This window comes from Dyadobacter sp., from assembly GCF_039919315.1.
Classification (GTDB): Bacteria; Bacteroidota; Bacteroidia; order Cytophagales; family Spirosomataceae; genus Dyadobacter.
In genome coordinates this window covers 1-57,671 of the sequence record NZ_JBDSFX010000010.1, presented here as the reverse complement: position 1 = coordinate 57,671, position 57,671 = coordinate 1, and the positions used below count along the sequence as shown (strand labels likewise).

The following is a 57,671-nucleotide window of genomic DNA, read 5'->3' as shown; positions in this document are numbered from 1 at the left end:
GCGTTTTTCTTCCAGTTTTTCGAGGATATCATAACTCATGAGCAGCTTCTGGAAATTGCGGCGATCGAACTGCTTGTCCAGGATGGTCTCGTACAACCTTTGAAGTTCAGGCATGGTGAACTTTTCAGGCAGCAAATTATAGCCCAGCGGCTGGGTTCTGATCCGCTGCCGCAATGCTGTCAATGCGCGTTCGATCATTTCATTATGGTCGAACAGGAGCGGAGGAATTTCGGAAATTCCCCACCAGCGGCATTCGTCGGTATACCAGTCGGGCGTGGCCTGTACCTGATCAAATTCTACTAGGGCAAAGTAGCCGATCGAAACGATCCGTTTGTAGACCAACTCCGCGAAAAAGCTACTTCCGAATGTTGCTTCCAGCTTGTGTAACAACTGTTCCTCCGTGAAATACTTGTTCCGGTTAGTATCACCGAAAGTGTGAAACTGATGCAGGGAAATTTCGCTCAATCCAGTCCTTTCCAGTAAGATACGGGTCGCCGCATGGTCCGCGGACTCGTCTTTATAAATTCTTCCGCCAGGCAGGCTCCACCCATCCGTGGCCTTCCAGCGCAGCAGTAGCATTTTCAGCTCGCCGGCATGAAATCCGAATATCACACAGTCGATTGACAGCTCCTGCAAAGTCTTTTCCAGGATGGTTTTTAAATGATGCTCTACCATATAGATCTAACTCAAAAAATTCAATGCGTAAATTTTACACAATGATTTTTTTGTTTTATCATTGTACCAGATTTTTAATTAATAAATTTCAATTTTTTATTGAAATACTTCTTTTGTGAACAGTTGCACATCATCTTAATGAAAAAACTTTTTACAATGATCCCGATCCTGCTGCTATCCACAAGTGTACTGGCGCAGGCACCGGAAGAAAACCGTTTTCAAAAAGTGGTCTTGACCGAAAACCTGAACGAGCCGCTTGAAATGGCAATCCTGCCCGACGAGCGTGTGCTGTTCATTGAGCGGCACGGCGCGGTCAAACTGTACAACCCGCTGCTTAAAAAGACTTCGGTAATCGCTACTATACCGGTCAGTACCAAATATAGTGACAACTCGGAGGCAGAGGACGGGCTGCTGGGCGTGAACATCGACCCGGACTTTGCCAAGAACCATTGGGTGTATTTTTATTACTCGCCTGCTGGCAGCATACCTGAAAACATACTGGCGCGCTTCGAAATGAAAGGCAATGTCCTTGATTTGGCCTCAAAAAAAGTGATTCTGAAAATCCCGGTTCAACGCGATAATTGCTGCCATACCGGCGGTTCCATCGATTGGGACGCGCAGGGAAACTTATACCTGTCGACCGGGGATAATACCAGTCCACGCGCCTCCGATGGCTACGCACCCATAGACGAGCGCCCGGGAAAGAGCCCGTTCGATGCGCAAAAGTCATCTTCGAATACCGCCGATCTTCGAGGGAAAATTATTCGCATTCATCCGGAAGCCGACGGGTCGTATACCATTCCAGACGGCAATCTTTTTCCAAGAAACACCTCAGCGGATTCCAAAACCCGCCCCGAAATCTATACCATGGGCCACCGGAATCCATACCGTATTTCGGTGGATTCCAAAAATGGAAATCTGTACTGGGGCGACGTAGGGCCTGACGCGGGTAAGGATTCTATTGGTCTGGGGCCTGCTGCTGAGGACGAATTCGGTCAGGCGCGGAAGGCTGGAAACTACGGCTGGCCTTACTTTGTGGGCGATAATAAAGCTTTTTGGGATTATGATTTTGAGACCAAAAAATCGGGAGAGAAATTCAATGCGGACAAACCGGTTAATAATTCTCCCAACAATACCGGGCTCACTGAGTTGCCGCCAGCGCAAAAAGCATTCATCTGGTATCCTGCCGCCGAAACCAAGCGGTTTCCATTGCTGGGGTCGGGCGGTAGAAGTGCCATGGCTGGGCCGGTGTTTTATAATGATAATTTCAAAAATGCAAAGCGTCCTTTTCCGGATTATTACGATAAAAAATTGCTGATCTACGAATGGATGCGCGACTGGATCATGGCTGTAACACTCAGCCCGAAAGGTGATTATGTGAAAATGGAGCGTTTTCTTCCTAATCTGAAACTGGAACATCCGATCGACATGGCTTTTGGGCCCAATGGTGACCTTTACATACTGGAATATGGTCAGGGCTGGTTTATGGGAAACCCCGAATCCAAGCTGGTCAGGATCGAATACAATGGCGGCAACCGGAAGCCATTTGTAGCTGCTTCGACCGACAAGCATGCGGGCGCGATACCCTTTACGGTTCAGCTATCCTCGGCAGGTACCAGAGATTTTGACAATGATTCGTTACACTATCAATGGAAAATCACTTCCCAGGCGGGTACTGCGCCAGTTATTCTGACCGAACCCAATCCTTCATTTACGTTTAAGAAAAAGGGTATTTATAAGATTTTGCTGACGGTTAGCGATGCGAAAGGTTTGAAAGATTCGAAATCTTTAACGGTTCAGGCAGGTAATGATCCTCCCCGGGTATCGCTGGAACTCACGGGCGGCAACAAAACATTCTTCTTTCCCGGAAAGCCTATTCAGTACAAAGTGAATGTGAGCGACCAGGAAGACGGAAGTCTGGACAATAAACGCATTGCGGCTTCCAAAGTGAAGATAATAGCAGCCTACCAGGACGCGGAAGACAAACCGAAAAATGACTTGGGACATCAGGAAGCACCCGTCACATTCACAGCCGGAAAAACACTGATCGAGAAAAGTGATTGCAAAGCCTGCCATTTCCAGGACAAGAAATCCATTGGCCCGGCATTCATCGATGTTGCCGCAAAATACAAGGCTGACAATGGGGCAGTGGCCACTTTGTCGGATAAAATTATCAAAGGCGGAGCGGGCGTTTGGGGCGAAACTGCAATGGCGGCGCATCCTTCGATAGGCTTGCCGGAAGCGGGGCAAATGGTGAAGTACATATTGAGTCTGGCCAATGAAAAAACGGCTGCAGAGCTTCTGCCGCCTTCGGGAGAGGTGCTGGCGAAGATACCGGAAGGTGGTGATCCGAATAAAGGCATTTATAAATTTTTGGCCAGCTACAAAGACAATGGAGCCAATGGTATGCCCGCGCAGACGACCGAAAAAACGCTGATCCTGAAAAACCCTACATTGTTGTTTGGCAATGCCGACGATGCCTCGAAGAATATCATGCGTTTCAAATTGGGTGAAAATAACCTGCTGATTGTCACCACTCCGAATACGTCGGCCACTTTCAAGAACATTGACCTGACCGATATTACCGAACTGGATCTGGTCGTAGCTGCGCCGAAGGACCAGTTGAATGCGCAAGGTGGAATAGTAGAAATACACAAAGGTATGGTAGACGGCGAGCTGTTGGGTAAAACGGCTTTCATTGAACCCAGCAGTGATCCCAATGCATTCAATTCCAGTAAGCCGCCGGCACCTTACAAAGTTCTGATTTCCCCGCAAACCGGCGCTCAAGACCTGTATTTTGTATTTAAAAATGATACTGCAAAAGGAGCACTTTTCGTGCCATTTTCAGTCACTTTCGTCACAAAATGATTTCCCCAATTTCAAAATAACTACCTTATGAATACGAACCGTCGTCAATTTATCAACCAACTTGGGCTGGCTACTGCCGGGCTCGGCCTGGCGTCCATCGACTCACTGATGGCAAAGGATACCGCTGCCAAGTTCACATTTGACATTTCACTGGCTGAATTTTCCTTCGCTTCCGAGCTATACGGCGGCAAAATGACCAATATGGATTTCCCTGGGCGGGCCAAAAATGATTATGACATCAGCATTCTGGAATATGTATCGGGTTTTTTCAACAATAAACATACCGACCAGACTTATCTGAAAGAACTGAAAAAGCGATGCGACGATCTGGGGATGAAAAATCACCTGATCATGGTGGATGGTGAAAACCTGACGGCTCTCGACGCCGCTGCGAGGCAGAAAGCGGCGGAGAGTCACTATCCGTGGGTGGATGCCGCGAAGTTTTTGGGCTGTACTGCGATCCGTGTGAACCTGGGTGATGCGATGGCGATGCTATCGGGAAAGAAAGAAGAAGGTACGCCCGAACAACTGGCGACGGCGGCTGTGGATGGTTATGGAAGGTTATTGGAATATGCTGGTAAGGCCGGATTGAATGTCATTGTTGAGAACCATTTTGGCGTCTCCACCGACCCGGACTGGCTGGTGGGAGTTATGAAACAGCTTCCTGCGAAAAACAAAGGCCTGCTTCCTGATTTTGGCAATTTCTGCGCGGAAAGAAGCAAACCTGCCACAATGGATCTAAAAGGAATAATGGCGACAACCTGCGTCAAAGAGCATGACCGGTACGAAGGAGTGAAGAAAATGATGCCTTATGCCCGTGGTATCAGTGCAAAAACCCACCGGTTCGACGACAAAGGCAATGACCCGGAAACGGATTTTATCAAGGTCTTTAATATTATCAAGGCCTCGGGCTGGACGGGTGGCATTGTTGGCATTGAATACGAAGGCGGGTTGATGCGGGATATGGGCGGGGATATGACCAAGCCGACCAATGATGAAGGTATCCGCCAGACCAAGGCACTGCTGGAAAAGGTGCTCGAAGAATTGGGGTAAATGTTTGGCAAGTCACAAGTGGTGCCACCCTGGGTTGAAACCCCGGGTTAGTATACCGGACATAGCTATGATCCTAGATATGTCATAACCCAGGGTTTTAACCCTGGGTGTGGTGTGGTGTGGTGTGGTGTGGTGTGGTGTGGTGTGGTGTGGTGTGGTGTGGTGTGGTGTGGTGTGGTGTAGGCCAGTAGGTCTGACAGGGACTAGCTCCGGCCGGATGCGCCTGCCACCTGCCTATCGTGTCTCTTACCGGCACGAGTACAATTTCTGGGCTTCTGACTGTATTAATATTTGGTCAAAAAATTTAATAAATATTTGATTTGCAAATATGGACATCGTTTCAGCATAAGTCTTAACTTTATGAGAATCAAATCATTTCTCACAACTAAACTAAGGCGAATGATGAAAAAAAATCTATTCAGCGTATTGACGGCCTTGTTATTAATGGCTTTTTTTTCGGCTTGTGACGACCATCAGTTACCACAAGATGTTATTGAGCAAAAAGGACTGCTTTTAAGTGGTGCCCAGGAGTTTCCTGCCAAGGAAACGGCGGCTTATGGATGGGCGGATGTATCTTACAATAAGACGACCAAAATCCTCAGCTACAAAGTTAGCTGGTACAATCTCTCTGGTATTCCACAGGGCGGGCACATTCACGGAACTGCTTTGCGCGGTGCAAATGCGGGTATCAAGCATGACTTTTTTGCATCAATTCCAAAAACAACAACGGGTACTTATTCAGGCAGTGTGCTGGTGGACGAGGTAGCCATTAAGGAAACAGATCTTTTGAATGGTCTTTACTACTTCAATTTCCATACCCCAATGAACCCCGGCGGGGAGATCAGAGGGCAAATTGAATTTTATAACCAGAGCCATATTATCAGCAGAAAAGGCTTGCCTATCACCGGTGCTCAGGAGGTGCCTGCTAAAAATACCGCTGCGATGGGTACTGCGGATGTTTCTTACAACAAAAACACCAAAGTACTGAGCTACTACATCACCTGGAAAGATCTGACTAGCATGCCAACGGGTGCACATATCCATGGAACCGCTGCACCGGGTATTAATGCGCCTATTAAGCATGACTTTTTCGCCATATTCCCATCGAAACTCGCCGGGTCATTTTCGAATTCGGTTGTAGTGGGAACGACAATCAATGAAGCTGATTTGCTGAATGGCTTATATTATTTCAACATTCACAACATCATTTACCCCGCCGGAGAAATTCGCGGGCAGATTCAGTTCTAGGGAAATTAATTTCGGAAGAGGTAGTCCGTTCAGGGCTACCTCTTTCCTATTGTTGCCAGCTTATGACTGCTTGAATTTCAATTTCTCGTCAATGTTCCGGGCGATCTTTTTGCCTTGCTCCTGGCCTGCATCGCAGGTTTTGCGGTAATGAATGCCGCCATACACCCGCGAGTTACCAGCCTCAATAGCAGCTTCTTCGAATGATTTATAAGAGCGCGGCTTGAAACCTACCAAATTGTAGGAATTGTCTGTGAACGCAAAGTTTGGTCCAAATAAAAGTGTAAGCGTTTGCGCAGCAGCGGCGGAAACGATCGCATGGCCCGATGGGTATTCGGGATGCGGCGGCGTGACAATGAGCGTGTTCCATTCCGGCTTGTTCATCACCGTGCGAATGTAGGTGATCGGTCTCAGCCCATTGTAACGGTACTTGCCTTTAAAAATACTGACTGCGGATTCTGAACAGGCAATGCCCAGTTTTGCGTAAGCCACGGCTGCAAGTTCAAGATCGACTTTTTTATTGATCAGAATTTGGTTCAAAATCGATAGCCAATGCGCTCCGCCGAAACTTTTCCCATCGGGATCGTCAGCCCAAAAGAACGCAATGGCCTTTTGTTCAGGAGTTAAGCTTTGCGAAATGTCATAAACTTCTTTCACTTGCGCATAGTATTCCGAATTGGGATCGGTGGAATAGGGGACAGGTACAGCCAGATCAGCATCGCTATCGCTACCAATCAAAATCATGCGGTTTTTACCCCAGTTAGGCAGTGCGGCGGCCATGAGCGACGGCGGTGTTGGCAGCCATGCGCCGGCCCTTTGCGGAATGTCAAAAGGCGTTTTGTTGTCGCTACCATCTGTTTTGGACCACTCAAATACGGCGGAAGCAATGCTTTTTCCAAACTCTGCCGAGCGAGTTAATGCATCCGCCGGACTGTCTTTTTGGAAAATGACCACATTAGCAGCTTCCAGTGAATCTATTGATGCCTTATTGGCCGGGGAAGTCATGGGGAAAAATGCGCGCGTAATCGTTGCCATTGCGGCATTGGCCGATGCAGGCCAGTAGTAACTGACGCCGGGTTTGACAGCGGGCAAGTTGGTCAGGCCATTCAGCTGCGGGGCAATGGACTGGTAACCAACCAGACCCGGTGCGACGGATTCATACAGCGCCACACCGGTGTAGCCGCAGCGCCTCACGGTCACAGGCGGAGGAGCGGGCGTTGTTTTCGTAATTTTAAGTTGCAGTGTCAACCAGGACGTGACCACATCGCCGGACAAGCCCGCAGCCGGTTTCTGGGTGGTAATGGAACGGTGATTAATGGCTAACGCAATAATCGGGCAGGCAATAAGCCAGATCGAAATCCGGATGGTGCGGTGGATTTGTTGAGAATGCTTCATCGGGGAGTGTAATGTTGGTGTGATTTTAAATCAAGTTAAAATAATTATCAACGCAGACCTATCTCGCGTCGGTGATTTTTGAAGAAACTTAGTTATCGTAAAGTATTGATATACAATTATGTGTATAGTTGTGATCAGCGCGCAACGATTATTATTTTCCTGTTTGGTTAGAGCAATGTTTTGTGTTGAACCAATTAAAAGTTGTACATTTAGCAGTATCCCATTATATCCTGCCAGCGGGCCGGAAGGTGGCTAACGGACGGGGATTTTGGGAAATATCGACCACATACACTATTCAATAAAGGCCATTCAATGGCTTAGGCAATGACTATAAATCATCAGGAAATCGATGAAATCACCGTCTGGGATGATTTCAGAAAGGGGGATAAAAATGCTTACGAATTCATTTACCGCAAGTTTGCCCCTCTGCTATACAACTACGGTTTCAAGATAACAGCCAACCGCGAGCTAACCCAGGACTGCATTCAGGAGCTTTTTATTGCGCTACTGGTCAGCAGGACCAAAATCAGCCAAACTGATTCTATCAAATTCTATCTATACAAATGTCTGCGAAGGTTATTGATGCGGGCTATGAAAACTGATAGCCGTTATGTAAATAGGCCGGAAGGATTTGAAGATCAGTTTAATGTCGTGTTCTCCTACGAATATGAACTGATCGAAGAACAGCTTTCAACTGAACGCCTGGCCCACTTGCATAAGGCACTCGACAATCTGCCTCCCCGCCAAAAGGAAGTAATCTTTCTGCGCTTTTACGAGAACCTTAGTTTTGAAGAAATCTCCGCTGTGATGGGGATTGAACAGGCTTCCGTTTACAAAGTCATTTACAAAGCCATTCATAATCTCCAAGGTAAATTATTGCTGGAATACGCTGTGGTCCTGGTGGAACTGCACTCGCTTTGCAGGTTAATGTAACTATTTTGAAAAATAATTTCATTTTGTAGGGATAAACAGAGAGGGCAGGTTCATTTGGTTGATACATAACCAAACCGAACGCTTCATGAGTAAGCATTTGCCAGACTACTCTACTTTCTCCGTTACCGATTTTGTACTGGACCATCATTTTGTGCAATGGGTCCAGAACCCTTCGGCGCACGACATTTTCTTTTGGGAAGACTGGCTCCGTCAGCATCCCGATAAACAGAAAATCCTGGCCGATGCCCGATTATTGGTCAATCATGTCCGTTTTGAAAAAGACTACAATTCGCAGGAAAATATTGACGAGACGTGGGAGGTACTGTCAGCGAAATTCGATGAGCAAAAACCAGTTGTACCCAATGTATTTTTCAATGCAAGATTTTTCATGCGGTTCGCGGCGACGGTTGCAGCAGTGGGAATTACCGCAGGATTTGTCTGGTACCAGGTTACTGGCTCTCCGGCTTCTTATTTATACAAAACAGGTAATGGAGAAGTCGCAACTTTCAAACTATCAGATAGTTCCGAGGTAACATTGAATGCTAACAGCCAGTTGAAAGTGACGATGCGGCAGGGTTGGAATGCCAGCCGCGAAGCCTCGCTCGAAGGCGAAGCTTTTTTTATAATCAAGAAACAAAAGTCGCATACCAGCTTCACCGTACACACTTCCAATGTCGATGTGAATGTACTGGGAACGGAATTCAATGTGTCCGACAGGCGTGACCTCAGTACGGTGGTGCTACAATCCGGCCAGATTAAGATCAGCAATACGATTGGACGCGTGCATGAAATGCTGATGAAGCCGGGCGACCTGGCGGCATTTGCGGACACTAGTAGCAGCTTTCGCATCAGGCTGGTGAACCCGGAAAATTACAACTCCTGGATCCATAAAAAATTGGTTTTCGATCACACTTCCATTTCCGATGTGGCGCATATGCTGGAAGACAATTATGGCTTTTCCGTGGTAATTTCGAAACCTGCGCTTGCCAAACGGACATTTTCCGCCACGCTTCCTTCCAACAGTCTGCCCATTTTGCTGAAAGCCCTGGAAGAATCCTTCAACCTCAACATCACGCAACTGGATAAGAAACTGACCATCACAGACAAATAATAACGACTCACCAGCCATGCAATTACGATTACCTGAACATACTAAGACTTTCTTTTCATCCGGTATTTTACTGCTGGGCCTGCTTGTGGCGACGGTTAGTCAGAGCCAGGACATTCACGTCAGCGGTCAAAACGATCGTGGCGCGAAGACTGGTACCCTGAAAAAACCGTTGAAAAATGTACTGAAAACATTCGAAACACAATACGGCATTCAATTCGCTTACGACGACCTGCTGATCGACGGAATGATGGTACCTTCTTCGATTCCGGCTTCCAAGAATTTAAACGAAAACCTGACGCAGATCCTCGCACCGCTGGGGCTCACTTACAAGCTGGTTGACAAAGCATTGTATGTCATTCAGAGCATACCGGTGCAAAGAAAGCCAGTTGCCACGAAGGTTTTGGAAACCAGCATCTCATCCAATCGCACTGACCGTACTATCAATGGGAAAGTGGTTGACGAGAAAGGCGAGGCGGCTATTGGTGTAAGTCTGCTGCTGAAAGGTACTGCTACTGGTACTTCGACGGATGCAGGGGGGAATTTTTTCATCATCGTGCCCGAGAACGGTGGCACATTGGTGGTTTCTTACATTGGATATCTCACGCAGGAATTCCTCATTGCTAGCAGCAATAGGGTTGATATCAAGATGTTACCCGATTCAAAAGTCCTCAATGAAGTGGTCGTGATCGGCTATGGTGTGCAGAAAAAGTCAGACTTAACAGGTTCACTATCATTGATTTCGGGTAAGGAAATTGCGAACCTGCCGATGAGCAGCATTGACCAGGCTTTGCAAGGGCGTACCTCGGGTGTGAATGTGACCCAGAATACGGGAGCGCCGGGAGAGGGTGTCAGTGTACGGATCCGCGGGATAGGTTCGATTAATGATAACAGTCCACTGTTTATCGTAGACGGAATTCCGACCAAAGATGCGTTCCAGGTACTGACTCCCGGCGACATTGAAAGTATTTCTATTTTAAAAGACGCGGCCTCGGCTTCCATTTATGGCGCAAGGGCGGGCAATGGTGTGATATTGGTCACTACTAAAAGAGGAAAAACCGGCGAGCCGCAAATCAATTTCAGTTCGTTTTTTGGCTTGCAGCAACATGGCAGGCTGATCAAAATGGTGGATACGCCGAAGTATGTGGAGCTATACAACGAAGCTGCGAATACCGACAATGCACAGCTCAACAACCCGACGCTCAACAGAAAACTCATTCCTGCCGGGCTTGCAATGGCCAATACGGATTGGCAAAAAGAGATATTCCGTGTAGCGCCCATTCAGAATTACCAGCTGACGATCAGCGGCGGTACCGACAAGGTCAGGTATCTGTTGTCTGGTAATTATTTCAATCAAAAAGGCATTGTGCTTAATTCTGGCTTCGACCGGTACAGCCTGCGGGCTAATATGGATATCAATGTGACCAAGCGGCTCAAAGTGTCCACGAACATCAATATGCTTTATAGTCAGCGGAATATCGTGGGCAGTTCCGGTGACGGTTACGGAGGAAATGGTGGCAGTGTGGTCCGCTATGCATTGTTCCGGACGCCCGCTATTCCGGTTTATGATCAGAATGGAGAATTTACGGATTTACCTGACAATCCGCAGTTTTTTGGAGACGGCTACAACCCCGTCGCACTGGCCATGAAAATGGATAATAAAGAAAAACGCTACCGGGTTTTTGGCAACGCGTATTTGGAATACACGATTGTTAAAGACCTGAAATTCAAGTCGGACGGTGGTTTGAACTTTGATGTGGTGAATCAGAAACGGTTCAACGAAAACTGGGGTACCAACCTTAGGATCAACAGTCCGAGTACATTGAACAACACCATTATCCTCAATTCCACAGTCAACTTTAACAATACGCTGAGCTATCATAAGGTCATTCATGAAAAACATGACTTGTCTATTCTGGTGGGGACTGAGGCGATCAAAAGTGTCAGCAAACCTTTGGGCGCGACGGATTATAATTTCATCGACCAGATCGATAACCTGCGTTATCTGGGTCAGGGGCTCAATATTCAGTCCAGAGGCGTTTTTGAAAATGATAACCGTTGGGCATTATTTTCATTGTTTGGTCGGGCGACGTATAGTTACCAGGGTAAGTACCTGGCTTCGGCCAACATCCGTCGCGACGGCTCTTCGCGCTTCTCGGCCAATAACCGGTACGGAACGTTTTACTCAGGATCGGTAGGCTGGAACATTGATAAGGAATCTTTCATGGCTTCCCTGTCGAAAACGATCTCTCTGTTGAAAGTGAGGGCGAGTATTGGCCAGCTGGGTAATCAGGATATTGGTAATTATCCGTGGGCTTCGCTGATCGCCAGCGGCTACAATTATCCTTTTGGTTCCGAGCAGAGTCCGGCATCCGGTTATGCGATTGCCAGCCGAGGGAATACCAATGTGAAATGGGAGTCATCTACGCAGGCTGACATTGGTCTGGAAGTGGGTTTGTGGAATAACAAACTGGTGTTGGTGACCGATTATTTCAATAAAAGAACGTCCGATATGCTCATTCCGATTCCTGTTCCCAAAACTGGCGGGAGCGCTGCAGCGCCTTATGTGAATGCAGGTAAGGTGGAAAATAAAGGTCTGGAATTGGAGCTGACTTACAAAGACCATGCGGGCGATTTGGCCTTTAGTATTTCTGGCAACGTGACTTTTATCAAAAACAAAATCCTGTCCCTCACCAACGGAAGGCCCATTCCCGGCGGCAGGATTGATAATGGTGTGTTTGCAACGCGCACAGAGCAAGGTTACCCGATCGGATCTTTTTTCCTGTATCAAATGGAAGGTATTTTCCAGAATGAGGGCGATATTTTCACACATGCTTACCAAGGCAACAACATCCGCCCCGGCGATGTGAAATACAAAGACGTGGACGGCGACGGGCTGATCACCGAAAAAGACAGGACGCACGTTGGCAGTGCCATTCCCAAAGCCACATTTGGCCTGAATACCAATTTTGAATACAAAAACTTTGACTTGTCGCTGTTCTTTCAGGCTGCCACCGGTAACAAGATTTACTATCAGGTAGCAACGGACATTGAAGGTTTTTACCGCGCATTCAATGTGACCCAGCGCGTTTACGACGAACGGTGGACGGGCGAAGGAACCAGCAATACGCAACCGCGGATCTCGTGGCTGGGCTCGTCGAACAACAAATTACCATCGACGCGATTTTTGGCAGATGGCTCCTACGTGCGGATGAAGAATGTCCAGATCGGCTATACTATTAAAGATGATGCAGCTAAAAAGCTGGGATTCAGATCGGCGCGGTTCTATATCAGTGCGCAAAACCTGCTCACATTCACTAATTACCCGGGGATGGACCCCGAAATGGCTACTAGTGACAATACCAGGAACGAGCAATTTGGGGGTGATGTAGCCGCAGGAATTGACTGGGGAACGTATCCCTCAGCGAAAATTTATTCAGTAGGTATTAATCTGAATTTTTAGAAAACAGCCAGCACATGAAAATTCTCTTAAATATATGCATTACGGTCATCATTGGAACGGCTTGCGGCTGCTCAAACTTCCTGAATGAGCAGGTCAAAGCAGGTTATCCCGACGATGCATTTTACAAAACCGCCGCCCAGGCCGAACTGGCTGTGAATGCGGCCTATCAACCATTATCATTTGCAAATGACCAAAACCGGCTCTGGGTATTTGGCGACGTAGCGTCCGATGATGCCGACAAAGGCGGAAACCCAGGCGATCAGGCAGATATAGGTAACATTGACGATTTTGTCCAGATCTATCCGATCAATGGAAACATTGAAAGCGTGTGGGGAATTTACTATGAAGGCATTACGCGTTGTAATAAAATCTTGCAGCAGGTACCCACGATTGCAATGGATAAAGTACTGCAAAACAGGATATTGGGTGAAGCGCATTTTCTGCGGGCTCACTATTATTTTTATCTGGTCAACATTTTCGGACCGGTACCATTGATCCTTGAACCCAAAAATGCCCAGGAGCTTCAAATTCCGCAGAGTCCTATTGCGGAGATTTATGCTAATGCGATTGAAGCGGATTGTAAAAGTGCCATCACATTGCTGCCTGCTTTGCAAACCGATGCGGAAGTAGGCCGGGCCACCAAAGGAGCGGCTACTGCATTACTAGCGAAGGCGTATCTGTACCAGAAAAAGTGGCAGGAAGCAGCATCGACTGCTGCGCTCGTGCAACCGCTGGGCGGCTATGCATTGGCGCCGGTTTTGACGGACAACTTTAATGAGAAGTTCAAGAACAATGCAGAAAGCATTTTCTCTGTGCAACATCTGACTAACCAGGTTCCGTTTCTGGGTAACCGATTAAATCAATGGTTTGCACCGCGCACCGAATCCGGGTACTATTTTGATGTCCCTACCCAGCGTTTTGTAGATGCATTTGAAGTGACCACAGCCGGTATTCCCGATCCGAGACTGGATTATTCGGTGGGTAGAAAAGGCCAGCCCTGGCTTGATGGTGAAGCTTTCGATCCGGAATGGTCGCCAACGGGTTATCTGCAAAAGAAAAATCTGCAACCTGTTTCAGAGATTCCCAAAAGCATTAAAGGTAATGGTAACCTCAATTATGTAGCGATCCGCTACGCCGATGTACTGCTGTGGCAGGCCGAGGCATTGAATGAGCTGGGCAAGCCGGAAGAGGCGCTGAAATACCTGAACCAGGTCCGCAAGCGTGCCCGTGAAAGCTACCTGTTTGACAAAAACCTGGAAGGCTTCGGAACGATACCGAAAGGTTTGCTGGCTGATATCACCGTTACCAGCCAGAATGGATTGCGTGATATCATTCACAAGGAGCGCCGTACGGAGCTTGGCTTTGAATTTCACCGGTTTTTTGACCTGATGCGGTGGGGAAAAGAGGAAGCCATGAATGCATTGAGAGATAAAGAATCATTCAACTATGACATCAACCACTATTTCCCGATCCCGCAAAGTGAGCGGGATACTAACAAAAGTCTTACACCTTAATTTTTAATTTAAAACCAATTATCAATGAAAATCAACAAGAGTTTTGCAATTATGCTGGGTCTGTTCGCCATGTGCCTCGTATTTGTTTCCGCATGTAAGGACGATGACGATCCGGTGATCCCGCCAGTCGATAAATCAGTATTGAAAACGGCATTGGATGCGGCCAACGCTTTGTATCTCGGAGCCAAAGAAGGTACCGCAGTAGGCAGTTACGAAGTGGGATCAAAAGCTGTATTTAAAACGGCAATCGATGCCGGCCAGGCCATTCATGACAAAGTGGGCGTAACTGCGTCGGAAATCTCCAATGCGGCCGTCAATCTTAGCAAAGCTGCTGAGACTTTTACTGGTAAAAAAGTGGCTGAAATCGCACCGGAGAAACTGATCGCATTCTGGAAATTCGACGGTGACGCCAAGGACGCATCGGGTAACAAACATGATGGAGCGTTGATGAAAGGGCATGCGCGCTGGGGAGCCGGTACGCCTACATTGACCAAAGACCGTTACGGAATTGCTGACAAAGCCTATCACTTTGCCAAAGGCGCTAACGTAGAAGTACCATTTGCGACCAGCCTGAATCCGCAAAAGGAAATGACGATCAGCTTGTGGATGAAAATGGATACATTGAACTGGGCGGACAACTATATGGTGTCCCTCAATCGCTGGAATGGCTTTAAATTTCAGACTCAAAGTACAAGCCGCGCATTCCTGACCGTGCATACGGCGGATAACAAGTACATTGATAAGGATAACGAACTGGCGCTGGAAAAAGAAAAATGGTACCATCTGGCAGTGTCTTACAAATCAGGCGAAATGGCTTTTTACGTCAATGGAACTCAGGTTAAGGTGTATACCGATGTTGCCGGGGATTTTATGGCTGTATCCAATGTCAATCTGACCATTGGCCAGGATCTTCCGACTTCGGTTTACACGACTGCTTCGGATAAAGATCCGTTTTACCTGAATTATGGTGGCTATTTCAAAGGCGATATGGACGACATCCGAATGTACAATGCAGTGCTGACGACTACGCAGATCACCTCGATTTACAATGCTGAAAAACCTTGATTAACAACCGGGTAAGGTAATGAATGATCATTTCCGTGGTACCAGGCGTCATGACTTTTCAGGTCGGCGCGGGTGCCACGGATTTTTAAATGCATTGAAATATGAAAAACCGTAATTCATTCATGCTGTGGGTATTTTTGTTCCTCGCTGGATTCGCCTGCAAGGAAAAAAGAACCGACCCGGTTATTGATTCCAAGCGGCCTTTCGTCAACACGCAACATCTGGAAAACCTGTACCATGAAGTGAAAATGCCCAATGGTACCGTTGCAGGCAGTATTGTAATTTACAGCGACTTCCCGAACTACAACTGGGTGGCCGATGAAGATGAAGGGTTGACCTGCGTAGATGATGTGGCCAGGGCAGCCTTGTTTTACCTCAATGAACCGGATTTGGCCGGTAATGTTGCCAAGCAGCAGAAACTGGATAAACTGGTTGAGTTTGTCCTGCAAATGCAGGCTGAAAATGGCTATTTCTACAACTTTCTTTTTGGTAATTTAACGATTAACAAGACATTCAAGACGAGCGTGGCGGAACCGAACTGGTGGTCATGGCGTGCATTCTGGTGTTTGAATGACTGCTATGCTTATTACCAAATCAAAGATCCGGCAATGGGTGTGCGCATTGATGTGGCTACCCAAAAGCTCTGGGTATTGATTCAAAAGGATGTATTGAACAAACCACAGGTTACAGAAGTCATATCCGGTCTTACTATTCCAACCTGGCTGCCATTCGGTTCGGCTGTGGACCAGTCGGCGATCATTTTATTGGGGTTACTCTCTTACTATGAGCGTCATAATGATGCGGCGGTACTAAGCGGAATGCAGAAACTGGCAGATGGAATATTATTAATGCAAAAAGGGGAGACAGACACTTATCCATTCAAGGCGTTTTTGTCTTTTCAGGATACCTGGCATGCGTATGCGGGCGATGCTGCCTATGCATTGCTGACAGCCGGGAAAAAGTTAAAGAAAGAAGCGTGGATCAAGGCGGGCATGCAGGAAGTGGATTATTTTTATCCCTACCTGATCAGCAAAGGATATCTGGAATCTTTGCAGATCAGCCAGTCCGTTACCACGATCTCGAAAGTGAAGGAGTCGCAGTTTAGTCAGATTTCGTACGGTATCAGGCCGATGATCTGGGCTACATTGGCGGCTTATGATATCAGTAAAGACTCGAAATATTTGAAGCAAGCGGCTGACATTACAGGCTGGTATCTTAACAGAAATCCGGCCGGGGCGGTCATGTATGACACCAATACCGGCCGCTGTTTTGACGGTATCGGCTCATCATCAGACGTTAATAAAAATTCAGGCGCAGAATCCACGATCGAAGCATTGTGGGCATTTCAGAAAATCGAAAAGTACCCGGAAGTGGTGTCGTTATTGGGAAAATGAATCCAGGGATATTACTTATTGGATCATTCGTGCTAGATTTAAGGGACATCACGCACCATTAATGAAAACTGTCGCCGGGATCGTTCTTCTTTTGCTACTGCTCTGCAATATGCTCGGGCTGTCTATTGCTGTTTTGTGCTTGAATGCTCAATATGAGACAGCTGCCAAGGATGAAGAAAAAGAGGATTTACGCGTTTTAAAGGCATATGTTCCTTCAATACCTTACGCAAATGCGTGGGAAGCCAGCAACGAAAACGAGGGGCTTTACCGGATCGATGATCAGTTGTATAATGTAGTCCGGCAGGTGCATGAAAATGATACTTTGTATGTGACTTTGCAAATGAATGCCTCTGCATGGCAGCGCTTTACAGAGTTGTCGGATATGATGCAGCAAGTGAATGCAGACCAGGAGGCATCTAATCCGGTAAGTCGCACCATGAAATTGCTTCATGATTTGTTCAAAATATACTTACCTGTCAATGGCACCGCGCTCGAATGTGCTATGCGTTTTGAATGCAGGCTGCCCAAGGCCCTTTATGCTGATCTTCCATGTAGTCTGATCTCTCAGGCCCTCCAACTTCCCTCGCAACCTCCCGAAACTGTCTGAATTTTTTTGAATTTAAAATTATTTATTACCCGATTCCAGCCAACGCCGGAGCCGGGCATGTATCATTTACATTCTATCAAAAACATGACATTTATAGCCACAGAACCCATTGGAAGTATTCCAAGACCCGCTTATTTGCAACAAGCCATGCAGGCTTTTCAGAAAAATGAAATCCCGCAAACAGAACTTTCCAGACTGTTTGCCCAGGCCACACGCGAAACCATTGTCCAGCTGGAAGCCACAGGTTCTCCTGTTATTTCGGACGGAGAACAATCCAAGCCCAGCTTTGTTACTTATCCGTTGCACGGTTCTGCCAACCTGGCTGCGGGTGGCGTGGTGATCCCGTTTGCTGACGGACACACCCGCCAGTTACCCCAACTGATCGCCGGCCCATTCAAATACGAGCAGTATGCTGCTGATTATCTGATTGAAGCTAAAAAATATACCGCATTGCCGGTCAAACAAGCAGTAATCTCGGCATCAGCTATGAGCTTACTGTACCCTGCGGAAGGAATACCGGGTTATTCGCAGCAGCAGTTTATCGCCGATCTACTCGACCAAGCTGAGGCTGATATCCGCAAATGCTTTGATGCGGGTGCCTACAATGTGCAGATTGACTTTACCGAAGCACGTCTGGCGTTGAAGCTGGATCCGAGTAAAGGTTTATTGTCTCAATTCATTGATCTGAACAACCAGGTGTTCGACCGCTTTACCGCTGCCGAGCGGAGTAGGATAGGGGTTCATACCTGTCCGGGCGGTGATCACGACTCCACACATAGCGCAGATGTGCCTTATACTGAACTGCTGCCGCTTTTTTTCAAATTGCATGCCGGCAACTTTTATCTGGAATATGCAGGGGAGCAAGACAAGAAAACGGTGCTGCAATCCATCAAAGAAAATATCGGGGAGAACCAGAAGGTATTTCTGGGTGTGATCGACGTACTTAACCCGCGGATCGAAACACCGGAAGAAGTTCGTGATTTGCTGGTGGAGGCTTCGGAGTACATTCCCGTTGCGCAACTGGGATCCACTGACGACTGCGGTTTTTCTCCATTTGCTGACGATGTTTCTACCGCGCGTGAAATTGCATTTGAAAAAATAAAAGCAAGGATACAGGGTACTAAACTGGCGGAAGCAAAAGTAAAGTAGTTTTTATAATAAGGACTTGCCAGGACAAAAACACCTGGCAAGTCTAGCATAGCGACGCTGTGCGCAATCGTACGAAAACTGTCCGATTTCGAACAAAAAAAAGATCATCTTTTTTGTAACCTATTGTCAGTTTGGGACTTATCACGAGGCATAATAGTTGCAGTCAACTTCTAACCCTAAAAACTGATTCCCATGCTGAAAAACTACGTCGTCCTGGCGTTTCGTAACCTTGTCAAGGATAAATTTTACAGCCTGATCAACATTCTTGGTCTCACGATCGGCGTCACCTGCGGCATGCTGCTGTTTCTGTATGTGTCGGACGAATTGAGTTATGACCGTTACCATGAAAAAGCTTCGCGGATCTACCGGATCGTTTCCTACATTACCGAGCCGGACAAGATCAACAAATGGACCAGCACGCAGCCTCCGCTGGCCAAGACATTAAAACAGGACTATCCGTTTGTAGAGAGTTACGCACGTTTTTTTGGCAGAGGACGTACCATGTTCCTGCTTGGAGAGCGGCGCTTTTATGAAGAAGATGTATACTCGACTGACTCGACCGTATTCGATGTTTTTACTTATAAATTTCTTGAAGGCGATCCGAAATTGGCACTAGCCTCGCCTCGGAGCGTAGTACTGACGGAAAAGGTGGCGAAAAGATTTTTTGGTGAAAATGACGCATTGGGCCAGATTCTCCGTACCGACGATACCACCGCGTATAAGGTGACGGGTGTGATTCAGGATGTGCCGAAAAACTCGCATTTTACATTCAATGCGTTGATGTCGCTGGATGGAAACCAACGCAATGCGGACGGATGGGGCGGGTTTTATATCAACAGTTATTTGCTGCTATCGAAAAATGCGGATGTAAAGAAACTGGAAGCAGGTTTTCCCGGACTTTATAAGAAATATATGTCCAGCATTTTCAAGCGCATGGGTATTCACATTACCTACCAGTTGCAACCGCTGACAAGCATTCATCTTTATTCCAAATTCGACGGCGAAACCAATGGGGATATAGGCTACGTATATACATTCAGCGCGATTGCGTTTTTTATGCTCTTGATCGCCAGTATTAACTACATGAACCTGGCCACAGCGCAGTCGGCCAGACGTGCGAAGGAAGTGGGTTTGAGAAAAGTAATGGGTTCGTTGAAAGGTGCATTGATAGCTCAATTTCTGACTGAGTCGGTTTTGCTTACTTTGATTTCGCTGCTTACCAGTCTAATCCTAGTCGCAGCATTGCTGCCTTTTTTCAATCAGGTTTCGGGTAAAGAAATAGGTTATTTAGCTTTGCTAACGCCTAAATTTATGCTGATCGGTGTGGCTATTGTGGCATTTACGGGTTTGGTGAGCGGCAGTTATCCGGCTTTTTATCTGTCAGCCTTTGAGCCTGCAGCAGTATTGAAAGGATCTTATAAAGCACGCGGCGGAAGCTTTTTCAGAAAAGCATTGGTCGTGACGCAGTTCTCCATTTCAATGGTGATGTTGATCTGTACCTGGATCGTTTACCAGCAGCTCAATTACATGCGGAGTAAGGATATGGGTTACGACCGCGACCAGGTCTTGACCATTGATTATCAGGATAACCAGTCGCAAGCCAGCTATAATGCATTACGCAAATCTTTAATGGATAATCCTAATATTCAGAGTGTTGCGTCAGCCTCTTCTCCGGTGAGCAACATTGGCGGACGTATTATTTTTACGGTTGAATCCAGCACAGGAATGAAGGAAATGGGTTTCAAACCTACCCAGATCGACCATGATTATATCAAAACAATGGGCATGAAAATTGTTCAGGGCCGTGATTTTTCTGAGAAATTTCCTGCGGATACCGCAAATGGCGTGTTGATTAATGAAGCTGTGGTCAAGCGCATGAATTGGAAAGACCCGATTGGAAAGAAAATCATGCTGGGCACCGTTCCGGCAGACGGCAAAAATCCGCCTCCGACAGCGGAGGTGGTGGGTGTGGTGAGGGATTTCCACCAGCAGTCGCTTTACAACCCAATCGAGCCGCTTATTATGGTCTATCGGAAGGCCAATGGAGTGATGCATGTGAAGATCAAAACTCAGAATACGAAAGAAACGCTTGCCTACATTGGACAGAAATGGCAGGAGATTTATCCGAACCGTTTGTTTGAATACCGGTTTCTGGATCAGGATTTTCAGTCAGCATACCGCGCTGACGAGCTTCGTGGTCAGATTTTTACCGCTTTTTCCGCATTGACGATCCTGATTGCCTGTCTGGGCTTGTTTGGTTTGGCGACATTTACTACTGAGCAGCGTGTCAAAGAAATCGGTGTGAGAAAGGTGCTGGGGGGATCGGCAACGAGTGTGGTGCTGCTTCTCTCCAAGGATTTTACAAAACTTGTTTTATTCTCTTTCCCCATTGCCATTCCGATCGCTTACTTTTCAATGGATAAATGGCTGCAAAGCTTTACCTACAAAACGGATATGAATGTGTGGGTGTTCGTAGCAGCATGCGCATTGACTTTATTGATCTGCTGGTTAACCGTTATTTATCAGTCGCTTAAAGCGGCATTGGCTAACCCGGTCAAATCGTTGCGATCGGAGTAGCGACATTCAGGAGTCCTATATTAAAAGCCATTGAAGAACTTAGCAGGTTTTTCAATGGCTTTTTTGATGTGTTTTGAGTCTTGTTCAAGTTGTGTGTAGTGTCAAGTTGGGCGTAGTCTCCGACCACGTCCGAGTGTATTCCGGTCTCTGACCGGTCAAGCAACAAAATAGAAAAGACAAATTCAATTGCTCGCTGCTACCGGTCGCAGACCGTTAACACACAGACTTAGTCGGAGACTACGCCTAACTCAACATTGATGTGCGGCTTTACTTTTATTATAAAAGTTCAATTTTATTAGATTTAATGCAAACGTTTGCATTAAATCTAAATACTGTTTGAAATCATAAAATTTGTTACTCATATTTGCAAATAGGCTTTTTTTTAACTTTAAGGTGAAGAATAGCATCTTATCTATAAAATTTTATTTTAAAAAGTATAATACAAGTGAAAGAACATCAAAAAAAGATAAAGGTAGGCATCATAGGAGTAGGTAACTGCGCGAGTTCGCTGGTGCAGGGAGTGGAATATTACACTAAGTTTGCCGATCAGACTTCCGGCCTCATGGCGGACAACATTGGTGGCTATAAAGCGGAGAACATTGAATTTGTGTGTGGCTTTGAAGTAGATGAAAGAAAAATAGGTCTGATGTTGAATGAGGCCATTTTCGCAAAACCCAACTGTACCGTTGTCCTCAATGCTCAGATTGTTTCCGAAGCGCCCATTTATCGTTCGCCAGTCCTTGACGGGGTTAGCCCGCTCATGGCAGCCTACCCGGAAGAGAACCGTTTTGTGATTAGGGAGGATTTAAAAACTACTGATTTGCTGCTTGATAGGGCGAGCTATGATGCAGATTTGGTGAGCACGATACGTAATGAAATCGTTGCAAATCTGAAAAAGCATGAGACGGAAGTTTTGATCAACTATCTTCCCGTAGGTTCGCAGCTTGCAACTGAATTTTATGCCGAAATATGTCTGAAATTGGGTATTTCGCTGGTGAATTGCATTCCGGTATTCATTGCTTCCGACCCGGTTTGGGAGCAGAAATTCATTGATGCTGGCATCCCGATCATTGGCGATGATATGCGGAGCCAGTTTGGCGCCAGTATCGTTTCGCAAATGTTGCAGGAACTGGCTTTTGAGCGTGGTCATCACGTGAAAGCGCACATTCAACGAAATGTAGGTGGTAATACCGATTTCCTGAATATGGAAGATAAAAATCGCCTGAAATCGAAGAAGATCTCCAAAGAGAATGTGATCCGCGCGCAGAATGAAATTCGTGGTATCGCTACTATCGGCAGCTTTTTGCATGCCGGCCCTTCCGAATACATTCCGTTTTATGGTGATAACAAGGTTGCCAATTTCCGGCTGGAACTGGAAGGATTTATGGGAGCGCCGGTCATTCTGGATGCGCAGTTGTCGGTTCAGGATTCACCTAATTCGGCTGGTGTCGTGATTGATGCGATCAGGTATGTGTATGTGGCCAGGGAAATGGGCTTGGTAGGGGCGTTGCGAGGACCGTCGGCATCTACCCAAAAAACGCCGCCACAGCAAATGATGTTCAGGGACGCGGTGGTGGAATGTAGGGCGTTGGCGAACCGTGAACTCACCGAATCGACGAAAATGCAATTGAAAAAATGACTTAAATGGCCGGTATTTACTGCAATAACGGCTATTTATTGGGTTGCCTCTTCCAATTCACCCGATATTAGTTTTCAACCTAAAAGAAGCGTAACTTACGTGATGGAAAACAGATATAAAGCGGGGATGAATATTACTGCATCAGAGGCGCCGGAAAACAAGTTGGTAATTCTTCGTTATTACAAACGGATATACTATTGCGAGCTGGTTGGCGATACTACCCACAAATTATTATCCTATTTCGAAGGAGACCTCATCGCACCTTCAAACGCCTAGGATTTACCGTGGCGTAATTTTAAAAACAACTACATTGAAACCAACAGCCGAGCAGTTAAAAGACTTTTTTAAGTCTGATATATTTCAGATGGAGCATCTGGAAGGAAATAATTACGAAAAGGCCATTGAAGAGTTTTATCGCAGGTTTTATGCCGATTCTTCTGTGAATGAACCTTTGCCCCACCCACGTAAATGGCAGACCGCTTATGTTAGGAAATATTCGGTTAAAGCTTTTTTAAGGACTAAAGACGGGTCTATCCATCACGTTATTTTTAAGCAAGGCATTGAAGCCAACCAGATCCTGAATTTTGACGGTACTCCCTGGGAAGGCGATCCTAATTCGCTGGATGTCTGGCAGGAATATTACGAGACCGACCGGAGTCTGGAACTGACTAATTAAATTTTTTCTGGCTTTTCACTGCTTTACTATCTATCGAATCGGGTAGTATGACATCGCTTTGCCAATTCTGACGATTCCTGAGGATGTTTGACTGAATTGCTTTTTGTGATTTGAAAGTAAATTGTTATTTTTGGAATCAAAAAATTGTTATCCATAGTAACAATCAGTTCGAATTCCTCTATGAAACAGCTGGCTACAAAAAGCGACATTGTCGAGAAGTTGCGAAGCGATATTCTCTCTTTGCAGGGATTTAGCGCGCCATCTTATGATCAGCGTGCTAATTTTGGTTTAGGTCCCATTGAATCAGCATTCCCTAACGGCGTTTTCCCTACTGGCGCGGTTCATGAATTTATAAGCGATACATCCGAAAATGCTGCCGCAACGACTGGTTTTATGGCCAGCTTGTTGAGTAAGGTCATGCAGCAGCGCGGCGCATGCCTGTGGATCAGTACCAGGCGAATGGTATTTCCACCCGCATTGAAATTTTTCGGCATGGAGCCCGACAGGGTTATTTTTATTGATCTTCATAAAGAACAGGACTTGCTTTGGGCGATGGAAGAGGCATTGAAATGTGATGCTCTTGCTGCCGTAGTGGGCGAACTGAAAGAAATAACCCTCACAGAATCAAGGCGTTTGCAGCTTGCCGTGGAGCATAGCCGTGTAACCGGATTTCTCCACCGCTACAATCCGCGCAGTGCCAATACACTAGCAAGTGTTTCGCGATGGAAAATTACACCCTTATCCAGCGAACTGGAAGTAGGTATGCCCGGCGTAGGCTTTCCCCGCTGGAATGTGGCATTAGAGAAAGTTCGTAATGGCGAACCCGGCGAATGGCAGGTGGAATGGTCGCATAATGAGTTTAAGCACATGGAAGCACGCACGGCCGCTGAATCCGATGTTAGTCTGCGCAATGTTGGGTAAAATACCAGCAGGAATACCAGAATGGTGTTTACCCTTTCATCACAAAAGTATATTCATGATTTTGTAAAAGTTTGTACATTATCGTTTGTAATACTTTTCCCTTCAATTCCTACCAATTCTCAACAATGAAACCAGTTTTATCCAAACTCGTCCTGGTCATTTTGGCGCTTACCTGCTCTACCACATTCAGCCATGCGCAATCATCCGTTCCGCCAGCCCAAGTAGATTCTCTTTTCAAGGAATGGAATAAGCCTGGCATGCCAGGAGCTGCGGTAGGTGTAGTACACAAGGGTAAACTTATATACGCCAAAGGATTCGGTGAGGCGGATGTTGAAACTGGCTCTAAAATCACCCCGGAAACGATCTTTCACGTGGCATCTGTTTCCAAACAATTTACCGCTTACGCCATTGTAATGCTGGCCCAAGAAGCCAAGCTCTCGCTGGATGACGACATTCATAAGCACATTCCGGAGGTACCTGATTTTGGAAAAACCATAACGCTCCGACATTTAATCCACCATACCAGCGGCTTGCGCGACCAGTGGAATCTGCTCGTAATGGCGGGCTGGCAGCTGGACGATGTGATCACCAAACAGCACGTTCTCAACCTCGTTACCCGCCAAAAAGAACTGAATTTCGAACCCGGTTCGGCTTATGCTTACTGCAATACAGGCTACACTTTGCTGGCCGAAGTCGTGGCGCGTGTTACCAAGCAGCCGTTCGCATACTGGATGGAGCGCAATGTTTTTAAACCATTAGGAATGAAAAACACCCAGTTTTATGATAACCAGGAGGGCGTTGTAAAAGGCCGCGCTTATTCATTTCACAGGACACCGGGAACGTTGGGCCCGACTATGTTCAGCAAGAGCATTTTGAGCTATGGTAATGTAGGTGCGACCAGTTTATTTACTACTGTTAATGATCTGGCGCTCTGGATCGGGAATTTTCGGGTGACGGAAGTGGGTAGTAAAGCGACTATGACGCAAATGCTGGAACGCGGGCGGCTTACGAAGGGAGACACGCTTCCCTACGCATCCGGATTGATGCATGGTCAACACAAAGGCCTGGATTATTATGGACACGATGGGGCTGATGCTGGTTTTCGTTCACATTTGTCTTACTTTCCGAAGGAAGATTACGGTTTTATTGTGCTGAGCAACCAGGCTGAGTTTAATCCTCCGAAGAAGAGCTTTGAAATGGCTGACCTTTACCTGACTTCCTCCATCAAAGAAGAAAAACCAGCCGCCAAGGCGCCGGTAGTTGCTACGTCGGCAGCAGAATTTAAATTCGATTCAACACTTTTCAAGCAATACGCCGGAGCCTACTCTCTAACAGAAGCACCTGCGCTTGTGATGACATTTAAAAAGGAAGGCGACAAATATCTAACCCAGGTCACCGGTCAGCCGTGGTTCGAGATGTTCCCATCTTCCGATTCAACATTCTTTTTGAAAGTAGTGGAGGCGTCCATTACATTTCACCGACCGAAAGAGGGAAAAGTAAACCGTATCACATTGAAACAGAATGGCGATCATCCCGCAACACGCGTCGATCCGCAGGCCGATGCGGACATAGCGCGTGAGCAATTTGTGGGCAAATATTACAGCCCGGAATTAGAAACACTCTACACAATTGAGCTGAAAAACAATGTACTCAAACTCATTCACGTACATCACGGTGAAGTGGATCTGAAAGTCATGAACAAGGACCGCTTGAATGCTCCGTGGTGGTTTGTTCAGAATATAGATATTGTAAGGGACGCGGCTGGCAAGGTTCTTGGTTTGAAAATGACCAACGGACGTGTCGCGAATTTGTGGTTCAAGCGACTGCCCGATGATTTTACGACGGTAACAGCACCGCCGGCAACTGGCAAATAGCCCGATCATGATGACTAAAAGTCTCTACACTTTCGCCATTTTTTTTCTGACCCTGATGGTCTGTTCGGGCATATTAACCGGTGTCGTTCATTTTTTTACCGGCCCGTACATTGCTAAGTTAGAATCATTTAATAACTGGCATTTGACAGGCACTGTCGTTTCACTGGTCGGTTCAGTATTTTTGATAAAATATTATTATTTCAAAAGATACCGCCTTGTTTTTTACACAGGCATCATTGCAACCGTAACATCAGTTTGTTTTGCTTTTGTTTACTATATGATGCTTCTGCGACATAGGCAATTTGAAACGTTATATGCTCCTGCGTTGTATTCTGCCTTAATTACCGGTATCATTTATTCATTGAGCCTTACTTTTTCCAGCTCAGGTAAGCAGCCCCGGTTAAAAGCTGCCGGTATCCTATACATCATATCCGGAGTCATCCATCTGATAACTGCTATCTGGTTTTTCAGCTCTCAGGATATTCCATTGAAAGTTACATTAGAAAGCATGCACCATTGGACTTCAAGAATTAGTAGTCTGGTGCCTGTTTTGTTTATCCTGCAATTGCGAAATGAAGCTTTTCAGACAAAGGACATAGTCCTGCAAACAAGCCAGGCGAGTTCGTTAGAAGGCTGGCTAGCGCTGGCGAGAATGATGGCTCTTGGATTTACAATATATTTTGGGATTAATATCGCCAGCCAAACTTACCGGCTTGATCATATATCAGAGAGCGCGAGGATATTGGCACAGCCGTTTGAAGCGAGATATTATGCGAATGGTAAAGGAGACACCTTGCGATACCGTTTTATGAAGCCATTAGATTACAATTCTGAAAAGAAATATCCTCTTGTCATATGTCCGCATCATGGTGGCGCACACGGAACCGATAATATAAGGCAGGTGGAAGGTTCCTGGGCTGCGTACTTGTCCAGGACCGAATACCGGAAAAAGTATCCCGCTTTCCTTTTTGTCCCGCAATGTCCCCGCAATGCCGGCTGGGGAAATTACCCAGGTTATCCCGGCATCGATACCATGGTTTTCGCGGCCATGGATGCGTTGGAGAAAGAGTTTTCAATTGACGCTAAAAGGCGTTATTCAATTGGCGTTTCGGGTGGAGGGTATGCGTCATGGCATTTCATTAGTACACGCCCGACCCTGTTTGCCGCTGCGGTCCCCATTTGCGGCGGAGGTAATCCGAAGCTGGCGCACAACATTGTTGATGGCCGAGTATCAGTTTGGGCATTCCACGGCGACAAGGATGATTTAGTTCCCGTCAGCTACTCCCGTGATATGATTGCCGCAATCAAAAAAGCCGGTGGCAAACCCAGATACACCGAATTCAAGGGGGCTGGTCATAACCTGGGTGGCGCGGTTGAAAACACCCCAGGCTTATTGGATTGGCTTTTTGCACAGAAACGGGAATAACTCTGAAGTATAAACTTTTGTCATAAGTTCGAATTGTAACCTCTTGATAATTAAAGAAAAGTTAATATTTTTAAGAAAACTTTCACCTCTCAAACTTTCACGGCCATGCATCATTTTTTTACTAAAATGAAGGGACTCTCGCTCCTTATACTTGTGCTTTTCATTGCTTCCTGTGGCAACGATAATATCGAACCCACTGATCCGATTGCTGATCTTGCTTCTGACAAATCGTACCTGATCGTTGAGATGGATGGTAAAGACTATAATTTTATTGAAGGAAAGGCGGGTATTGAAATTAATGGCAGGTTTTCAACAAGCACTCAGCACCCAAACGCTGGACACGGCGGCGGTTTCTCGATGAAAGACAGCACGGATTGGTATATCATATTCTTTTTCAACCGCGAAGACTTGAAAGCCAATACAGCGAATGCAAAAAAACTGTTTGACGTCAAGAAATATGATTATCTCCGGCTTGACAGAAACTACGAATTCGTGAATATTTTGGGTGTCGAGGTGGGTACCACGAAAGATATGGGCAATGGTACAGCGCTGTTAAAAAATACATTATACCAGGAAAATCAAAATCCTCAGTCGTTTGAAGTGACGAAAGTATTTCTCTCACCGACTTCCGATAAATTTGTATTTGTAGAAGGTAATTTCGAATGCTGGTTGGGAGATTTCCAGGTACGTAAGAAAGTGAAAGGAAAGTTTCGGATACAAGTACAGGTTTCGGAGTAGGGGGCGGCTGAATCTGCTATTTCAGTATCGCAATAGATCTAGCAGCCTGTCAGCTGTAATGAATCATTCGTAGCCAAGATTTAATTCCTGAGCTTCTTCTGCTAAGAATTTGAAATTTTTGATTCGTGTTTCCTTCTGATGCTCAGCATACTTTACCAAATCATCCAGCAAATGCGCTTGTGACTTCCTGCTTTTCTGAATGGAATGACACCCTGTTCAAGCAACTTCACGATATGCGGCCTTGACAAATGAAGCATATCAGCCGCCTGCTGTGTACTGACCTCTGAGTCAGATGGAATAAGCGAAATTGCCTTCCCCGACGCCATGAAATATCAAAACCTACCTTTTCACCACCCTATCAATCGCCCTAACAATCACCTCCCTATTCTTTGCCATTTTAATGAAATTAGGGAGTCTTTCGACCATTGTCGTGTGGGTGTTGGTCTGGCGTTCTCTCAATTTTGCGGAAACGTAGTCCCGGATTTCGTTTAAATGTGCCCGGTTATAAGCCCAGAAAATTTCGCCTTTGATGTCTGTTTGAAACCAGAGCGGGAGATTGAAGACGGGGTCGCAGGCACCTTTGCCGTCGTATTTCAATTGGTACTGGTCGTTTTTGGGTTTGTAAGTTCTGACGATGCCGCAATGCGGGCAAGGGATTGTTAGCTTTTCGACTTTCTCCTTATTATTGGGAAGGGTAGTGTCAATCGCTTTTCCACAATTTTCACAGGCCCGTTTCACAATCGCTTCATACCTGATCCGGTCATTTGCCTTTTCAATGTGGTTGCAGCTTTTGCAAACCAATTTATCATGACTGGTATCTAGCGCTTGATTCGTCGTGACTGTCGCCATAGCCCCGCATTTGGGACATTCCACCAAAAATTCATTCATGAAGGAGTACCGCACCTTTGCGGATCCGGAATATCTTAGATTTTTGTCTTCCATGAAACTACTTTTCTATCTGTCTCTTAAAAAACGCCCAGGTTTCCTCAAAAACATCAATATCCGTCAGAAACTCATGCTTGCCGTTGATAACTTTGAGTAGCGTCACTTCTGGTTTCCCTTTTTTCTGATAAGTATATTTTTCAATGGTAATGTCATTATTCGGATTCGCATCAGGCACCATTGACTTTACAGGCTCGCCACTATATCCGTCGAGTTTTGCCCAATATTGAAACGACTGATCCGTGGCGCGTACATTACCAAGCGTCACACCTGCCGTTTTCACTTCGCCGCCATTGTAAGGATTGGTTGCATCCGCAGTTCCGTTGGTGATCATCACCGGTAGCGGGACATTCATGGGTGTACAATCCATATTTTCATCGGTAGGCAAATTGGCCACAATTGCGGAAATAGCTTTGATTTTTCCCGGCATTGTTAACGCCAGCTTGTAAGACATATGCCCGCCGCCTGAAAAACCGGTCGCAAAAACATGTGCTTTGTTGATTTTGTATTTTTTGGAAAAGAAATCAATCATTTGAGAGAAAAAGGCTTCCTCATTCAGGTTTTCAGTGTTCGCTACCGCCGTGGAGGCTTTGCGACATTCATTCCAATACCTTTTATAACCGGCCGGATAAACCAATACCAGATTTTCGGCCTCAGCTCTGGCCTGCAGTTTAGCGGCTCGCGGCGCGAAACCCATTGGCTCGCCACCCGAACCGTGCATTACAAAAACAAGGCTGGCTCCGGGTTTAGCTTTAACGGATTTGTCATATACAAAAACGCGCTGATGGCCTTCAATCAGTAGGGAGTCGGTGACTAATTGCGCTTTTACAGAAAGGAAAGTAAGCAAAAGCAATGCAGGTAAAATGAACTTGCGCATGTCGGGAATAGGTAGCTTAATGTGTCATGCAAGTTACATTAAGTCGATATTATTCCAAAGAGCAAGCCTTTTGCTATTCGTCGCCATTCATAGTCTGATATTGTCATTTATTGTCATTCATTATTTATACATGGCCAGAGAATGTCACTTGTTGCTGTTCACTGAGAACACACAGGTTCTGGCAGCACCCAATAACAAATGACAAACCCTGACTATCAATGACAACATTCCACTCAGCATAAACCCCTGAATGTTAAACTAATATATATGACAAATCCTGACAATAAATGACTCAGAATGAAACACCTTTTCAAGCATTCTCCAATGTCGCAATATCAAACTTCGACATCTGCATAAATGCCTCGATCACTCTCGGTGCCTTTTCCGGATCTGACATCAATTTTCCCAAAACAGCCGGTACCACTTGCCAGGACATACCGAATTTATCGTCGAGCCAGCCGCATTGGTCATACTTGCCGCCTTCGCCCAGTTTTTCCCAGTAGTAGTCGATTTCTTCCTGCGTCTCACATTCAATGACGAATGAGGTAGCGGGTGAAAATTTGTAATGCGGGCCGCCATTCAGTCCCATGAATTTGAAACCATTCAGCTCAAAGGTTACAACCATCGGGTTCTCGGCGGTGATTTTTGAATTTTTGAAAATGGAGCAGTAGTAGTCGGCTGCTTCTTTGGCGTTTCCGTCATACCAAAGGCAAGGATAAAGTGGTTTGGTCATTTTATTTGAAGTTTAGTTGTTTACAATACTATTAGCGAATAATTCGTCCAGCTTTCTAAATCCTTCGTTCAATCCGCCTTCCATGCCTGATTGTAGCAGGCCGTCACGGTCTTCCACGGATTTGAAAACGGATTGAATGTGTAGGCGGGTGCGGTTTTTAGGTAGCTCGGTCATCGTTAGAAATTCCAGTGAAACATGTCCGCGCTCGGGCAGTCCCTCGAACTCAAAAGTCCTGATAATCCTTTCTGGTGCAGTTACCTCATGGATTACACCATTAAATCCAAATTCACCACCGCCATTGCAGAGCGAGTGAACAAAGCGGTAAGAGCCACCCGAGCGGCTGTCGAATTTATCAATTCTCATTTCCATATCGTTCGGCCCTAGCCATTGTAGCAGGAACTCAGGCTCGTTGAAAGCGCGAAATACCAATTCCCGCGGCGCTTCAAATTCCCGCTCGATGAAAAACTCTTGTTTGCCTTTTTCGGCAGTGATCTTAGTTGCGTTTTTACTTAGCATTTTCCTTTGCTTTTAAGTTGTCCAATAATGTGTCTAAACGGTCGAAGCGCTCTTCCCACATTTTCTGGAATGGCGCTAACCAATCGGCTACTTCTTTCATTTTCTGGGGATTAAAGTGATAATAAATCTCCCTTCCATTTTGCTGCTGGTTGACGAGCTGGCATTCAGTCAATATTTTAATGTGTTTTGAAACTGCCTGTCTGCTGGTGTCAAAGTGCTCGGCCAATGCATTCGGTGTCATCGCCTGCATCGCGATCAACATCAATATAGCCCGTCGCGTCGGGTCTGCTATGGCTTGAAATACGTCTCTTCTCATCACTCAAATTTGTCTACTTGCTACCAATCGGTTGCAAGTATAAGTGCAATTAATCGGTTGCGCAAGTTTTTTGGATAAAATATTTTTGGGAATGTCAAATTCAATGAAGTCAATTCATTTTTTCTTTGCGACCTTTTAACTTTCTTGACCTTCAATAATATATAACCTGATCATTACCCGCATGAGCTTCATAAAACTGCCTTATATTTTTCTCCTTGTTGTTATTTCAAATGCCGCATTTGCCCAGCAGCAACGGGATACTTCTTTTACTTTTAGTAAATATTATAACCTGGTAAAAGGTAGCGAAGCATCAGCCCAAAGACAGATAGAGTTACAATCCGACATTGACACCACCTGGTTCCGTTGGAAGGAGCGAGGGTATAGTTTTGGATTTATTCCTTCCAAAACACCAATGTACACCACCGTAAATGGCGTTTTGAGCACGCCATATATGGTCCAGGTGCGCGGTAATGCCGAAGAGCGGAACAAAAAACGCTGGGGTTACCACGTTTTTGAAGGTTATGCCAAAGACGATAAATCGCGTATTACCATGCTGGTCAACAAACACATCGAAATGGAACGGCCGGTTGCAGAACTATACTATTATTCAACGGTTTATAATCACGACGAGACGGCTTACAACTGGTTCAAGATTGGTTCGGACGTTAAGCAGCATTCATTTATGTTCGGTCGGGATAAAGCGTTATTCTACGGATCATTGAAATTGACCAATGCATTAACATTGGGCTCCATTGGAAAAGAAGACATTTCAGCCACCAAACCCGACGGCGACGACGAACAGAATGCGGAAAAGGATGCTAAATATGTGAATTATAAAGAGTTGAAAAACGGTGGGGACGGTACTATTTTCTATGACAAAGACCGGGACATTGTCGTTATCAAGATTAAAGGTAAGTGGATGAAAGTGGCGGTGGAGGCACTGCCGGAGGGAGTGGAGTATGGGTTTTGAGAGAGCGTAGGACATTTTTGTTAAACCTAAAATGATTAGTTAAATTTGAGTAACACATCTGAAGAAATTATGGCTAACACAGCACTAGACTACAGGAAAGAATCGCAAAAAGAGGGGCATACTCGTACTACCGAATCGCTTGTAAAACATGAAATTGCTAATCGCCCGCTTTCAAGAAAGGCTCAGGAGGCGAAGATTTTTCTCGAGAGAAACCCCATTCCAAAAGAGTTTCTCAAATCGTAGATAATGGTATACCGCTAAAATAATTGATATTCAAATATTTACAGACGTAATATCATTCCCCAAAATAGTCATTTGTAGTCAGGCATTGCGACAATAGTTCAGTTTTTCCTGCTTTCGCCGGCCTCACTAACATTACAATACCTGACAACCCATGACAATAACTGACTAACCCTGAATCTTCTCAAGGTACCCCTCCAACTGGTCAAAAGTCCCGCCAAATCCTTGATGCATACTGTCCATTATTGAGTAATAAGTTTCAATCTGAGCCTGCGTGGCGTTGATCGGATGGCCTTGCAGCGTCAATGTGGTTATCCCACCGTTTTCTTCCAATGTAATCTGATTGAAAACTTCCAGCGGAAAATCCATCGGGAATGGCGAGGTAATAATGTTTCCTTCCGAGTCGGCGAATGAGTTGATGAATTCCAGTAAGTCGGCGCGTTGAATGGTTTTATATTGGAACAAGCCCCACATTACGTGACCGTTGCCTTCCATTTTATAATGCGTGCTACCGCCTGGTTTAAAATCAAAACGTTCCACTGAAAGCTGGCTACCCGCCGGTCCCCACCATTCACTGAATGCTTCGGGTGATGCAAAAGCGTCGAATACAAGCGTTCTGGGCGCTTTAAACTGTCTTACGATCTTCAAACCTTCTCTTTTTTCTGTCTGTTGTTCCATGTTATTAATTGTTTGATTGATTGTTATTTGATTCCTCATTTGATTTATTACTAGCCTGAATTTTACTTAGATAACTTCCCAGCGAATCGAATTGCTCGTTCCAGAACTGACGGTATTGGTCTACCCAGTTGGATACCTCGCTCAGCCCATCCAGTTTAGCTTCACAAAATCTTTCCCGTCCTTCCTGCCTCACGACTACCATTCCGCACTCAGTAAGGATTTTAATGTGTTGGGAAACAGCTGGTCTGCTGATGTCGAAATTATCCGCAATGGCATTGAGGTTCATAGCCTTATGGGCGATCAGGTTAATGATCTGTCGTCGGGTAGGATCTGCTATGGCCTGGAAAACGTCTCTTCTCGCTTCGATTGACATGATGTGTAAGTATTTGCTTACACAAAAGTATATGTAAGTATTCGCTTACGCAAATTTTTGAAGAAATTTTTTTTAGATCTAGATGTATGGCTAGTTCATAGTTGAGACCAGCCTCACATGCGCCACCATGCCCGCACACCCGTATGTGTCGCAAGTTGAGGCACACTAGCCCAAGGCCACACTAGCCCAAGGCTTAAGCCTTGGGTTGAGGTTCGCGGATGCGTTCGGGTTCGCGTTTCGGTTTGAGTTTGATCAGAGGGTGGTTCAGCCCGTTTACCTCGTTGTTGACGATCTTGTATTTGGCCAGGCTTTTCAGGAGTTGAGTCAATGTCTTGAACCCATAGGTGCGGGAGTCGAAGCTGGGGTCAATTTTTCGTAGTGAGGATCCTAATTTTGAAATCAGCGCTTCTTCCTCTTCATTCGTCGATATTTCAAATGCCTTATCAATGATCGTCATGTCAATTTTCGGGAATTTCCGGCGTGCTTCGGTATTCCTGGCTTCTTTTTGAATTTTCTCTTGCGGCGTAACATCAACCTTTTTGATCTCAGGTTCTTCCGTTGTTGCATCCAGCTCCGCCACCAAATTCTCGCTGAATGTAAAAATTTCGCATGAATTGACAAACGCAATCGGTGTCGTTTTTCTCCCGATACCCATCACGAAAAGGCCTTCTTCGCGGATCCTTTTTGCCAAACCGGTATAGTCGCTGTCACTCGAAACGATACAAAACCCGTCGACACTTTTGCTATGCAGAATGTCCATAGCATCAATGATCAATGAACTGTCTGTCGAATTTTTACCGGTCGTGTAAGAAAATTTCTGGATCGGGCTGATCGAATGATGGTTGACGATCTCTTTCCAGCTATTCATATTAGAACTTGTCCAGTCGCCATAGATCCTTCGGATGGTCGCTTTTCCATATTTGGAGACCTCCTCCAGCATTTCCTTCATGAACTTGGCTTGCGCATTGTCCCCGTCGATCAATACCGCAATGTTGAATTTAATTTCGCTCATTTGGTTCACATTTAGCTAAGTTTGGTCGCTATCCAGCCACCGAATATCAGAGATTGAGTAAATATATGAGGTTTTCCAAAGCCGGTTTCTGCGAGCAATTCAACCAACCTTTCCTGTGAAATTGGAAACAAAGATTGCCTGATATGCCCGATCCCGCCCTCTACCATCTGAGGGTCAAAGCCTTTGCCCAACAAAAGAGCCCGAAGCAATTCCAGATTGTAATCGAACGACTCCCCGGCACCAAAAATGTCTACCATCACCAGAAGAGCCCCTTTTTTCAATCGCTGTGCAATACTTTGAAGCAAATGCAATTTTGATCCATCATCCGGAAGAAAATGAAAAACCAGGATCGAAAGCGCAGCATCCCACTTTTCTTCTAAGGGCAAGTCAGCGACCAGACCGGTTACAAGTTCACATTGATGGTCAGGATAGGCAGATTTCAGTTTTGTTTCAGCCTGTGCAGCCATCTCAGGGGAGGGGTCCACACCGGTAATTTTCCAGGCACTGGTGAATTGAAGCAGGTTTACAATTTCCGCACCCGTACCGCTTCCGACTATCAAAACATTCTTTTCATCATCAATACCGAGATGGTAGCCGAGCAAAGAAGGCAAAAGCCCCTGAATGGAATCATATTCCGGGCACCATACCCGGATCGACTGATCATAAGTTTGAGCCCTGGGTCCTTCAAATATCTCGACTGTTTTCATAAAAAAATACCTTGTGCGATAAAACGATTTGGTTCTGTTGCACAAGGTAATGTCTTTTGAGATATATTTTTGAAGAAGTTCGGCGCAGGGTAGAATCTATAGTTTCGGCGTATTTTATAACTACGGTGTCTCGTTTTCCAGTCTCTGGAACACATTTAATTTCTACTTCAAACTGATATTCCGGATTACTTATTTCAAAATCAGCTTTTTACTTTCGCCAATAGGGGTGATGATGTAATAGTTTTTCATCGGCTTAAATAAATAAATAATATCAAGCTGATATGTCACCTGAATCATGGGTTCCAATACAACCGGGTTCATTACTACATCAAAACTCTCATAAGTGACTGGCTGGTAATATTGAGAGACCGACTTCACTGTTTCGTTAACTAGGCCCTTTTTCTCAGGTTTTAATGAGGTTCTTGCAAAAGCCTGGTAGCCCGAATAACGTGTCTCGGGTAATATTACATGAAAGTTTTCGCCAATGACTTTTTTCAATGTATCCAGATTTAAATTCAGGCCCTCATAAGATCTGACCCTGTTTTTGACTTCCAAAATACACTTATTGCGTAGGCTATCTTTGAAGCTTTCTACATCTGAGCTAAAACAGTCTACCTTCACCAGATCATAAATTTCCGATTGCGCGGCAATCGTCACCAGTTCATCAATCCGCGAAGACTTTTTGTAGCGGATACTTAGATTTTTCTGCATTTCGAAGCCCGCGGGAATTTCGTTATAAGTCTTGCTAAATAGCCGGTTTTCTGTTTCAATCTCATATTTCGGTACAAACGAAATCATATCGATACTGATATCTGACGCGATAATTCCAGCTTCCAGCAACTTTGCTTTGAGTTTATTCAGCCGCTCGCGCATCATTTGATCTGTCATTTCCGCAGTTCCGGCAGTTTGTACAATGTTGAATGTTGCCACATAAGTATCTGGCAATGCATTAATCAATCCTTTTACGGAAACCCTGACCGTGCTATCGTTAATTTCGGAGATATTGCTCTGAAACCGCTCGGCGGGGAGCATTGAAGTACCATTATGATAAATGCTGTTACCAGCCGATTTTGGCGACACGTATTGAGAATTTCCCATCACCTGAGCAGTGATTTTTGCGGAATTTAATAGAATAAGGATCACCAAAGTAAATTTTTTCATATTGTTCAGCAAAAGATTTGGCTTGAATATTAACCTGCCTTTGTTAGTATTGCCAAAGCGATTATCCTCCGGTTGCCAAATTTTTTAAACGGATGATCATCTGTTCATCATTGCGCGTTCAATGTTCATTTTTGAACAAAATCAATTTTTGATAATTCCAATAACTATTTAATTATAAGCTACTTGATTGCCGGTTGTTTCTTTGGCATACCATTTGTTTAGCAAATATCAATAAAATACATTTCAACAAATGGGAAGATCATACCTGGGCGAATTTGAAGAACTAGTCCTGCTCGCAGTAACCGTCCTCAACACCGGAGCATACGGTGTCAGCATTGCCGAAGAACTCCGCCAGCGTGCCAACCGCACCATCAGCCTCAGCGCAGTGCACATTGCATTGTACCGCCTCGAAGAAAAAGGCTACGTCACTTCCGAAATGGGCGGGGCCACATTGAGTCGTGGCGGAAGAAAAAAACGGCTTTTCAGCATCACTACCGCAGGCCGTGAAATGCTGGCCGAAATCCAGGAAGTACGTGCTCAGTTCTGGAACGCTATCGTAACCCCAGCCCAATCATGAAAAACAAAAATCACATCTCCCCGCCACGTTGGGCAGATAAGCTATTTAAGCTCCTATGCCCGCCCGAACTGTTCGAAGAGCTCCAAGGCGACCTGCACGAACAATTCGAACTAGACATAGACAGAGTAGGCGTAAAAGCCGCCAAAAAAATTTACACACTAGAAGCTCTAAAATTCACAAAACCATATTTCCTAAAAAAACGAATCCTAACCCTAAAAAGAGCTAAAAGCCAACAGCTAAAAGCTAACACCCCAAAAAGCCCGAAAGCCGAAAACCGACAGCCGATAGCCCTCACAATCATGCTCCAAAACTACCTCACCACCGCCCGGCGTACCCTTTCCCGCCACAAATCCTACACCGTCATCAACGTCCTCGGGCTCGTGCTCGGGATGAGTTGCGGGATACTCATCTTTTCGCTCGTCAATTATCACGTCGGTTTTGACAAATTCCATACAAAGGCCGACCGCATTTACCGCGTCACTTCCGAGTTGCACAATGAAACCGTCATCAAATATGGCAATGTGCCGCAGCCCATCGGCGCTGCCATGCGCGACGATTATTCGTTTGTCGAAAAAGCCTCGATGCTTATCAGCTTTGGCGGGAGTATTTCGTTTCCGTCCCGGAAAGACAATGCGAAGTTCAGTGACGGAGTATCCTATACGGAGCCGGATTTTTTTGGGATCATGGACTTCCCGTTCGTCGCCGGAAACCCGAAGACCGCGCTCTCGCAGCCCAATACCGCCGTCATCACCGAGGAACTGGCTGAGAAATATTTTCACGGCGAAAACGCTATCGGCAAAAGTTTCCGGCTGGACAATAAGACGGATTTCACCGTCACCGGCATCCTCAAAAACCTGCCCGAAAACACCGATATCCGCCAGCAGATATACGTTTCTTACCCGACCATCAGCCAAACCACGCCCTGGCTCAATACCTGGGGCGGCATAATGAGTGTCACCCAGGCCTACGTTCTGCTGAAACCCGGCACCGACGCCAACAAGGCCGACAAAGCCATGGCCAGCATTTCCACCAAATATTACAATGCGAAAGACGCGAAAACCTTCAAATTCCATTTGCAGCCACTTTCTGATATTCACATGAATCAGGAATTCGACGGTGCCGTCGCCAAAAGCCAGCTCATTGCGCTCTCGCTCATCGCCGTTTTCCTCATCATTACCGCTTGCGTCAACTTCATCAATCTCGCCACCGCCCAGGCATTGGGCCGCAGCACAGAGATCGGCGTCCGTAAAGTAATGGGTAGCAGGAAAGGGCAGCTTTTCTGGCAATTCATCACCGAAACGGCCCTCATCACGCTCATTGCATTCATTTTCGCCATCGGCCTGTCGTACCTCGCATTGCCTTATATGAACGAGCTGCTGTCGACCCGCGTCACGCTCGATTTGCTAAAAGACATTAGCCAACCCATTTTCATCACCTGCCTGCTCCTCGTTGTCACCTTCATTTCCGGCTCCTATCCCGGGCTGGTCCTCGCAGGTTTTCAGCCGATTATGGCGCTGAAAGGAAAACTGACACAGAACCAGGTCGGTGGATTTTCCATCCGCAAGGGATTGGTCGTGACCCAGTTTGCCATTTCGCAAACACTATTGATTGCTACCATTGTCGTCACCAGCCAGATGCAGTTCAACAGCGAGGCCGATATGGGTTTTAAGAAAGACGCTATCGTGATACTGCCCGTGCCAGAAACCACAACGACCAAACAGAGCGCCATGCGCGCACGGTTTTCTCAATTGCCGGAAGTCGAGAAAATCACGTTTCTGAATGTCCCACCGGCATCGCCACAGAATAATCTGGATACCGGCCTCCGGTATGCGGGGAGGCCTGAGGATGAAAAATTCAACATTTTTTACAAAACCGGCGATCCGGAATACCTTTCCACGTTCGGGCTTAAACTCGTTGCAGGCCGCAATCTGGCACAATCCGACACCACAAGGGAGTATCTGCTGAACGAGACGGCCATTAAAAAGCTTGGCATAGAGCCAGAAGAAGCAATCGGTAAAAATGTGAACATCAATCACCGCAGCGGTACCATCGTCGGTGTCATGAAAGATTTCCATAATGCCTCGTTCCGCCAGAAGATTGACCCTGTTTGCCTTACCACGCGGGCCGATAATTATTCTCAATGCGCCCTGAAAGTGAGCGGCCGCAACCTGCCCGTGACGCTTGCTTCCATCGAAAAAGCGTGGAACGAAACCAATCCCGAGTACATTTACAATTACCAGTTCCTGGACGAGCACCTGCAACATTTTTACGAAACCGACCAGCTCATGCTGCAACTCATGTGGCTCTTCGCCGCCATCGCGATCTTCATCGGCTGCCTCGGCCTGTACGGTCTCATCTCCTTCATGGCTGCCCAAAAAACCAAAGAAATTGGGGTTCGCAAAACCTTGGGTGCCGGCGTGGGAAGCATTGTCTGGCTTTTCGGCAAGCAATTCGCCCAGCTGCTAGTGATCGCCTTCGTCATCGCCGCCCCCATCGGCTGGTGGCTCATGAATAAGTACCTCGCTGATTTTCAGTACCATATAGACCTCAATGCTACGATTTTCATTGCTGCGATTGGGATTACGTTTTTGATTGCGATCGTGACGGTAGGGTATCGGTCGGTGAAGGCTGCGCTGATGAATCCGGTGAAGGCGCTAAGAAGTGAATGAATTAATTAATGAATGAATGAATGAATGAATGAATGAATGAATGAATGAATGAGTGAATGAGTGAATGAGTGCCCCCGTGGAACGGAATGAGTGCCCCCGTGGAACGGAATTAGTGAGTGAGTGAGTAATTAAATTTTGGCATTTGGTCAATCAGGCAGCTGCCTTACTTTCTTTTAATTTATTCAAACATTCAAATGAACATCATATCGCATACTGTCAATGAAATCCAGATTGGCGAAGTAACGTCGGACGAGCTGATTATTGAAACGGCCGAAGACGGATTGGACCTGCTTGGTAATCTCTATTACCAGGGATTTGACAGCATTGTCATTCACGAAGAGAACATTGCACCCTCATTCTTTGACCTCAAAACGGGCATTGCCGGAGAGATACTTCAAAAATTTTCCAACTACCGCATGCGTCTGGCCATTATTGGTGACTTTGAGAAATATCCTGGGAAAAGTATACGGGATTTTATTTTTGAGAGTAATAGGAGTGGGCGGGTTAATTTTTTGGGTAGTGTTGGGGAGGGGTTGGAGAGGCTTTCGAAAATGTAGTGAGTGAGGTTTCGAGGTGGGATGGAATGCGGTGCTCTGACCGGGAATGAGTTGATGACGATTGGTCGGCGGGATTCAAGGTGCCGTATTGTTAAATTCGTATTAGTTTCGAATGCTGCGCCCCGTTCGTTTATTTGAATGTTCATTTCTCACCAATCCTTCGCAGGCCTCTGGCCGGGTAAAGATCAACTCTTACTAGGTGCAGATAATCCTTCTGTTTCTCTCGACATTCCCTGGTTGATGCTCTCTCATTGTTTACGTATTTGTGGTGAAGATATGGGGGGAAATTTGGCATAGACACTACAATATACACTTATCACAATAACTGCCTGAGATTTAAAAGGATTGCAGCATTGGGAATTACCGCTTCAAAACAACACCTACAAATAGAAAACTGCACTAAAATTGTGTAATAATCATCCTGTAACAAAATTTAAAAAATATTCAAGAAAGGTCTACTGTAAGTCTTCTTGAACATCACTATTGTCCCTGGTTCGTAAGCTATCAAAAATGTCCTTTATTGTCTTATTATCATCCTTTTTCTGCGTAGATATTCGAGAATTATTTTCATTTGACCAGTTATATCCATAGGTATTTTCCTTTTCTTGTTTTTTAATTTTCTCTTCTATTTTTCTTTCGATGGGTTCAATATCTACCCTGAACGCGTTAGCTAGGCTTTTAAGCTCTGTTAATTTGTCCTCTAAATTGTCATCTGTGTTGTCAGCTTCGTCTTCTATTAGGATAAAAATTTTAGTACAAAAAGTCGGATTGTCTACAATAAAAAAATTAAATTCGTCAGGGAAAAATACTTCTAATCTTCGAATTTCATAAATTTCATCAAATTCATGAATACTCTGAGAAAGCTGGCTAATAATTAAGAATTCGTCAACTTCTAGATCAAGATAAAACTCGTTTAATAGATTGATATAGCATTTAAGTTCATTTCCATGAAGCTCCTTTGGGTACAACATTTTTTCGAACTTAATTTTAGTAAATTTATGCAAATCTGGAAAACTGGCTACTGTTAAATTAGTAATTATTTCGTTTAGCTTTATATAATCAGAAAGAGATGACCTTCCCCAGCCCTGGTAACGTGATCCCGTCAGAGAAACAAAGCTTAAAATGTCAAAATCGCTAATAATCCTATGTATAGCTATTTGCTTCAATTCGTCATCTAACGGTATTTGATTCCATGGAATAAATTTCGAGTCATCGTAAGAAAATATTTGAAATAGTTGATTGAAATATTTTGCGGATATGATTATATCTCTAATATAGTCTCCATATTCTCTAAAATAGAACACTAAAAAATCTTGCACTGACGGATTTTGATATTCAATTGCCAGTTTGTTGGCTGAATCTTTGCGGATTTCAACAAAAGTGTTTTCTAGCTCTTTAACTGATTTTTTAAATTCTATTTCGTTATAATTTATCCTATATGTATTCCAATTTTTCTCTACGAAATTTTTTGTGATTGCTTTTAAGTCTTCTAAAAGAATCAATGTACCGATTGTCATTAGGTTAGCTAAAATGCATTGAGACAGCTTAGATATCTGGTTTTCAAATGAATGCTTCCAAACACTTTGTGGGTTTTTTATAAATTCAACAAACTTGTTCGAAAAATCGCTTGGATCAATTGTCTTCCAAATGTCATCATTAGTTATAGTTTGGATAATCCTAGGATTGTAATTTGGATGATCGATTATAGTTTGGTATGTATTTGTTTTAAGTAAATTTTGAATGTGGGCCTCTGATAGATTAGAGAAAAAAAGGTGGTTGTATAAAATTTTTGCCCTCACAATTTTAGTATATTGAGATAAGTCTAATATACACTTTCCAAATTCGAGTAGCGGGTTATTAAATATGTCATATTTCTGTTTTGCCTGCACCAGTATATATTCCCGAGTAGTCATTATAATTATTTTATCAAGTGATTTTGACACTTTTTCGATGAATTTAACTATCCGTTGTTCTTCATTGGTGTTTAATTTGTTTTCCAGAAAGTTGGTGCCTAGAAAGTCATCAAATAGAAAAATTTGCTTTTTCCCTTCGCGGTAGCTTGTATACCCGTCATTTATTGAGTCCGACAGAAATATAAATTCGTCAAAACCATTTGCGAGGTAGTGATAGACAAGGATTCTAGCTAGCGTTGTTTTTCCTATTCCTGGTATACCAGATATTATCACATATTTCTTTTCTTTAATTATGTTGTTAGCCTTATAGTAACTTTCGTTGTCAACATAGAGATTGATCGTGTTTTTTATTGACTCTTCTTCGAAGTTAGATTGATTATATATCTTACTATTAAGAAGTCTATCAAGTATATTCGAGCTGGATAGCCACAGCTTAAAATGAACCTTCTCGATTTCAGGATATATACCTAATAAGTTGTTTAAATCACTTCGACCTAAAATATCAGAGGTGCTTAAAATGAACGGCTTAAATAGGGTCAGTATGACATCTTTTTGATGGGGAGTTAAATCAACAGTGGTAGACACTATGTAACTTACAGGGCTTAGTTTATTTACTTTTGGTAATTCTTTTTCTAGGTTTCGAATTAAAGCATTATAGTCTTTGTATCTTTTGCATTGGATTATTAGGGTTTTTTCCAGTGATATTGAATGCCTGAGATCTATACCACCATCTCTGCCACTTGCAAAAGATTCTAATGTTATTTGTAAATATTTTTGAAGAAGGTCTCTTGTCAGATCCTCAAACTCTGGGGGTGACAAATTTAAAAAATTATAGTCTGGCATGAGGGTTGCAGTTAGTCGATATCATGAGTTTTGGCGGACGATGTTGTAAACTACGAATTTGTAATTAGCCGCTAATGGATGAAAGCGCTAGAAACTGTTTTTCTAATGTAAAGATCAATTTATAGAGGAGACAATGCGAATCTATTAAAGCTGTTTTCGCAATTTACGGTTGATTACGGTACACGTACCGATATTCATATTCTTATCGTTCCAAACTCTTAAAAGTATATGGAATACTTCGCTGTTTTGGGTGCGTTGGGAGTTCTTCAATCGTTTGATGCCCATCCGTAGCATTATGGCGAGACATTTTGCTTATTAGGTATACTAGTGTGCTTTAAACCAACTAAATATTAACGGAGGTTAAGTCGGATGAAAGCAAGTTGAAATTGTACTTGCCAACGCTTTCCAGTAAAATATCCCCCTCTCCCAATTTGCATTTCTCCAAATTTCTTCTGAACCTTCAAGCTCCTAATCAAATGTAACATTATGAAGAATCTTGCAAGAAATGCCCTGTTATGGTGGGGGTCGGCGAAAGCTCCCCGAGCGGTGTTACATCTGCTAGGACACCTAAAACAGGGCACCCTGTTTTCCATCCTAATACTGTAACACTAATGCAAACACTACCAAATTCCGACGAATCTCCGGATTCGCAGCACCTGGCTTACGGCCGGGAAGTCGCTGATTTGCTCAGCCAGTGCCCTGCCGCCAGCTGGGTCAATGACCTTTGGGACATTTACACCGGCTATATGCTCGCCCAAAAAGAGATGGGTTACAACCATCGGGCCGCCGACATTTTCACGTCTTTTAAAGAACTGGTGTTTTTCTTCCAGCGAGTGGAAGGAGTAAAAGGGTGAGGTAGTTAGCTGCCTGTTTTCAGTTACAAAGCCAGGTGATCTTGATTGATTGCCTGGCTTTTTTGTGAGGCATTGCTGATGATTCTCGTGCAATTCGTCACACATTAGAAATTTAACCTATATACGTTTTGTCGCAAATATTCGCTATATTTGCGACAAAACGTATACTAATATTTGTATGGAAAGTGCTGATGATCAAATAATTGAAAGAATGAAGCGTTCCCGGAGGGGTACGTTGCACGGTGTGGATAGTTTTTTGGATATCTCGAATGCAAAAACCATATCAAAAGTATTAGAAAGGCTGACTCAAATCGGTGAGCTCCATCGGGTGGCCAAGGGTATGTACGTGCGGCCGGTCGAAGATGAAGCAATGGGCATTGTACTACCAGGAATAGAGGAAATCGCGGAAGCAATGGCCAAACGCGACAAGGCGCGAGCAGTACCAACAGGAAGCTTTGCGCTGTACAAATTAGGGCTGACCAGCCAGATGCCAATGAATATCGTATACTACACAGATTCGTCCTCCCGGCAGGTGAAGGTCGGTAAACAAACCATTACTTTCAAAAAGGCCAGCACACGAAATGTTTCAGCGATCGGTGAAATAAGCAAGCTGGTCATTCAGGCATTGCGGACGATCGGAAAAAATAATGTGACCGAAAACGAAATGCGCGTCATAAGAGAGAGGCTTGCACACGAAAAGCCTTATCAATTGCAGCACGACATTAAGCTGGCTCCCGAATGGATCCGTCAGCTGATGCGACCGTCACTTTAATATAACACACATTTTATGTTTACACACACATGATTGATTTAAAGAGTTTACAAGCATGGCTTCAATTGCCAGATGCAACCCGTCTGAGCATATTCAATGAAACGGGGCGACAAATGGGGTTACCCGGCGTAGCTGTTGAGAAGGATTGGTGGGTAGTGCATACGCTGGCTCTTATTTTTTCAATGGAATGCGCGCCTGCTTTGATCTTCAAAGGCGGGACATCACTAAGCAAAGGTTTCGGGCTAATCCAACGGTTTTCTGAGGATATTGATCTGGCCATCGACAGGGAACATCTGGGATTTGCTGGTGTGTTAAACAGGACAAAAATCAATAAGTTACGAAAAGCGTCCTTCGGCTTTTTGACGACAACTTTCATTGAGGAGCTAGGAAGTAAATTTGAGAACGCGGGGTTCGCGGGAGTTGCTGTTGACTTTCGGAAAACTACGGAGTCTGATCAGGATCCGATTATTATTGAAATTTATTACCCCAAACTCACTGAAAAGGAAACCTACATAAAACCCGGTGTGCTGGTGGAAGTTGGCTGTCGTTCCCTGAAAGAGCCGGTCACGCAGAGGATCTTTTCAACGCTGATCGCCGAAAATTTTCGTGAAAGACCATTTGCTGACAAGCCTATATCTATTCCGATTGCAAACCCGGAGCGGACATTTCTAGAAAAGATTTTCTTATTGCATGAGGAATTTCAGAAATCACCCGAAAAAATACGAGTTGACCATCTGAGCCGGCATTTGTACGATATTGAAAAGCTAAACCGGTCGCCATTCGCTGATAAAGCATTGTCGGATGCTGTTTTATATCAGAACATTGTTGATCACCGCAGGAAATTCACGGCACTGGCCGATGTGAATTATGATAACCATCGGCCAGACAACATTGCATTTGTTCCGCCAAAACACTTGCTACCTTCATGGGAGGCCGATTACCGGCAAATGCGCGAGAATATGATTTACGGAGATACGCTCACATTTAGAGAACTTATTGGAGAACTAGAGATATTGCAGAAGCGAATTAATGGATTGAATTGGTCATGAGCACGTTTTAAAATTGTTTGTCATCAAACGGATGCTTTTCCAAAATCAACCGATGTTCTTCCACCTCTCTGCGTTGCCAATTTTCATTCAGCTTGCCCAGTAGTTCTTCCTGTTTCTGAAACATGATCCTCCTGAAATCCTGTCCGCTCACCCGGGTTTTGCCTTCGTACTTCACAGCCATGGAGAATGTGACATTGGCAAAAATCCAGTAGAGCAGGTCGTCCAGGTCGCCGGTTGCTTTGCGTTCGAGTTCCTGACCTCTTTCCACGATCACGTAATGCCACATGCCTGCGAGGTCCGCTTCTACATGTGGGTGAGCGCCGTCGAGCGAGCGCTCGTATGTAGGTAGGAGTGAGGCAGGTGCCTCGATTATTGCAGCTAATTTCTCTACGATTTTTTCTAACTCAGCTAATGATTTTGCCATGTTCAAACTGCTATCTTCCCCGACCCGGAAATTCTTCTTGCCTTAACGGCAGGTTTCAAATCTGCTTGCTGAGCCAATTCCGTTTTTAACAAATTTTCAACAGATTCAAATTGCAACACTGGCACTTTCCCTACAAGCACAGCCAGTTCAACCAGTTTTGAAATCGTAAAATTGAAATTCCCATTAAGAATTTGGGAAACGTAGGAGGGCGACACACTGAGCTTTTCGGCTACTTGTTTTTGAGTCAGATTATTTTCCTCCATATAAGTATTTAGCAAGCCAAAAACCTCGATCTGAACTTTGGTGAGCCAGTATGTAGGGCTTTTTAACAAATCTTCTCTTGTTTTCATAGCTGTTCAGATTTTGGTTTCTGGAATACCATGCGAATAAATTTCTTTAGCTAATCTGGTTATTTGCTTCAAATCTGCATTTTGCGTGCTTTTTCTTCCACCCATCATAATCACCTTACCTGTTTTTTCTAGTTTAATCAGGTAAAAGCGAAGACTGGAGCTCTTGGCCTCGTATACTTGAAATGGCAAATCCCCCAGCTGCAATACGCGATACATCGTTTTGGGTAACATTGTTAGGTTACACACACATTCGAGAATCGCATAAATTTTGTCAATCTCGTGAGCGAATGCCCCTTCGTACTCAATAACCTTTTCAAATTCGTCGATCGGGCAAACTTGGTTGGTTATTAGTTTGAACAACCTGATTCTGGTGTTACCAACCTTCTCAGATCTTTGGATAGTAAACTTGGGCATAAAGTTAAGTTATAACTTAATATTTTGAGCAAAATTTTGTTTTTTCTTTATGCACAAAAGCAATTATTTGAGATAATACTGAGATTTTAGGAAACCGATTATCAAGTGGGGAGTTTTAGAGGACGAATGGCTATTTAAACAGCTACTAAAATAGCAGTTTGGCGTTTGTTAGCTAGTTTTGGTCATCAAACGGATGTTTCCCCAAAATCAACCGATGCTCCTGTTCCTCTCTGCGTTGCCAATTTTCATTCAGCTCGCCCAATAGTTCTTCCTGTTTCTGAAACATGATCCTCCTGAAATCCTGTCCGCTCACCCGGGTTTTGCCTTCGTACTTCACGGCCATGGAGAATGTGACATTGGCAAAAATCCAGTAGAGCAGGTCATCGAGGTCGCCAGTTGTTTTGCGTTCGAGTTCCTGACCTCTTTCCACGATCACGTAATGCCACATGCCTGCGAGGTCCGCTTCTACATGTGGGTGAGCGCCATCGAGCGAGCGCCCGTATGTAGGTAGGAGTGAGGCAGGTGCCTCGATTATTGCAGCTAATTTCTCTACAATTTTTTCTAAATCTGCTAATGATTTTGCCATGAGATTTTTGAAATGTAATGCCAAAGATAAGACTGAGGCTGATAAAAGACAGCCAGAAACTGCATTACGTATATCCAAAACCGACGGTGGTCAAAAATATTTTATGCTTTGTGTGCGGGTTGCTACTTTGGATGAGTAATGATTTATTCACAGAATCACGCTCCTTATGAAAACAATCACCCTTTTACTTCTGATACCCTTTTTGATCTCCTGGGAGGGAAGCGATGTCGCTGCACAGGATTTGCGAAAAGGAAAACTGGTAACCGAATATCTTACCTCAACCATTCTGGTTGAAAACCGCGTGGGGATCGATCCGAAAAGGAGCATATCTGTTTATCTACCACGTGGTTATGACGAAAATAAAAAGTCTTATCCCGTAGTATATTATTTTCATAGCCTCGGGTATAGCAATGAGCGTTTGTTTGCTGAGGGCAACGATGTTCAGCCCATCATCGACCGTGCCATCGCCAATGGCGTAATTGGGGAATTTATCCTGGTTGCGGCCAATTACAGTTCGCCGACACTCGGAAGCTGGTATGAAAATTCGTCAACCAGTGGGCGTTGGCTGGATTTTACCATAAAGGAGCTTCTCCCATACATTGACGGTCATTTTCGTACCATACGTCATCGCGATAGCCGTGGACTCACCGGCGATTTTACGGGCGGATATGGCGCGATTAAATTTGCAATGCTCTATCCGGATCTTTTCAGCGTAGTATATGCGCTTCATCCGGTTGGAACGGGTTCCGGGTTGAGGCCTATGTCGGGTGTGGTGGACTGGCCAAGGCTTCATCAGGCGAAGGCTTTTTCAGACCTTGGGGGTGACTTTTATGCTCCCGGTTTTGTGGCAATGGCCCAGGCGTATCTTCCCAATCCAGACCGTCCGCCTTTTTACTGCGATTTTGTGGTAGAAATGGAAAATGGCAAACCGGTAACAAAGCCAGATAAAGTTGCCTTGTTGCAATCGCGATTTTATCTGGACGAACTACTCAAAGAAAACGGCGATAACCTGCGAAAAATGCATGGCATTGCGTTTGATTGGGGACGCTACGATCCCACACAGAGCCACGTTTATTCCAACCAGGCCTTTACCCGTAAACTGGACAACCTGGGCATTGAACATATTGCCGAAGAATACAACGGCGGAGCTTATGACAAGAACTGGATCGAACATGGGCGTGTCGAGGATAACATGCTGCCATTTTTGAACCGGCATCTTGCATTCGAGAAGTAGCTTCAGTACAAAACCTTTCTGAATGTGAGATTAATTCTCGCTTTCATGGTTTTCATGGACTTAGCAATTCTATGTTCCCAATATTTTTGCAAATCACCTTTCATTAAAAGTAGTGAGCCATTTCCCAATTCAAGTGAATGCTGTTGCCTGTGATTTTCCTTGTTCCTGAAATCAAAATTCCTGGCCTGCCCAAAACTGACCGAGGCTATTTCCGTTTTAAGGCCAGGTATCGTGTCTTTATCACTATGCCAGGCTACGGAGTCATTTCCGTCACGGTAGTAATTGAGCAGCACGCCATTGAAAGTCATTCCGGTATGAGCCTCCACTTTGGTTTTAATGGCCCAGAGTTCATCAGTCCATGGTGTCGGAACCCGCCGATCATCCTTCCTGATCGGCGGGTCCCCAAACCATGCACATAGCCTTGGCGTCACCACTTCCTTGTCGTACATCATTAGCTTGGTTTGCTGCCAGGTAATGGTTTCCAGAAAAGTGTTCAGATAATGATCACTTTCCTTTTTGTCAAAGAAACCGGCATTATATTCCATCAAATGCTCGGGAAGCAGCAAATGCTCCGTATCATCAAATAACTTAAACTGTTCCATCTCACGTTTCTTTTACCTCTTTCTAATAGGTTTTGGATCATTTTCTTTTGCCAACCTTTTAATGCTCTCGGCACTAGGTAAATTTTCCGGCATTGTCCCACCCAATTCCTGAATCGTTTGGCGAACTTTTTGACCAACTTCGAAATGCGTTTTGTTAGCTTTCTGCTTTCCTGTGATATTTTCCCGTCTCAGCTTATCATCGGTTTGTGTTGTACGGAAAAGGTTAGCGGCTAATTCGGAGCTGCCCATGTGATCCAGAATATGCTGGCTTTTTTTGAGCTCCTTCCTTTCGTGTATAGCCTTTGCGTCCAGTCCTCCGTATAAACCCATATAGCCGTGATTTTGAAAAACAGCATAATCGATCGGTTCGACAACGCCGGCAATGCGGGCAGAGTCAGCTAGCAGCAAATTGTGCCGTGCAACCTCACTACGCAGAAAGACTCGTTTTTCATTTTCGCCGGGCAGATTTTTGTATTCCTCCATTTGCCTTATCTCCTGCAAACGGGTTTGTACGGCGAAATAAGTTTGGCCCAGTGCTACTACTTCTTTTGCGGGATCAGCGTTCTGAACAATCAGATAGCACGCATAACGGGATAGCTTCACATTTTCACTTTTACGTTTAGCCCCTTTTCCAAGTTCGATCATATCGTGCATATCCCCGAAATGATCTGAGACGCTCTGTTCGCTGTTTTTGCATGCTTCCTTGGCTCTTTCGATAACTGCTTTGAAGTATCTGTACTCCGTATATTCCAGCACTTTTGCCAGTTCGCGGGCACTCCAAAATTCATTTCCTTCCTCATCTGCTTTTCTTATTTTCTCAAAAAGCGAAGGTTCTTGTCTTGTCGTCATGGTCATTTATTTAGGTGTGTAAAGTTTGGTTTCTGTCTTGAAAACAAAGTAAGAAAAAACCTTGCACTTACACAAGTAAATTGATATCATTGCGAACAATTTATTGATATTTAAAATATCACTTTTACTTAATATTCTTTAAATCAACTAGTTAATGTATTAAAATGTAAGATATGCCATGCAGCAACGCTTCGCCACTATATGGTTCCGACATCTGGTTACTGACCAGGCTGTGATTGAGCGGCCGGAGCTGAAAGGCGCTCAGTTTGTGCTTGCTACGCCTGAACGCGGACGCATGGTGGTGAAGGCGGCCAGCGCTCAGGCCATTGCCAGTGATATTGAGATAGGAATGGTGGTAGCTGACGCAAAAGCAATTTATCCAACATTGGAAGTGATCGATCACAAGCCTGGTTTAGCGGAAGAATTGTTGAACAGCCTGGCGGAGTGGTGTATACGTTACACACCCATTGCCGCGGTGGATCCGCCCGATGGCCTGATCCTTGACATTACCGGTTGTGCGCATTTGTGGGGAGATGAGCGTGCCTATCTCAAAGAAATTGTTATCAAATTAAGAAGCGCGGGCTATGATGTCAGCGCTGCCATTGCAGATACCATTGGGGCCTCCTGGGCTGTATCTCGATATGGACAAGGGAAACCAATTATTGGAACAGGTGATCAGCTTCAAGCATTGCTGTCATTATCTCCCGCTGCGTTGAGGCTGGAACCTACCATATTGGAGCGTATGCAAAAGCTAGGGTTTTACCAGATCCGCAATTTTATCAACATGCCGCGATCTGTGTTAAGGAGGCGCTTTGGTCAGGTGTTGCTGGACCGTATTGATCAGGCTTCTGGCGTTGCAATCGAGGTTATTCAGCCGGTTCAGCCTGCCGTGCCTTATCAGGAGCGGCTGCCTTGTATGGAGCCGATTGTAACTGCTACCGGCATTCAAATTGCCTTGCAGCGGCTTTTGGAAACGCTTTGTGCACGCTTGGCGCAGGAAGGTAAGGGGCTGCGATCGGGCATTTTTAAAGGTTACCGGGTCGATGGCAAAGTAGAGCAGATTGATATCGTCACCAATCGCGGTTCATGTCATGTAGCGCATTTATTCAGGCTTTTTGAGTTAAAAATACAGACCATTGAACCGGCATTGGGCATTGAATTATTTGTACTGGAAGCGCCTGTTACTGAGGATCTTGCTGCGCATCAGGAGACAATCTGGAATACAGGCGATACCAACAATGTCAGTTTAATGGAACTGCTCGACAGGCTGGCAGGTAGGGCAGGAATGAGCATTATTCATCGCTACCTGCCGGATGAGCACCACTGGCCCGAACGATCTGTGAAACCGGCCGCCTCTGTTCTGGAAAAACCACAAACTTCCTGGCGGACTGACCGTCCCAGACCTGTTTACTTGCTGGCTGAGCCTGAGGCTGTTATTGTGAGTGCGCCTATACCTGATTATCCTCCGATGTTATTTAGTTATAAAGGGAAAACCCATTATACCAAAAAAGCGGATGGTCCTGAGCGGATTGAAAGGGAATGGTGGCTGGAAGAAGGTTTGCACCGGGATTACTATTGCTTGGAAGACCAAAGCGGTGCGCGCTATTGGGTTTTCAGGCTCGGGCACTATGACGAGAACAAGTCGAAATGGTTTATTCATGGTTTTTTTTCTTAATAAGACTTGGTAAGTCTTGAAGACTTGCCAAGTCTCTTGCCACATTACTATGAAATACACAGAATTACAGGTAACGACAAATTTCAGCTTTCTCCGCGGCGGATCGCACCCGGAGGAACTGGTCGCGCAAGCTTTGGAATATGGCTATAAAAAAATCGCGATCACCGACCGAAATACGCTGGCAGGCATAGTTCGAGGCTACGCAGCAGCCAAAGGAAAAGACATTCAAATCATTCCCGCCTGCCGGTTGGACTTGCTCGATGGCCCCAGTTTATTAGCATACCCAACCACGCAACAGGCTTATTCACAGCTTTCTGCATTGTTAACAGAAGGTAATCTCCGAACCGAAAAGGGGAAATGTGATTTGTATAAAGCGGATGTTTATAAATATGCAAAGGGACTGAAATTAATAGCAGTACCACCAGCTGCATTGAACGAACATTTTGACTTTAACCAGGATTTTAAAAATGCATTAAAAGAGTACAAATGGGCTTTTGGAAAAGACATTTACATTGCCGCCGCACGCTCGTACCAGGGCGATGATACCAAGAGATTGTATCGCATTTCGCAATTGGCGGAGCAATTGAATGTCCCAATGGTTGCTACTAATGACGTTTATTACCATCACCCGGGCCGACGGGAATTACAGGATATTCTGACATGCATCCGCGAAAAATGCACCATTTATAATGCAGGTTTCCGGCTTTACCAGAATGGGGAGAGGTATCTGAAAGAGAATGAAGAAATGCTGAGGCTGTTCAGAAATTATCCTGATGCGGTCCACCGGACGCAGGAAATTGCCGATGCCTGCCAGTTTTCTTTGAATGAATTAAAATACGTTTATCCCGAAGAAATCACCAGTGGAAACCGGCCACCATTGATAGAACTTGCAGAATTGGCCTGGAAAGGGGCTGTGGAGAGATTTGGAGAATGTATTCCTCAAAAGGTCGAAGATGCTATTGAGTATGAAATGACTTTCGTGGAGGAAATGGAGTATGCACCATATTTCCTGACGGTTTATGACATTGTTCGTTTTGCCAGAGAACAAAAAATCCTTTGTCAGGGCAGGGGATCAGCGGCTAACTCCACTATTTGCTATTGTTTGGGGATCACCTCCGTGGATCCTTTGGAAATTGACCTGCTGTTTGAAAGATTTATTTCTTCCGCGCGCAATGAGCCGCCGGATATTGATGTGGATTTTGAGCACGAGCGGCGGGAAGAAGTGATCCAATATATTTATCAAAAGTACGGACGTGACCGGGCCGGAATTGTGGCAACAGTAACCCAGCAACACCAGCGAGGTGCAATCCGGGATGTGGCCAAAGCAATGGGCATGTCCGTCGATGCGATTGGCAGACTTTCCAATTCGATTTGGGAATTTACGGATGAATGGTTTGAGGGGAAACGGGTTGCAGAAGAGGGCTTTAACCCCAATGATCCGCATTTGCTCAAAATTTTGGACCTGACCAAGCAGTTTATGGGTTTTCCCAGGCAGCTCGGGCAGCATACCGGCGGTTTTGTAATCACCCAGGGCAAACTTTCCGACCTATGCCCGATCCTGAATGCAAGAATGGAAAACCGTACCTGCATTGAATGGAACAAAGACGACATTGATACATTGGGTTTTCTTAAAATCGATGTACTTGCTTTGGGTATGCTCACCTGCATCCGAAAAGCATTTGATCTTGCCAAAAAACATTATAACAAAGATTACACGCTGGCTAATGTCCCTCAGAAGAGAGAGGATGTGTATGATATGATCTGCAAGGCAGATACCATCGGCGTTTTCCAGATCGAGAGCCGTGCACAGCAGTCTATGTTGCCAAGGCTCAAACCGCGCTGCTTTTATGATCTGGTGATCGAAGTGGCGATTGTGCGTCCGGGACCTATTCAGGGGGATATGGTACATCCTTATTTGAGGAGAAGAAATGGAGAAGAAGATGTCGATTACCCATCCCCTGCACTAAAAGAAATCTTGGGAAAAACACTGGGCGTACCGCTTTTTCAGGAGCAGGCAATGAAAATCGCTATTGTAGCCGCAGGTTTTACACCCAGCGAGGCCGACGAATTGAGACGTAGCATGGCGACTTTTAAGGTCAAAGGAATGGTTGAGAAATTTGAGCGAAAGCTAACTGAAGGGATGACAGCCAATGGATATACCAAAGAATTTGCGCAGCGCATTTTCAAACAACTGGAAGGATTCGGGAGCTACGGTTTCCCGGAAAGCCACGCCGCCAGCTTTGCATTGCTGGTGTACGTTTCCTGTTATCTCAAATGTGTATACCCGGATGTTTTTGCCACCGCTTTGCTGAATAGCATGCCGATGGGTTTCTACCAGCCAGCGCAGATTATCATTGATGCGAGAAATCATGACGTGGAGGTTCGCCCGATAGATATTAACTACTCCAATTGGGACAACCTACTGGAACAAAAAGCCGATAAATACTGCCCGATCCGTCTGGGATTCAGGCAGATAAAAGGCCTGCGGGAAGAGGATATGCAACTGTTAACGGCTGCCAGAACAAAGCCATTTACCAATATTCACACATTAAGGGACGCAGGAGTTTCACAAACTGCCTTGGAAAAGCTGGCCGACGCCGACGCATTCCGGTCAATTGGTTTGGACCGGCGGCAGGCATTGTGGGAAGTGTCAGCATTGAGCGACAGGCCCATTGGTTTGTTTGAAGGACAGCCGTCTGAAAGTGCATTGGAAGCGGAGGCGGATTTGCCCAAAATGTCTGCTTCCGAGCATGTGGTGCAGGATTATGCGTCAACTTCTTTGTCTTTAAAAGCACATCCTGCCAGTTTTGTGAGAGAAAAACTCAAATCGTTGAATGTATTGACTACCAATGGTCTGGAACTTATTGGTAACACAAGAATGGTGAAAGTGGCTGGTTTGGTATTGGTCAGGCAGCGGCCTGGAACCGCAGGGGGCGTTTGCTTCATTACCATTGAGGATGAAACAGGATATGCCAATCTTGTTGTTTTTGAAAGCCTTTTCGAAAAATACCGCAAAGAAATACTGCGGTCCCGTCTGCTGATGGTCGAAGGAAAGTTGCAACGCGAAGGCGATGTGACTCACGTGATTGTCCAGCGCTGTTTCGATTTGTCGGTAATGCTGCGCAAGCTCACGACGATAGAAGACGAAAACCCTGATGTACTTACCCTTTCGCGCGCTGACGAGAAAGATGAATACGTTTCTCAGGCCATTAACAAACGCACCCAAGTGCGGAAAGAGGTACAGACCGAGATTTTTCCAACGGGGCGGAATTTCAGGTAGTAATGGCTAGTTTAGTGGTTGTAAATCAGTACCGATATTTAGAAAGCCTCATGCTAGAATTGCTCGTTGTTGCCACGTTTTTTGGATATATATATTATTTAAGAAATTACGCCGATCTGCGCAGCAAATCGGAAAAAGAAGAGGCCGAATTTTCACCGGGCGTGGAAATGTACAAAAGCGGCCGGTTCGATGAGGCTTATGCATATTTTGACAAAAAAGTACAAAACAGACCTAAATCCTGCATTGCGTTTTTGTACAGAGGTTTAACTCAAAAGGGGAGAGGTAATGTATCTGAGGCATTTGATGATATTCAAACCGCAGTGAGCCTGGACGATGAGGCTTACAAAGCGCATTTGGAGTTTGGTAAATTGTACATGGATACCCATGACTATGAGACCGCGCTTTCAAAATTTAACAAAGCGATTGTTAAAGCCGAGGAAACCTCCCCGCAGTCGTATCAGTGGCGAGGCCAGGCTTACCTGAAACTGGGACGGGAAACTGAGGCGCAAGAGGATTTTGCAACCGAAAAACGACTCATTGAACAGTCTGGAAACCGGGACGCAACTTCACAAGTTAAAGCACCATTTGTTGATAAGAAATTGATAGTTAGTATGGTCATGATCGTTTTTACAAGCGTGCTGATTATTTTGGGAGTTAAAGATGCCGAAAGCGTTCACCTTCCTTATCTGGTAGCAGTATTTTGCGCCATTGCGATTGGTTTTGTAGAACCTCATAAAGGCTGGCTGCTCGCGCTGATGCAATGTGTCCTGGTGTTAAGCGGCTACTTTTTATTTACTACTCAACCCGAGACAAGCGGCAGCCGCGAGCTCGAAAATTTCAGCCTCTATGGTTCGGTAATTCTTACATTCGTTGCCAGTTTTTTGGGTGGGTTTATGAAAAGGGCTTTAAATATGCAGTAGGGGCTGCAAAGTGATCGAATGCACCATATGGATCTGTTTTAGAAAATATTCATCGTGCGAAACGACCAAAAGTGTCCCCTGGTAATCACTGATCGCAGCGGTGAGTATTTCAATGTTCTGAATGTCCAGATTATTAGTCGGCTCATCCAGGATGATCATGTCCGGCGCCTGGTTACTAATCGTCAGTGAACAAAGCATCATCCGCATTTTCTCACCACCACTGAGCGCTATACAAGGTTTGTCCCAATATTCCTTTGTGAACAAAAACCTGTTTAAACGGATTTTAACCTCATGTTCCTGCAATGCACCGGAATTGTAATGTTGCGCCTGCTCGTAAACTGTCAGGTTATTATCAATCAGCGAATAGTCCTGGTCAATATAAATGACTTTCATATCCGCTCTTTCAATGGTTCCCGATTGCGGTAACAGGTTGCCCAAAAGCATTTTGATCAAGGTCGTTTTACCCGAACCATTCTGGCCCTTGATGGCGATACGCTCGCCGCTGGTGATCTGAAAACTCATTGAATCTTTCCAGAGCAGTTGATGATCGTAGCCGAAATTGATGTCCTTTGCCGTTACCAGTACTTTCCCTTTGTGAAGCTCGGAATGATCAAGATTCACCTTCATTTTGTCCATGTCCGACATGGAGGCGCGAAGTTGGCTCAGATCCTGTGAAATGGCGCCCACTTTTTCCGCGTGTACACCTTTTATTCGCGAGGTGCTTTTCTCCGCATTGTTTTTAAAAGTATTCATGGAAATGGTAGGGAGACCCGCTTTTTCTTGTTTTTTCTTACCGCGGGCATCCAGCTTTTGCTGACGCTCCAACGACTCCCTTTCTATTTCCTTAACCTTTCGAAGTGCTTTTTCCTTGCTTTTCAGATCCTGGTTCAAGGCCTCGCTTTCGACCGCTTTTTGTTCTGCATAAAACTCATAATTGCCGCCGTAAACCGTTATGCCTCGTTTGCTGAGTTCATAAACGGTGTTCAGCAGGTTTAGTAGCGTCCTGTCATGGCTCACTACCACCACTGTGGCCGTCGTGGATTTGATATAATCATAAAGAATACCTCTGCTGACTGAATCCAAATGGTTACTAGGCTCATCCAGCAATACTATTTCCGGACTATGGATCGTGATACCTGCCAGTATCTGTAAAAGGGTTGATTTACCCGAACCATTATTACCTATCAGTGCAATTTTATCGTGTCGATTGATAGCGAGATTGATGTCAGTAAATAACAAATCTCTATTAGGATGCGTG

The 57,671-nt window shown here is 45.1% G+C and carries 50 protein-coding genes (1 of these 50 running past the window's edge); 30 read left to right on the top strand and 20 right to left on the bottom strand.

The features are described 5' to 3' along the window. Window positions 1-675, bottom strand: partial view of an NUDIX domain-containing protein gene (locus ABIO93_RS02880; protein ID WP_348064233.1) — the 5' portion only. The gene continues 93 nt to the left of window position 1, outside the view; only the first 675 of its 768 coding nucleotides appear in the window; it begins with the start codon at window positions 673-675; the stop codon falls past the left edge of the window. Window positions 676-813: 138 nt separating this feature from the next. On the opposite strand from ABIO93_RS02880, the gene ABIO93_RS02875 reads away from it, so the two are divergent. The 3 genes from ABIO93_RS02875 to ABIO93_RS02865 all read left to right on the top strand — a co-directional run bounded on the left by ABIO93_RS02875 (window position 814) and on the right by ABIO93_RS02865 (window position 5,844). Next, entirely contained in the window at window positions 814-3,543 is a 2,730-nt protein-coding gene (locus tag ABIO93_RS02875; protein ID WP_348064231.1) for a PQQ-dependent sugar dehydrogenase, read from the top strand. Window positions 3,544-3,570: 27 nt separating this feature from the next. After that, entirely contained in the window at window positions 3,571-4,596 is a 1,026-nt protein-coding gene (locus tag ABIO93_RS02870) for a TIM barrel protein (RefSeq protein WP_348064229.1), read from the top strand. Window positions 4,597-4,995: 399 nt separating this feature from the next. Beyond that, window positions 4,996-5,844, top strand: a complete 849-nt coding sequence (locus ABIO93_RS02865; RefSeq protein WP_348064227.1) for a CHRD domain-containing protein — start codon at window positions 4,996-4,998, stop codon at window positions 5,842-5,844. A gap of 60 nt (window positions 5,845-5,904) precedes the next feature. On the opposite strand, the gene ABIO93_RS02860 is transcribed toward ABIO93_RS02865, so the two are convergent. Then, window positions 5,905-7,236, bottom strand: coding sequence for a vanadium-dependent haloperoxidase (locus ABIO93_RS02860; protein ID WP_348064225.1), 1,332 nt, complete (start codon window positions 7,234-7,236; stop codon window positions 5,905-5,907). A gap of 324 nt (window positions 7,237-7,560) precedes the next feature. Here ABIO93_RS02860 and ABIO93_RS02855 point away from each other — a divergent pair, with 324 nt between their 5' ends. The 16 genes from ABIO93_RS02855 (at window position 7,561) to ABIO93_RS02780 (ending at window position 28,320) form a co-directional block, all read left to right on the top strand. Beyond that, the gene (locus tag ABIO93_RS02855) at window positions 7,561-8,169 is read left to right on the top strand and encodes a sigma-70 family RNA polymerase sigma factor (protein ID WP_348064223.1); all 609 of its coding nucleotides are present in this window, start codon (window positions 7,561-7,563) and stop codon (window positions 8,167-8,169) included. 85 nt (window positions 8,170-8,254) lie between these two features. Then, entirely contained in the window at window positions 8,255-9,280 is a 1,026-nt protein-coding gene (locus tag ABIO93_RS02850; protein WP_348064221.1) for a FecR domain-containing protein, read from the top strand. A 16-nt stretch (window positions 9,281-9,296) separates the two neighbouring features. Then, window positions 9,297-12,740, top strand: a complete 3,444-nt coding sequence (locus tag ABIO93_RS02845; protein ID WP_348064219.1) for a TonB-dependent receptor — start codon at window positions 9,297-9,299, stop codon at window positions 12,738-12,740. Between the two features lie 14 nt (window positions 12,741-12,754). Then, complete coding sequence (locus tag ABIO93_RS02840) at window positions 12,755-14,254, top strand: RagB/SusD family nutrient uptake outer membrane protein (RefSeq protein WP_348064217.1); 1,500 nt, start codon at window positions 12,755-12,757, stop codon at window positions 14,252-14,254. 24 nt (window positions 14,255-14,278) lie between these two features. After that, window positions 14,279-15,319 (top strand): LamG domain-containing protein, encoded by a 1,041-nt coding sequence (locus tag ABIO93_RS02835; protein WP_348064216.1) that lies wholly within the window; start codon window positions 14,279-14,281, stop codon window positions 15,317-15,319. Window positions 15,320-15,420: 101 nt separating this feature from the next. Next, window positions 15,421-16,713 carry a hypothetical protein gene (locus ABIO93_RS02830; protein WP_348064214.1) on the top strand — a complete coding sequence of 431 codons (1,293 nt, stop codon included), beginning with the start codon at window positions 15,421-15,423 and terminating at the stop codon, window positions 16,711-16,713. A 61-nt stretch (window positions 16,714-16,774) separates the two neighbouring features. Next, window positions 16,775-17,320 carry a hypothetical protein gene (locus tag ABIO93_RS02825; RefSeq protein WP_348064212.1) on the top strand — a complete coding sequence of 182 codons (546 nt, stop codon included), beginning with the start codon at window positions 16,775-16,777 and terminating at the stop codon, window positions 17,318-17,320. A gap of 84 nt (window positions 17,321-17,404) precedes the next feature. Continuing rightward, window positions 17,405-18,469, top strand: coding sequence for a cobalamin-independent methionine synthase II family protein (locus ABIO93_RS02820; RefSeq protein ID WP_348064210.1), 1,065 nt, complete (start codon window positions 17,405-17,407; stop codon window positions 18,467-18,469). A gap of 192 nt (window positions 18,470-18,661) precedes the next feature. Then, the gene (locus ABIO93_RS02815; RefSeq protein WP_348064209.1) at window positions 18,662-21,046 is read left to right on the top strand and encodes an ABC transporter permease; all 2,385 of its coding nucleotides are present in this window, start codon (window positions 18,662-18,664) and stop codon (window positions 21,044-21,046) included. Window positions 21,047-21,491: 445 nt separating this feature from the next. Beyond that, complete coding sequence (locus tag ABIO93_RS02810) at window positions 21,492-22,685, top strand: Myo-inositol-1-phosphate synthase (RefSeq protein ID WP_348064207.1); 1,194 nt, start codon at window positions 21,492-21,494, stop codon at window positions 22,683-22,685. Window positions 22,686-22,787: 102 nt separating this feature from the next. Then, window positions 22,788-22,961, top strand: a complete 174-nt coding sequence (locus ABIO93_RS02805; protein WP_348064205.1) for a hypothetical protein — start codon at window positions 22,788-22,790, stop codon at window positions 22,959-22,961. A 34-nt stretch (window positions 22,962-22,995) separates the two neighbouring features. Beyond that, on the top strand, window positions 22,996-23,361 hold the full coding sequence (locus ABIO93_RS02800; protein ID WP_348064203.1) for a hypothetical protein: 366 nt from the start codon (window positions 22,996-22,998) through the stop codon (window positions 23,359-23,361). A 180-nt stretch (window positions 23,362-23,541) separates the two neighbouring features. Then, a complete protein-coding gene (locus ABIO93_RS02795; RefSeq protein WP_348064201.1) occupies window positions 23,542-24,282 on the top strand; it encodes an Error-prone repair protein ImuA in 741 nt (246 codons plus the stop codon). Window positions 24,283-24,407: 125 nt separating this feature from the next. Then, window positions 24,408-26,156: a serine hydrolase gene (locus ABIO93_RS02790; RefSeq protein ID WP_348064199.1), complete on the top strand. Its 1,749-nt coding sequence runs from the start codon at window positions 24,408-24,410 to the stop codon at window positions 26,154-26,156. A gap of 7 nt (window positions 26,157-26,163) precedes the next feature. Next, window positions 26,164-27,582, top strand: a complete 1,419-nt coding sequence (locus ABIO93_RS02785) for a dienelactone hydrolase family protein (RefSeq protein WP_348064197.1) — start codon at window positions 26,164-26,166, stop codon at window positions 27,580-27,582. 105 nt (window positions 27,583-27,687) lie between these two features. Further along, window positions 27,688-28,320, top strand: coding sequence for a hypothetical protein (locus ABIO93_RS02780; RefSeq protein WP_348064195.1), 633 nt, complete (start codon window positions 27,688-27,690; stop codon window positions 28,318-28,320). A gap of 339 nt (window positions 28,321-28,659) precedes the next feature. On the opposite strand, the gene ABIO93_RS02775 is transcribed toward ABIO93_RS02780, so the two are convergent. From ABIO93_RS02775 to ABIO93_RS02755, 5 genes are all read right to left on the bottom strand, one after another. Beyond that, window positions 28,660-29,262, bottom strand: coding sequence for a hypothetical protein (locus ABIO93_RS02775; RefSeq protein WP_348064193.1), 603 nt, complete (start codon window positions 29,260-29,262; stop codon window positions 28,660-28,662). Between the two features lie 4 nt (window positions 29,263-29,266). Next, window positions 29,267-30,139: a poly(3-hydroxybutyrate) depolymerase gene (locus tag ABIO93_RS02770; RefSeq protein ID WP_348064191.1), complete on the bottom strand. Its 873-nt coding sequence runs from the start codon at window positions 30,137-30,139 to the stop codon at window positions 29,267-29,269. 310 nt (window positions 30,140-30,449) lie between these two features. Continuing rightward, window positions 30,450-30,872 carry a VOC family protein gene (locus ABIO93_RS02765; RefSeq protein WP_348064189.1) on the bottom strand — a complete coding sequence of 141 codons (423 nt, stop codon included), beginning with the start codon at window positions 30,870-30,872 and terminating at the stop codon, window positions 30,450-30,452. A gap of 12 nt (window positions 30,873-30,884) precedes the next feature. Further along, window positions 30,885-31,388, bottom strand: coding sequence for an SRPBCC domain-containing protein (locus tag ABIO93_RS02760; RefSeq protein WP_348064187.1), 504 nt, complete (start codon window positions 31,386-31,388; stop codon window positions 30,885-30,887). After that, window positions 31,378-31,704, bottom strand: coding sequence for a metalloregulator ArsR/SmtB family transcription factor (locus tag ABIO93_RS02755; RefSeq protein ID WP_348064185.1), 327 nt, complete (start codon window positions 31,702-31,704; stop codon window positions 31,378-31,380). The genes ABIO93_RS02760 and ABIO93_RS02755 overlap by 11 nt, the downstream gene beginning before the upstream one ends. Window positions 31,705-31,885: 181 nt before the next feature. On the opposite strand from ABIO93_RS02755, the gene ABIO93_RS02750 reads away from it, so the two are divergent. Next, entirely contained in the window at window positions 31,886-32,674 is a 789-nt protein-coding gene (locus tag ABIO93_RS02750) for a hypothetical protein (protein ID WP_348064183.1), read from the top strand. 408 nt (window positions 32,675-33,082) lie between these two features. Here the strand turns inward: ABIO93_RS02750 and ABIO93_RS02745 are convergent, their stop codons facing one another. The 5 genes from ABIO93_RS02745 to ABIO93_RS02725 form a co-directional block, all read right to left on the bottom strand. Next, a complete protein-coding gene (locus tag ABIO93_RS02745; RefSeq protein WP_348064181.1) occupies window positions 33,083-33,592 on the bottom strand; it encodes an SRPBCC domain-containing protein in 510 nt (169 codons plus the stop codon). Window positions 33,593-33,596: 4 nt separating this feature from the next. After that, window positions 33,597-33,965 (bottom strand): metalloregulator ArsR/SmtB family transcription factor, encoded by a 369-nt coding sequence (locus ABIO93_RS02740; protein WP_348064179.1) that lies wholly within the window; start codon window positions 33,963-33,965, stop codon window positions 33,597-33,599. 193 nt (window positions 33,966-34,158) lie between these two features. Next, window positions 34,159-34,977: an NYN domain-containing protein gene (locus tag ABIO93_RS02735; RefSeq protein WP_348064176.1), complete on the bottom strand. Its 819-nt coding sequence runs from the start codon at window positions 34,975-34,977 to the stop codon at window positions 34,159-34,161. A gap of 11 nt (window positions 34,978-34,988) precedes the next feature. Beyond that, window positions 34,989-35,684: a class I SAM-dependent methyltransferase gene (locus ABIO93_RS02730; RefSeq protein WP_348064173.1), complete on the bottom strand. Its 696-nt coding sequence runs from the start codon at window positions 35,682-35,684 to the stop codon at window positions 34,989-34,991. 189 nt (window positions 35,685-35,873) lie between these two features. Continuing rightward, window positions 35,874-36,845 (bottom strand): SIMPL domain-containing protein, encoded by a 972-nt coding sequence (locus ABIO93_RS02725; protein WP_348064169.1) that lies wholly within the window; start codon window positions 36,843-36,845, stop codon window positions 35,874-35,876. A gap of 250 nt (window positions 36,846-37,095) precedes the next feature. Here ABIO93_RS02725 and ABIO93_RS02720 point away from each other — a divergent pair, with 250 nt between their 5' ends. The 3 genes from ABIO93_RS02720 to ABIO93_RS02710 all read left to right on the top strand — a co-directional run bounded on the left by ABIO93_RS02720 (window position 37,096) and on the right by ABIO93_RS02710 (window position 40,648). Further along, entirely contained in the window at window positions 37,096-37,422 is a 327-nt protein-coding gene (locus ABIO93_RS02720; protein ID WP_348064165.1) for a PadR family transcriptional regulator, read from the top strand. Next, window positions 37,419-40,091, top strand: coding sequence for an ABC transporter permease (locus ABIO93_RS02715; RefSeq protein WP_348064162.1), 2,673 nt, complete (start codon window positions 37,419-37,421; stop codon window positions 40,089-40,091). Before ABIO93_RS02720 ends, ABIO93_RS02715 begins: the two co-directional genes overlap by 4 nt. A gap of 194 nt (window positions 40,092-40,285) precedes the next feature. Further along, complete coding sequence (locus ABIO93_RS02710) at window positions 40,286-40,648, top strand: DUF4180 domain-containing protein (protein WP_348064158.1); 363 nt, start codon at window positions 40,286-40,288, stop codon at window positions 40,646-40,648. A 455-nt stretch (window positions 40,649-41,103) separates the two neighbouring features. Here the strand turns inward: ABIO93_RS02710 and ABIO93_RS02705 are convergent, their stop codons facing one another. After that, entirely contained in the window at window positions 41,104-43,404 is a 2,301-nt protein-coding gene (locus ABIO93_RS02705; protein WP_348064156.1) for a restriction endonuclease, read from the bottom strand. A 611-nt stretch (window positions 43,405-44,015) separates the two neighbouring features. On the opposite strand from ABIO93_RS02705, the gene ABIO93_RS02700 reads away from it, so the two are divergent. The 3 genes from ABIO93_RS02700 to ABIO93_RS02690 all read left to right on the top strand — a co-directional run bounded on the left by ABIO93_RS02700 (window position 44,016) and on the right by ABIO93_RS02690 (window position 46,079). Then, the gene (locus ABIO93_RS02700) at window positions 44,016-44,258 is read left to right on the top strand and encodes a hypothetical protein (RefSeq protein WP_348064153.1); all 243 of its coding nucleotides are present in this window, start codon (window positions 44,016-44,018) and stop codon (window positions 44,256-44,258) included. A gap of 178 nt (window positions 44,259-44,436) precedes the next feature. Next, entirely contained in the window at window positions 44,437-45,030 is a 594-nt protein-coding gene (locus ABIO93_RS02695) for a DUF6088 family protein (protein WP_348064150.1), read from the top strand. A gap of 29 nt (window positions 45,031-45,059) precedes the next feature. Continuing rightward, window positions 45,060-46,079 (top strand): nucleotidyl transferase AbiEii/AbiGii toxin family protein, encoded by a 1,020-nt coding sequence (locus ABIO93_RS02690; RefSeq protein ID WP_348064146.1) that lies wholly within the window; start codon window positions 45,060-45,062, stop codon window positions 46,077-46,079. 7 nt (window positions 46,080-46,086) lie between these two features. Here the strand turns inward: ABIO93_RS02690 and ABIO93_RS02685 are convergent, their stop codons facing one another. The 4 genes from ABIO93_RS02685 to ABIO93_RS02670 form a co-directional block, all read right to left on the bottom strand. After that, window positions 46,087-46,503 (bottom strand): Imm63 family immunity protein, encoded by a 417-nt coding sequence (locus ABIO93_RS02685; RefSeq protein WP_348064143.1) that lies wholly within the window; start codon window positions 46,501-46,503, stop codon window positions 46,087-46,089. 2 nt (window positions 46,504-46,505) lie between these two features. After that, window positions 46,506-46,853, bottom strand: a complete 348-nt coding sequence (locus ABIO93_RS02680; RefSeq protein ID WP_348064140.1) for a helix-turn-helix transcriptional regulator — start codon at window positions 46,851-46,853, stop codon at window positions 46,506-46,508. Between the two features lie 6 nt (window positions 46,854-46,859). Then, complete coding sequence (locus ABIO93_RS02675) at window positions 46,860-47,267, bottom strand: hypothetical protein (RefSeq protein ID WP_348064138.1); 408 nt, start codon at window positions 47,265-47,267, stop codon at window positions 46,860-46,862. Window positions 47,268-47,439: 172 nt separating this feature from the next. Next, window positions 47,440-47,853 carry an Imm63 family immunity protein gene (locus tag ABIO93_RS02670; protein ID WP_348064135.1) on the bottom strand — a complete coding sequence of 138 codons (414 nt, stop codon included), beginning with the start codon at window positions 47,851-47,853 and terminating at the stop codon, window positions 47,440-47,442. A gap of 166 nt (window positions 47,854-48,019) precedes the next feature. Here ABIO93_RS02670 and ABIO93_RS02665 point away from each other — a divergent pair, with 166 nt between their 5' ends. Further along, window positions 48,020-49,087, top strand: a complete 1,068-nt coding sequence (locus ABIO93_RS02665; RefSeq protein WP_348064132.1) for an alpha/beta hydrolase-fold protein — start codon at window positions 48,020-48,022, stop codon at window positions 49,085-49,087. A 2-nt stretch (window positions 49,088-49,089) separates the two neighbouring features. Here the strand turns inward: ABIO93_RS02665 and ABIO93_RS02660 are convergent, their stop codons facing one another. Then, on the bottom strand, window positions 49,090-49,689 hold the full coding sequence (locus tag ABIO93_RS02660; protein ID WP_348064129.1) for an alpha-ketoglutarate-dependent dioxygenase AlkB: 600 nt from the start codon (window positions 49,687-49,689) through the stop codon (window positions 49,090-49,092). 12 nt (window positions 49,690-49,701) lie between these two features. Then, window positions 49,702-50,538 carry a DNA damage-inducible protein D gene (gene dinD, locus ABIO93_RS02655; protein ID WP_348064127.1) on the bottom strand — a complete coding sequence of 279 codons (837 nt, stop codon included), beginning with the start codon at window positions 50,536-50,538 and terminating at the stop codon, window positions 49,702-49,704. 178 nt (window positions 50,539-50,716) lie between these two features. On the opposite strand from dinD, the gene ABIO93_RS02650 reads away from it, so the two are divergent. From ABIO93_RS02650 to ABIO93_RS02640, 3 genes are read left to right on the top strand one after another with little or no spacing between them, the layout of a single operon-like run. Further along, complete coding sequence (locus tag ABIO93_RS02650; protein ID WP_348064125.1) at window positions 50,717-52,213, top strand: DNA polymerase Y family protein; 1,497 nt, start codon at window positions 50,717-50,719, stop codon at window positions 52,211-52,213. 49 nt (window positions 52,214-52,262) lie between these two features. Then, window positions 52,263-55,493 (top strand): error-prone DNA polymerase, encoded by a 3,231-nt coding sequence (locus ABIO93_RS02645; RefSeq protein WP_348064123.1) that lies wholly within the window; start codon window positions 52,263-52,265, stop codon window positions 55,491-55,493. Between the two features lie 50 nt (window positions 55,494-55,543). Then, window positions 55,544-56,413 (top strand): hypothetical protein, encoded by an 870-nt coding sequence (locus ABIO93_RS02640; protein ID WP_348064121.1) that lies wholly within the window; start codon window positions 55,544-55,546, stop codon window positions 56,411-56,413. On the opposite strand, the gene ABIO93_RS02635 is transcribed toward ABIO93_RS02640, so the two are convergent. Beyond that, a partial coding sequence (locus ABIO93_RS02635) for an ATP-binding cassette domain-containing protein (protein ID WP_348064119.1) occupies window positions 56,399-57,671 on the bottom strand: 1,273 nt, incomplete at its 5' end. The two genes, ABIO93_RS02640 and ABIO93_RS02635, sit on opposite strands and share 15 nt — an antisense overlap.

Bases quoted from the DNA above. Each gene is read 5' to 3' on its own strand.
- ABIO93_RS02695 (WP_348064150.1), top strand. From the start codon at position 44,437: ATGGAAAGTGCTGATGATCAAATAATTGAAAGAATGAAGCGTTCCCGG.
- ABIO93_RS02640 (WP_348064121.1), top strand. From the start codon at position 55,544: ATGCTAGAATTGCTCGTTGTTGCCACGTTTTTTGGATATATATATTAT.
- ABIO93_RS02685 (WP_348064143.1), bottom strand. From the start codon at position 46,503: ATGGCAAAATCATTAGCTGAGTTAGAAAAAATCGTAGAGAAATTAGCT.
- ABIO93_RS02825 (WP_348064212.1), top strand. From the start codon at position 16,775: ATGAAAACTGTCGCCGGGATCGTTCTTCTTTTGCTACTGCTCTGCAAT.
- ABIO93_RS02735 (WP_348064176.1), bottom strand. From the start codon at position 34,977: ATGAGCGAAATTAAATTCAACATTGCGGTATTGATCGACGGGGACAAT.
- ABIO93_RS02785 (WP_348064197.1), top strand. From the start codon at position 26,164: ATGATGACTAAAAGTCTCTACACTTTCGCCATTTTTTTTCTGACCCTG.
- ABIO93_RS02850 (WP_348064221.1), top strand. From the start codon at position 8,255: ATGAGTAAGCATTTGCCAGACTACTCTACTTTCTCCGTTACCGATTTT.
- ABIO93_RS02750 (WP_348064183.1), top strand. From the start codon at position 31,886: ATGAGCTTCATAAAACTGCCTTATATTTTTCTCCTTGTTGTTATTTCA.
- ABIO93_RS02680 (WP_348064140.1), bottom strand. From the start codon at position 46,853: ATGAAAACAAGAGAAGATTTGTTAAAAAGCCCTACATACTGGCTCACC.
- ABIO93_RS02760 (WP_348064187.1), bottom strand. From the start codon at position 31,388: ATGCTAAGTAAAAACGCAACTAAGATCACTGCCGAAAAAGGCAAACAA.
- ABIO93_RS02805 (WP_348064205.1), top strand. From the start codon at position 22,788: ATGGAAAACAGATATAAAGCGGGGATGAATATTACTGCATCAGAGGCG.
- ABIO93_RS02815 (WP_348064209.1), top strand. From the start codon at position 18,662: ATGCTGAAAAACTACGTCGTCCTGGCGTTTCGTAACCTTGTCAAGGAT.
- ABIO93_RS02790 (WP_348064199.1), top strand. From the start codon at position 24,408: ATGAAACCAGTTTTATCCAAACTCGTCCTGGTCATTTTGGCGCTTACC.
- ABIO93_RS02780 (WP_348064195.1), top strand. From the start codon at position 27,688: ATGCATCATTTTTTTACTAAAATGAAGGGACTCTCGCTCCTTATACTT.
- ABIO93_RS02650 (WP_348064125.1), top strand. From the start codon at position 50,717: ATGCAGCAACGCTTCGCCACTATATGGTTCCGACATCTGGTTACTGAC.
- ABIO93_RS02690 (WP_348064146.1), top strand. From the start codon at position 45,060: ATGATTGATTTAAAGAGTTTACAAGCATGGCTTCAATTGCCAGATGCA.
- ABIO93_RS02820 (WP_348064210.1), top strand. From the start codon at position 17,405: ATGACATTTATAGCCACAGAACCCATTGGAAGTATTCCAAGACCCGCT.
- ABIO93_RS02675 (WP_348064138.1), bottom strand. From the start codon at position 47,267: ATGCCCAAGTTTACTATCCAAAGATCTGAGAAGGTTGGTAACACCAGA.
- ABIO93_RS02860 (WP_348064225.1), bottom strand. From the start codon at position 7,236: ATGAAGCATTCTCAACAAATCCACCGCACCATCCGGATTTCGATCTGG.
- ABIO93_RS02645 (WP_348064123.1), top strand. From the start codon at position 52,263: ATGAAATACACAGAATTACAGGTAACGACAAATTTCAGCTTTCTCCGC.
- ABIO93_RS02660 (WP_348064129.1), bottom strand. From the start codon at position 49,689: ATGGAACAGTTTAAGTTATTTGATGATACGGAGCATTTGCTGCTTCCC.
- ABIO93_RS02870 (WP_348064229.1), top strand. From the start codon at position 3,571: ATGAATACGAACCGTCGTCAATTTATCAACCAACTTGGGCTGGCTACT.
- ABIO93_RS02720 (WP_348064165.1), top strand. From the start codon at position 37,096: ATGGGAAGATCATACCTGGGCGAATTTGAAGAACTAGTCCTGCTCGCA.
- ABIO93_RS02775 (WP_348064193.1), bottom strand. From the start codon at position 29,262: ATGGAAGACAAAAATCTAAGATATTCCGGATCCGCAAAGGTGCGGTAC.
- ABIO93_RS02875 (WP_348064231.1), top strand. From the start codon at position 814: ATGAAAAAACTTTTTACAATGATCCCGATCCTGCTGCTATCCACAAGT.
- ABIO93_RS02835 (WP_348064216.1), top strand. From the start codon at position 14,279: ATGAAAATCAACAAGAGTTTTGCAATTATGCTGGGTCTGTTCGCCATG.
- ABIO93_RS02740 (WP_348064179.1), bottom strand. From the start codon at position 33,965: ATGTCAATCGAAGCGAGAAGAGACGTTTTCCAGGCCATAGCAGATCCT.
- ABIO93_RS02840 (WP_348064217.1), top strand. From the start codon at position 12,755: ATGAAAATTCTCTTAAATATATGCATTACGGTCATCATTGGAACGGCT.
- ABIO93_RS02725 (WP_348064169.1), bottom strand. From the start codon at position 36,845: ATGAAAAAATTTACTTTGGTGATCCTTATTCTATTAAATTCCGCAAAA.
- ABIO93_RS02830 (WP_348064214.1), top strand. From the start codon at position 15,421: ATGAAAAACCGTAATTCATTCATGCTGTGGGTATTTTTGTTCCTCGCT.
- ABIO93_RS02730 (WP_348064173.1), bottom strand. From the start codon at position 35,684: ATGAAAACAGTCGAGATATTTGAAGGACCCAGGGCTCAAACTTATGAT.
- ABIO93_RS02770 (WP_348064191.1), bottom strand. From the start codon at position 30,139: ATGCGCAAGTTCATTTTACCTGCATTGCTTTTGCTTACTTTCCTTTCT.
- ABIO93_RS02845 (WP_348064219.1), top strand. From the start codon at position 9,297: ATGCAATTACGATTACCTGAACATACTAAGACTTTCTTTTCATCCGGT.
- ABIO93_RS02705 (WP_348064156.1), bottom strand. From the start codon at position 43,404: ATGCCAGACTATAATTTTTTAAATTTGTCACCCCCAGAGTTTGAGGAT.
- dinD (WP_348064127.1), bottom strand. From the start codon at position 50,538: ATGACGACAAGACAAGAACCTTCGCTTTTTGAGAAAATAAGAAAAGCA.
- ABIO93_RS02700 (WP_348064153.1), top strand. From the start codon at position 44,016: ATGCAAACACTACCAAATTCCGACGAATCTCCGGATTCGCAGCACCTG.
- ABIO93_RS02665 (WP_348064132.1), top strand. From the start codon at position 48,020: ATGAAAACAATCACCCTTTTACTTCTGATACCCTTTTTGATCTCCTGG.
- ABIO93_RS02755 (WP_348064185.1), bottom strand. From the start codon at position 31,704: ATGAGAAGAGACGTATTTCAAGCCATAGCAGACCCGACGCGACGGGCT.
- ABIO93_RS02745 (WP_348064181.1), bottom strand. From the start codon at position 33,592: ATGGAACAACAGACAGAAAAAAGAGAAGGTTTGAAGATCGTAAGACAG.
- ABIO93_RS02865 (WP_348064227.1), top strand. From the start codon at position 4,996: ATGATGAAAAAAAATCTATTCAGCGTATTGACGGCCTTGTTATTAATG.
- ABIO93_RS02795 (WP_348064201.1), top strand. From the start codon at position 23,542: ATGAAACAGCTGGCTACAAAAAGCGACATTGTCGAGAAGTTGCGAAGC.
- ABIO93_RS02855 (WP_348064223.1), top strand. From the start codon at position 7,561: ATGACTATAAATCATCAGGAAATCGATGAAATCACCGTCTGGGATGAT.
- ABIO93_RS02710 (WP_348064158.1), top strand. From the start codon at position 40,286: ATGAACATCATATCGCATACTGTCAATGAAATCCAGATTGGCGAAGTA.
- ABIO93_RS02670 (WP_348064135.1), bottom strand. From the start codon at position 47,853: ATGGCAAAATCATTAGCAGATTTAGAAAAAATTGTAGAGAAATTAGCT.
- ABIO93_RS02765 (WP_348064189.1), bottom strand. From the start codon at position 30,872: ATGACCAAACCACTTTATCCTTGCCTTTGGTATGACGGAAACGCCAAA.
- ABIO93_RS02715 (WP_348064162.1), top strand. From the start codon at position 37,419: ATGAAAAACAAAAATCACATCTCCCCGCCACGTTGGGCAGATAAGCTA.